62 protein-coding genes are annotated in these 50735 nt (G+C 70.6%); 46 read left to right on the forward strand and 16 right to left on the reverse strand.

The window, feature by feature from the left end; translation table 11 throughout:
• Positions 1–25: 25 nt before the first annotated feature.
• The 7 genes from QM626_RS04895 to QM626_RS04925 form a co-directional block, all read right to left on the reverse strand.
• A complete protein-coding gene (locus tag QM626_RS04895) occupies positions 26–1255 on the reverse strand; it encodes a hypothetical protein (RefSeq protein WP_415074570.1) in 1230 nt (409 codons plus the stop codon).
• The gene (locus tag QM626_RS04900) at positions 1252–1761 is read right to left on the reverse strand and encodes a MarR family winged helix-turn-helix transcriptional regulator (RefSeq protein ID WP_415074572.1); all 510 of its coding nucleotides are present in this window, start codon (positions 1759–1761) and stop codon (positions 1252–1254) included. The genes QM626_RS04895 and QM626_RS04900 overlap by 4 nt, the downstream gene beginning before the upstream one ends.
• A complete protein-coding gene (locus tag QM626_RS04905; RefSeq protein WP_415074574.1) occupies positions 1758–2135 on the reverse strand; it encodes a nuclear transport factor 2 family protein in 378 nt (125 codons plus the stop codon). Before QM626_RS04905 ends, QM626_RS04900 begins: the two co-directional genes overlap by 4 nt.
• Entirely contained in the window at positions 2132–2986 is an 855-nt protein-coding gene (locus QM626_RS04910) for a carbohydrate ABC transporter permease (RefSeq protein WP_415074576.1), read from the reverse strand. Before QM626_RS04910 ends, QM626_RS04905 begins: the two co-directional genes overlap by 4 nt.
• Entirely contained in the window at positions 2983–3942 is a 960-nt protein-coding gene (locus QM626_RS04915) for a carbohydrate ABC transporter permease (protein WP_415074578.1), read from the reverse strand. The genes QM626_RS04910 and QM626_RS04915 overlap by 4 nt, the downstream gene beginning before the upstream one ends.
• 25 nt (positions 3943–3967) lie before the next feature.
• The gene (locus QM626_RS04920; protein WP_415074580.1) at positions 3968–5266 is read right to left on the reverse strand and encodes an ABC transporter substrate-binding protein; all 1299 of its coding nucleotides are present in this window, start codon (positions 5264–5266) and stop codon (positions 3968–3970) included.
• Between the two features lie 229 nt (positions 5267–5495).
• The gene (locus QM626_RS04925) at positions 5496–6128 is read right to left on the reverse strand and encodes a TetR/AcrR family transcriptional regulator C-terminal domain-containing protein (protein ID WP_415074582.1); all 633 of its coding nucleotides are present in this window, start codon (positions 6126–6128) and stop codon (positions 5496–5498) included.
• 63 nt (positions 6129–6191) lie between these two features.
• Here QM626_RS04925 and QM626_RS04930 point away from each other — a divergent pair, with 63 nt between their 5' ends.
• A complete protein-coding gene (locus QM626_RS04930; protein ID WP_415074584.1) occupies positions 6192–7118 on the forward strand; it encodes a zinc-binding alcohol dehydrogenase family protein in 927 nt (308 codons plus the stop codon).
• A 7-nt stretch (positions 7119–7125) separates the two neighbouring features.
• On the opposite strand, the gene QM626_RS04935 is transcribed toward QM626_RS04930, so the two are convergent.
• The 5 genes from QM626_RS04935 to QM626_RS04955 are packed head-to-tail and all read right to left on the reverse strand — an operon-like array spanning position 7126 to position 12808.
• A complete protein-coding gene (locus tag QM626_RS04935; protein WP_415074586.1) occupies positions 7126–10905 on the reverse strand; it encodes an ABC transporter ATP-binding protein in 3780 nt (1259 codons plus the stop codon).
• On the reverse strand, positions 10902–11378 hold the full coding sequence (locus tag QM626_RS04940; protein WP_415074588.1) for a MarR family winged helix-turn-helix transcriptional regulator: 477 nt from the start codon (positions 11376–11378) through the stop codon (positions 10902–10904). Before QM626_RS04940 ends, QM626_RS04935 begins: the two co-directional genes overlap by 4 nt.
• 34 nt (positions 11379–11412) lie before the next feature.
• On the reverse strand, positions 11413–11874 hold the full coding sequence (locus QM626_RS04945; protein WP_415074590.1) for a phage tail protein: 462 nt from the start codon (positions 11872–11874) through the stop codon (positions 11413–11415).
• Between the two features lie 27 nt (positions 11875–11901).
• Entirely contained in the window at positions 11902–12309 is a 408-nt protein-coding gene (locus QM626_RS04950) for a VOC family protein (RefSeq protein ID WP_415074592.1), read from the reverse strand.
• 10 nt (positions 12310–12319) lie between these two features.
• The gene (locus QM626_RS04955; protein ID WP_415074594.1) at positions 12320–12808 is read right to left on the reverse strand and encodes a helix-turn-helix transcriptional regulator; all 489 of its coding nucleotides are present in this window, start codon (positions 12806–12808) and stop codon (positions 12320–12322) included.
• Between the two features lie 8 nt (positions 12809–12816).
• Here QM626_RS04955 and QM626_RS04960 point away from each other — a divergent pair, with 8 nt between their 5' ends.
• From QM626_RS04960 to QM626_RS05015, 12 genes are all read left to right on the forward strand, one after another.
• Positions 12817–13143: an RNA polymerase sigma factor gene (locus QM626_RS04960; RefSeq protein WP_415074596.1), complete on the forward strand. Its 327-nt coding sequence runs from the start codon at positions 12817–12819 to the stop codon at positions 13141–13143.
• Positions 13112–13261 carry a sigma factor-like helix-turn-helix DNA-binding protein gene (locus QM626_RS04965; protein WP_415074598.1) on the forward strand — a complete coding sequence of 50 codons (150 nt, stop codon included), beginning with the start codon at positions 13112–13114 and terminating at the stop codon, positions 13259–13261. The genes QM626_RS04960 and QM626_RS04965 overlap by 32 nt, the downstream gene beginning before the upstream one ends.
• Positions 13258–14112, forward strand: a complete 855-nt coding sequence (locus QM626_RS04970; protein ID WP_415074600.1) for a hypothetical protein — start codon at positions 13258–13260, stop codon at positions 14110–14112. Before QM626_RS04965 ends, QM626_RS04970 begins: the two co-directional genes overlap by 4 nt.
• A 56-nt stretch (positions 14113–14168) precedes the next feature.
• Complete coding sequence (locus QM626_RS04975; protein ID WP_415074602.1) at positions 14169–17435, forward strand: DUF2126 domain-containing protein; 3267 nt, start codon at positions 14169–14171, stop codon at positions 17433–17435.
• The gene (locus QM626_RS04980) at positions 17432–19984 is read left to right on the forward strand and encodes a circularly permuted type 2 ATP-grasp protein (RefSeq protein ID WP_415074604.1); all 2553 of its coding nucleotides are present in this window, start codon (positions 17432–17434) and stop codon (positions 19982–19984) included. The genes QM626_RS04975 and QM626_RS04980 overlap by 4 nt, the downstream gene beginning before the upstream one ends.
• On the forward strand, positions 19981–20874 hold the full coding sequence (locus QM626_RS04985) for a transglutaminase family protein (protein WP_415074606.1): 894 nt from the start codon (positions 19981–19983) through the stop codon (positions 20872–20874). The genes QM626_RS04980 and QM626_RS04985 overlap by 4 nt, the downstream gene beginning before the upstream one ends.
• A gap of 46 nt (positions 20875–20920) precedes the next feature.
• Complete coding sequence (locus tag QM626_RS04990; protein ID WP_415074608.1) at positions 20921–21910, forward strand: putative zinc-binding metallopeptidase; 990 nt, start codon at positions 20921–20923, stop codon at positions 21908–21910.
• A 63-nt stretch (positions 21911–21973) separates the two neighbouring features.
• Positions 21974–22579 carry a hypothetical protein gene (locus QM626_RS04995; protein WP_415074610.1) on the forward strand — a complete coding sequence of 202 codons (606 nt, stop codon included), beginning with the start codon at positions 21974–21976 and terminating at the stop codon, positions 22577–22579.
• Positions 22580–22812: 233 nt separating this feature from the next.
• Positions 22813–23301 carry a hypothetical protein gene (locus QM626_RS05000; RefSeq protein WP_415074612.1) on the forward strand — a complete coding sequence of 163 codons (489 nt, stop codon included), beginning with the start codon at positions 22813–22815 and terminating at the stop codon, positions 23299–23301.
• A gap of 84 nt (positions 23302–23385) precedes the next feature.
• The gene (locus QM626_RS05005) at positions 23386–23730 is read left to right on the forward strand and encodes a helix-turn-helix transcriptional regulator (protein ID WP_415074686.1); all 345 of its coding nucleotides are present in this window, start codon (positions 23386–23388) and stop codon (positions 23728–23730) included.
• 126 nt (positions 23731–23856) lie between these two features.
• Positions 23857–24072: a DUF433 domain-containing protein gene (locus tag QM626_RS05010; RefSeq protein ID WP_415074614.1), complete on the forward strand. Its 216-nt coding sequence runs from the start codon at positions 23857–23859 to the stop codon at positions 24070–24072.
• Position 24073: 1 nt separating this feature from the next.
• Positions 24074–24403 (forward strand): DUF5615 family PIN-like protein, encoded by a 330-nt coding sequence (locus QM626_RS05015; protein ID WP_415074616.1) that lies wholly within the window; start codon positions 24074–24076, stop codon positions 24401–24403.
• 18 nt (positions 24404–24421) lie between these two features.
• On the opposite strand, the gene QM626_RS05020 is transcribed toward QM626_RS05015, so the two are convergent.
• A complete protein-coding gene (locus tag QM626_RS05020; protein ID WP_415074618.1) occupies positions 24422–24994 on the reverse strand; it encodes a hypothetical protein in 573 nt (190 codons plus the stop codon).
• Positions 24995–25115: 121 nt separating this feature from the next.
• Here QM626_RS05020 and QM626_RS05025 point away from each other — a divergent pair, with 121 nt between their 5' ends.
• The 33 genes from QM626_RS05025 to QM626_RS05185 all read left to right on the forward strand — a co-directional run bounded on the left by QM626_RS05025 (position 25116) and on the right by QM626_RS05185 (position 47615).
• The gene (locus QM626_RS05025) at positions 25116–26105 is read left to right on the forward strand and encodes an ABC transporter (protein WP_415074620.1); all 990 of its coding nucleotides are present in this window, start codon (positions 25116–25118) and stop codon (positions 26103–26105) included.
• A complete protein-coding gene (locus QM626_RS05030; protein WP_415074622.1) occupies positions 26102–26581 on the forward strand; it encodes a hypothetical protein in 480 nt (159 codons plus the stop codon). Before QM626_RS05025 ends, QM626_RS05030 begins: the two co-directional genes overlap by 4 nt.
• 48 nt (positions 26582–26629) lie before the next feature.
• Positions 26630–27292 carry a spermidine/putrescine ABC transporter substrate-binding protein gene (locus QM626_RS05035; RefSeq protein WP_415074624.1) on the forward strand — a complete coding sequence of 221 codons (663 nt, stop codon included), beginning with the start codon at positions 26630–26632 and terminating at the stop codon, positions 27290–27292.
• 8 nt (positions 27293–27300) lie between these two features.
• Positions 27301–28530 carry a DUF5684 domain-containing protein gene (locus QM626_RS05040; RefSeq protein WP_415074626.1) on the forward strand — a complete coding sequence of 410 codons (1230 nt, stop codon included), beginning with the start codon at positions 27301–27303 and terminating at the stop codon, positions 28528–28530.
• Positions 28531–28805: 275 nt separating this feature from the next.
• Positions 28806–29174 (forward strand): 30S ribosomal protein S12, encoded by a 369-nt coding sequence (gene rpsL / locus QM626_RS05045; RefSeq protein ID WP_150920677.1) that lies wholly within the window; start codon positions 28806–28808, stop codon positions 29172–29174.
• A 5-nt stretch (positions 29175–29179) separates the two neighbouring features.
• Entirely contained in the window at positions 29180–29650 is a 471-nt protein-coding gene (rpsG, locus tag QM626_RS05050) for a 30S ribosomal protein S7 (RefSeq protein ID WP_415074629.1), read from the forward strand.
• A 68-nt stretch (positions 29651–29718) separates the two neighbouring features.
• Positions 29719–31833 (forward strand): elongation factor G, encoded by a 2115-nt coding sequence (gene fusA, locus QM626_RS05055; RefSeq protein ID WP_415074631.1) that lies wholly within the window; start codon positions 29719–29721, stop codon positions 31831–31833.
• 158 nt (positions 31834–31991) lie between these two features.
• Positions 31992–33185: an elongation factor Tu gene (gene tuf, locus QM626_RS05060; protein ID WP_415074633.1), complete on the forward strand. Its 1194-nt coding sequence runs from the start codon at positions 31992–31994 to the stop codon at positions 33183–33185.
• A 429-nt stretch (positions 33186–33614) separates the two neighbouring features.
• Entirely contained in the window at positions 33615–33923 is a 309-nt protein-coding gene (gene rpsJ / locus QM626_RS05065; RefSeq protein ID WP_378841551.1) for a 30S ribosomal protein S10, read from the forward strand.
• An 8-nt stretch (positions 33924–33931) separates the two neighbouring features.
• Positions 33932–34591: a 50S ribosomal protein L3 gene (gene rplC / locus QM626_RS05070; RefSeq protein WP_415074635.1), complete on the forward strand. Its 660-nt coding sequence runs from the start codon at positions 33932–33934 to the stop codon at positions 34589–34591.
• Positions 34592–34595: 4 nt separating this feature from the next.
• Positions 34596–35255, forward strand: coding sequence for a 50S ribosomal protein L4 (gene rplD, locus QM626_RS05075; protein ID WP_415074637.1), 660 nt, complete (start codon positions 34596–34598; stop codon positions 35253–35255).
• A complete protein-coding gene (rplW, locus tag QM626_RS05080) occupies positions 35252–35551 on the forward strand; it encodes a 50S ribosomal protein L23 (protein ID WP_415074639.1) in 300 nt (99 codons plus the stop codon). The genes rplD and rplW overlap by 4 nt, the downstream gene beginning before the upstream one ends.
• A 25-nt stretch (positions 35552–35576) precedes the next feature.
• A complete protein-coding gene (gene rplB, locus QM626_RS05085) occupies positions 35577–36416 on the forward strand; it encodes a 50S ribosomal protein L2 (RefSeq protein ID WP_415074641.1) in 840 nt (279 codons plus the stop codon).
• 12 nt (positions 36417–36428) lie between these two features.
• Complete coding sequence (gene rpsS, locus QM626_RS05090; protein ID WP_056117683.1) at positions 36429–36710, forward strand: 30S ribosomal protein S19; 282 nt, start codon at positions 36429–36431, stop codon at positions 36708–36710.
• Positions 36710–37108 carry a 50S ribosomal protein L22 gene (gene rplV / locus QM626_RS05095; protein WP_415074644.1) on the forward strand — a complete coding sequence of 133 codons (399 nt, stop codon included), beginning with the start codon at positions 36710–36712 and terminating at the stop codon, positions 37106–37108. The genes rpsS and rplV overlap by 1 nt, the downstream gene beginning before the upstream one ends.
• Positions 37108–37842, forward strand: a complete 735-nt coding sequence (gene rpsC / locus QM626_RS05100; RefSeq protein WP_415074646.1) for a 30S ribosomal protein S3 — start codon at positions 37108–37110, stop codon at positions 37840–37842. Before rplV ends, rpsC begins: the two co-directional genes overlap by 1 nt.
• The gene (gene rplP / locus QM626_RS05105) at positions 37842–38261 is read left to right on the forward strand and encodes a 50S ribosomal protein L16 (RefSeq protein ID WP_029145865.1); all 420 of its coding nucleotides are present in this window, start codon (positions 37842–37844) and stop codon (positions 38259–38261) included. The genes rpsC and rplP overlap by 1 nt, the downstream gene beginning before the upstream one ends.
• Positions 38261–38572, forward strand: coding sequence for a 50S ribosomal protein L29 (gene rpmC / locus QM626_RS05110; protein ID WP_415074649.1), 312 nt, complete (start codon positions 38261–38263; stop codon positions 38570–38572). Before rplP ends, rpmC begins: the two co-directional genes overlap by 1 nt.
• Positions 38572–38907 (forward strand): 30S ribosomal protein S17, encoded by a 336-nt coding sequence (rpsQ, locus tag QM626_RS05115; protein WP_415074651.1) that lies wholly within the window; start codon positions 38572–38574, stop codon positions 38905–38907. Before rpmC ends, rpsQ begins: the two co-directional genes overlap by 1 nt.
• Positions 38904–39272 carry a 50S ribosomal protein L14 gene (gene rplN / locus QM626_RS05120; protein ID WP_415074653.1) on the forward strand — a complete coding sequence of 123 codons (369 nt, stop codon included), beginning with the start codon at positions 38904–38906 and terminating at the stop codon, positions 39270–39272. The genes rpsQ and rplN overlap by 4 nt, the downstream gene beginning before the upstream one ends.
• A 2-nt stretch (positions 39273–39274) precedes the next feature.
• The gene (gene rplX, locus QM626_RS05125; RefSeq protein ID WP_415074655.1) at positions 39275–39634 is read left to right on the forward strand and encodes a 50S ribosomal protein L24; all 360 of its coding nucleotides are present in this window, start codon (positions 39275–39277) and stop codon (positions 39632–39634) included.
• Between the two features lie 2 nt (positions 39635–39636).
• A complete protein-coding gene (rplE, locus tag QM626_RS05130; RefSeq protein ID WP_415074657.1) occupies positions 39637–40227 on the forward strand; it encodes a 50S ribosomal protein L5 in 591 nt (196 codons plus the stop codon).
• Positions 40228–40297: 70 nt separating this feature from the next.
• Positions 40298–40696 carry a 30S ribosomal protein S8 gene (gene rpsH / locus QM626_RS05135; RefSeq protein WP_415074659.1) on the forward strand — a complete coding sequence of 133 codons (399 nt, stop codon included), beginning with the start codon at positions 40298–40300 and terminating at the stop codon, positions 40694–40696.
• A 6-nt stretch (positions 40697–40702) separates the two neighbouring features.
• A complete protein-coding gene (gene rplF / locus QM626_RS05140; RefSeq protein WP_415074661.1) occupies positions 40703–41239 on the forward strand; it encodes a 50S ribosomal protein L6 in 537 nt (178 codons plus the stop codon).
• Positions 41240–41241: 2 nt separating this feature from the next.
• Entirely contained in the window at positions 41242–41601 is a 360-nt protein-coding gene (gene rplR / locus QM626_RS05145; protein ID WP_415074663.1) for a 50S ribosomal protein L18, read from the forward strand.
• Positions 41598–42290, forward strand: a complete 693-nt coding sequence (rpsE, locus tag QM626_RS05150; protein ID WP_415074665.1) for a 30S ribosomal protein S5 — start codon at positions 41598–41600, stop codon at positions 42288–42290. Before rplR ends, rpsE begins: the two co-directional genes overlap by 4 nt.
• On the forward strand, positions 42290–42475 hold the full coding sequence (gene rpmD / locus QM626_RS05155; RefSeq protein WP_045249910.1) for a 50S ribosomal protein L30: 186 nt from the start codon (positions 42290–42292) through the stop codon (positions 42473–42475). The genes rpsE and rpmD overlap by 1 nt, the downstream gene beginning before the upstream one ends.
• Positions 42475–43032 carry a 50S ribosomal protein L15 gene (gene rplO / locus QM626_RS05160; RefSeq protein WP_415074668.1) on the forward strand — a complete coding sequence of 186 codons (558 nt, stop codon included), beginning with the start codon at positions 42475–42477 and terminating at the stop codon, positions 43030–43032. Before rpmD ends, rplO begins: the two co-directional genes overlap by 1 nt.
• Before the next feature lie 134 nt (positions 43033–43166).
• Positions 43167–44492, forward strand: coding sequence for a preprotein translocase subunit SecY (gene secY, locus QM626_RS05165; protein WP_415074670.1), 1326 nt, complete (start codon positions 43167–43169; stop codon positions 44490–44492).
• A complete protein-coding gene (locus QM626_RS05170) occupies positions 44489–45079 on the forward strand; it encodes an adenylate kinase (protein WP_415074672.1) in 591 nt (196 codons plus the stop codon). Before secY ends, QM626_RS05170 begins: the two co-directional genes overlap by 4 nt.
• Positions 45079–45912 (forward strand): type I methionyl aminopeptidase, encoded by an 834-nt coding sequence (map, locus tag QM626_RS05175; RefSeq protein ID WP_415074674.1) that lies wholly within the window; start codon positions 45079–45081, stop codon positions 45910–45912. Before QM626_RS05170 ends, map begins: the two co-directional genes overlap by 1 nt.
• Before the next feature lie 7 nt (positions 45913–45919).
• Positions 45920–46702: a DsbA family protein gene (locus QM626_RS05180; RefSeq protein ID WP_415074676.1), complete on the forward strand. Its 783-nt coding sequence runs from the start codon at positions 45920–45922 to the stop codon at positions 46700–46702.
• Between the two features lie 46 nt (positions 46703–46748).
• Positions 46749–47615, forward strand: a complete 867-nt coding sequence (locus QM626_RS05185) for a GTP-binding protein LepA (RefSeq protein ID WP_415074678.1) — start codon at positions 46749–46751, stop codon at positions 47613–47615.
• Here the strand turns inward: QM626_RS05185 and sigJ are convergent.
• From sigJ to QM626_RS05200, 3 genes are read right to left on the reverse strand one after another with little or no spacing between them, the layout of a single operon-like run.
• Complete coding sequence (gene sigJ, locus QM626_RS05190; RefSeq protein WP_415074680.1) at positions 47588–48553, reverse strand: RNA polymerase sigma factor SigJ; 966 nt, start codon at positions 48551–48553, stop codon at positions 47588–47590. The two genes, QM626_RS05185 and sigJ, sit on opposite strands and share 28 nt — an antisense overlap.
• A complete protein-coding gene (locus tag QM626_RS05195; RefSeq protein WP_415074682.1) occupies positions 48550–49731 on the reverse strand; it encodes an NAD(P)/FAD-dependent oxidoreductase in 1182 nt (393 codons plus the stop codon). The genes sigJ and QM626_RS05195 overlap by 4 nt, the downstream gene beginning before the upstream one ends.
• A gap of 57 nt (positions 49732–49788) precedes the next feature.
• On the reverse strand, positions 49789–50397 hold the full coding sequence (locus QM626_RS05200) for a glyoxalase (protein WP_415074684.1): 609 nt from the start codon (positions 50395–50397) through the stop codon (positions 49789–49791).
• Positions 50398–50735: the final 338 nt, after the last annotated feature.

The following is a 50735-nucleotide window of genomic DNA, read 5'->3' on the forward strand; positions in this document are numbered from 1 at the left end:
CCGGCGCCGGCGCGCAGCGTCGAGGTCACGCCACGAGCCCTCGCACCAGCCCGCCGGCGGCGGCCGCGACGGCGTCGACCCAGTCCGCCTGCACCGGGCAGCCGCGGGCGGCGAAGGTGCCGAGCCGGAACGCGTCCGCATCCGCGAGGTAGCCGATCCGCTCGTTCACGATCGACAGCACGATCGCCGGCACCGGCGAGGCAGCGGCGATGACGGCCGCGGCCCCGCAGGTCACCTCGCCGCTGACGCCGATGAGCACGGCGTCGCCGAGCACGGCGGCGGTGACGATCAGCTCGACCTCGTCCACATGCTCCTGGCTCATGCCGGGCGCCAGATGCGTGCCGCGCTTGGGGCGGCAGCCCACCACGATCTGCGCGGCGGCGACCGGCGCGGCATCCGTCCACTCGTGCAGCCCTTCGCGGACCGCGATCGCCTGTGACCCCACCGCGGCTCCCAGCTCGGCGACGTGCGCGGCGACATCGGCCGCCGTGGGGTCGTCACCGGCGTCGCGAGCGATCTCGAGGCTCCACGCCGGGGCCTGATCGCCGATCGAGCCGGGCAGCCACAGGGCCTCACCGCCCACGGCCGCCTCGACGGCCGCGGTCGCGGCGCCGGCCAGGTCGGGGCCCAGCCGGCGGGTGCCCAGGCTCACGGTCGGGTGCACGGCGTAGGTCAGCAGCGTCGCCACGGCGCGGCCGTCGAGGGCGTTCAGCGCGAGCACTCCGAGGGTCTTGTCGCTCGGCCCGCCGGGGTTCGTGCCCAGCATCCACCGCCCGTCGACGAGCTCGTCGCGGTTCTGGTTCACGGACACCGTGCCGGTGCCGAACGCGAGGGTCACCGGCTCCAGCCGCGTGTGGGCCGCCGCGACGGCGACGGCGACGGCGTCGAACAGCGCCTCGGTGAAGCGAAGCGACTCGGGGCTCGGGTCCCGCGAGAGACCGCCGGGCGGGGTGAGCCCGGCGCGCGGCGCGTTGTGCGAATGGCTCGCGCACAGCAGCACGGCAGAGGCGGGGATGCCGGTTTCCGTCTCGATGCGCGCGCGCAACGCGTCCGTGCGCCCGAACTCGAGCAGGTCGGCGGCGACGATCGCGACCGGGCCGGTGCCGCCGTCGACGACGACGGCACGGACGAGCAGCCGTCCCTCGACCGCGGTGAAGTCCTCGCCCATCGCGTTCAGGCCGGCCAGGTCGGCCGGGGTGACGTCGGTGCGGGCGGTGCCGGCGCGCAGGGCGGGGATGCCGGTCGGCCGGGTCATGCCGATTCCTCCTCGAGCTGCGGGCGCTGCTGCACCGTGTCCTCCAACTCGAGCAGCAGCAGCCGCAGCGGGTAGACGGCCGCCTCGATGCGGTGCTGATCGGCCGGCGACAGCCGCGCGAGCGCCGACTGCAGCACGTCGGCGCGGTCGTGACGGAACGTCTCGAGCACCTCGTGCCCCAACGCGGTGGCCGAGACGACCGCCGAGCGGTTGTTGCCGTCCGCGGTCCGGCGCTCGACCAGGCCGGCATGGGTGAGGCCCTTGAGCAGATTGCTCACCGTGGGCCGGGCCAGGTGCAGCCGCTCCGCGAGCTGCGACGGCGAGATCCCGTCGGTCATCGCGATCATCCGCAGCAGCGTCACCTGCGACTCGTTCGCCGGCAGGCGCTCGAACGAGTCCGTCGCCCGGCGCATCGTGCGCCACAGCGCCGGCACGAGGTGCGCGAGCTGCTCGACGGTGCGCGCATCGGAGGCGGGGATCGGCTCGTGGTCGGCTTGTTCTCTCATGCGGCACGCTCCATGAATGCGGAATGGAAGGAGATCAGGCGCGCCCCGCCCGCGGCATCCGTCGCCCAGACCGCGCTGCACAGCGTGTCCGAGCCGTGGGGGAGGCCCTTGAGCTCCATGTCGGCGATCTGCCGGTACACGAACACGGTCGTGGTCGGCAGGTGGTGGACCGACTCGTCGGCGAAGTCCAACCGGTGGTACCGCACGTCGCCGCGCTCGATCTTGTCGATCATGTTCCGCCCGCTGTCGATGAATCCCGAGGAATGGATGTACACGCAATCCTCGTCCATGAGGCGTGCGAGCTCGGCCGCATCGCCGCTGAGCAGGGCGCGCCGCCGCCGCTCCTCGAGCGCCTCGACCGGGACGTCCGTCATCCCGTCACCCCGCCCTCCGTGAGGCCGGACAGGATCTTCCGCTGCAGGAAGATGTACGCCAGCAGCATGGGGATCGCGGTCAGCAGCACGTACGCGAACACGAGATTCCACCGGATGCCGTACTGACCGGCGTTCGCGAAGTTGAACAGCGTCAGCGGCAGCGTCTGGTTGCCCGCGCCCTTGATCATGTACAGGGCGAAGAAGAAGTCGTTCCACACGTTGATGACGGTCATGATCGCCGCCGTGAACAGCACGGGGCGCAGCAGCGGCAGGACGACGTGCCAGAACATCTGCCACCTGCTGGCCCCGTCCAGCTGCGATGCCTCTTCGAAGTCGTGCGGGAGGGTGCGGATGTAGCCGGTGGTGAGGAACACGATCACCCCGACGCGCGTGCCGATCAGCGCGAGGATGTAGCCGAGCACCGACCCGGTCAGGCCCGTGCGCGTGAGCAGCACGACCGTGGGGACGATGGCGGGCGGCAGCACGATCGACAGCGCCATCACGTAGTACGCCACCTGCAGCCAGCGCGACGAGGTCCGCGCGAACGCCCACGCGGCCATCGAGCCGAGCAGCAGCACGGCGATGACCACCGGCACGGTGACCAGCAGGCTGTTCCACAGGCCGGTGAGGTAGCCGCCGTCGCCGAGGACCGCGACCAGGTTGTCCCAGAAGGCCCACTCGGTCGGAAGGTCGACCGTGGGGGTGGCGGCATCGCGCTCGGTCTTCCACGAGTTGACCAGCAGCATCCACAGCGGGAGGGCGACCCAGAACAGGGCGACCACGGACAGCAGGACGTAGCGGAGCCAGGCGTTCGATCGACGACCCGTGCCCACCCAGGTGGCGGCGCTCATGCGTGGACCTCCCTCTTGCGCAGCCACCAGATGAGGGGGACCGCGATGACGATCGCCATGAGCGCGATGATGAAGCTCAGGGCGCTCGAGGTGCCGAACAGGCCCTGCCCGTACTGGGTGTACACGGCGACGTTGAGCACCGAGGTGGCGTCGCCGGGTCCGCCCTTCGTGGTCGCGAAGATGACGTCCAGCGCGCTCAGCGATCCGACGAGGGTCACGACGACGTTGAAGGTCATGGCCGGGGCGAGCAGGGGGAACTCGACCGAGCGGAACCGACGCCAGGGCCCGGCGCCGTCGAGCACGGACGCCTCGACGACGGAGCGGGGGATGCCGTTGAGGCCGGAGATGTAGACGAGCGTGACCAGGCCGCTCCACTTCCAGGCGTCGACGAGGCCCACGGCCAGCAGCGCCGTGCTGCTGTCGCCCAGCCAGGAGTGCGAGAAGCCGGGGATCACCAGGCCGATCACGGCGTTGACCGGTCCGTCGGGGGAGAGGATCGCCGACCAGATGTAGCCGGCGGCCAGCGGCGAGAACAGCACCGGCAGGAAGAAGATCGAGCGGAAGACCGTGTTGACGCGGTCGGTCTGCTGCAGCGCCTTGCCCAGCGCCAGCCCGAAGGCGTTCTGCGCGACCATCGTGATCAGCGCGAACAGAAGCGTGACGATCGTGGCATGTCCGAGGACGCCGAGCGAGGCGAGGGTCGTGAAGTTGTCGAGCCCGTTGAACGAGATGGTGTTGCTGTACCCGGTCCACTTGGTGAAGCTGAGCACGCCGTTCGCGACGAACGGGCCGGCGAAGAAGAACGCGACGAGCAGGATCGCCGGCAGCGAGAACCACAGCAGGTAGAGGCGGCGGCGGGAGCGGGGGCGGCCCGGGGCGGGCCCCGCCGTGCGGGACGACGAGCGTCCCCGCACGGCGGAGCCGGTGAGAAGGCCGGCTTCGCGGCTGATGGTCATGGGCGATTCCGTCCTTCTGCGCGTCCTACTCGGCGGCGGCGCGGGCCTGGTCGATGTAGGTCTGGAACTCGTCGGCGGCCTCCTGCGCGGTCGACTGGCCCGCCAGCACCTTCATCGCCACCTTGCTGTAGTTCCCCCAGCCCGGCACCGTCATGTTCACCGACGGCGACTTGTCGTCGGCGGCGAGCAGGTCGGCCGCCTGCGCGTACAGCCCGGTGAACTCCGGCGCGGTCGCGGTGCTCAGCGTGGGCACGACCTGCCCGGCGTCCACATAGTCCTGGTAGCCCTCCGTCGTGACCCACTCGATGAAGTCGGCGGCCGCGCGCTCCTTGGTGCTGTCCCCGGTGTCGGGCACGAAGTAGGTGCCCTGCGGGCCGGGCGCGTAGGAGCCCAGGCCGTCGGAGGCGGAGATCGCGCCGAAGGACACGCTCTGGTCGGCGTTCGGGTCGGCCGCGTAGAACTGCGAGATGAAGTCCGAGGGCAGCACGGTCATCGCGGCGTCCCCGCTGAGGACCGCCGAGATGGCCTGATCGAAGGTCGCGGTGGTCGCGTCGTCGTTCAGGCAACCCTGGTCCTGCAGCTGGGTGAGCAGATCCAGCCCGGAGACCATCGGGCTGCCGTCGTCGCCGGCCTTCGCGCTGCCGTCTGCGAGCGACGCCGCGTAGTCGCCGTCGACGTTCGCGTCGGCGAGGTAGGTGAAGGCGGTGAGCATCTGGATCGGGAACTCGGATCCACCGGCCACGTAGACCGGGTCGGTGCCGGCGGCGGCCAGCGTGGAGCACTCCGAGAGCACGTCCTCGTAGCTGGTGGGAGCATCCAGACCCGCCGCGGCGAAGGCGTCGGCGTTGTAGAAGACGCCGAACGCGGACAGCGGACCCAGGATCGCGGCGTAGGTCTTGCCGTCGATCGAGCCCGCCTGGGTGGCCAGCGACCCCTCGGCGCTCACGAAGGAGAGCGAGCTGAGGTCGATCATGTTCTCGGAGACGTTGAGCTGGGCCATGTCCTGCGGGTTCGCGTGGTACTCGAGGATGTCGGGCCGCTCGCCGGTGGCCCACTTCGTCTGCACCGCGTTGGTGTAGGTGTCGTTGGGCAGGGTGACCAGTTCGATCGTGTTGCCGGAGGCGTCCTCGTATGCCTGGTAGAGGTCGAGCAGGGCCTGGGTGTCGCCGGACGTGTTCCACAGGGTCAGGGTCACGCCGGTGGGCGCGTCGCTGTCCATGTCGAGGGTGTCGGCGTTCGATCCGGACGAGCAGGCCGCGAGGCCGAGGGCGACGGCTGCCGTGGCGGCGCCGACCGCGAGCATGCGGCGGGGAGTGAACGTCATTGTCGTGTGTCCTCTTCGTTGAGTAGTGCCATGTGAGGTGCGATTGCGTCGGCGCGGCTACGTCGACGGGACAATTTTGCATAAGAAACCGTTTCTTTGCAAACATGAATCTTGCGACTCCTCCCCGCACGGATGGCGCCACTTTCCGACGACGGCGCCTGAAATCTCTGTAGCCGAGCGCAGGAACTGGCGCCATTGCGGCATGTCGCGGCCCGGCGGATCCTGCGGGTCAGCGCAGGGATGCGGCGATGCCGGCCAGGAGCATCTCGAGCTGTCGCTCGAACCGCGCGTCGCTGTCGTCGCGCACGTGCCCCGCCGCGACGACGAGCGGGGCGTCGGCGCCGATCGCGGCGTCACGGGCTGCGAGGCCGTATCGCTCCGGGTCGGAGGCGGCGGACTGCGAGCGCTCCTGCTCCTCGATGACGAAGCCGACGGTGAACGCCGTGACGACCTCGGCGGCGTCGATCGCCTGCTCCAGCGTGACGCCCTGCGTGGTCCACTGCTCGAGCCACGGCTCCTGCGCGCGCAGCACGGCGGGATCGGTGAGGCGCGTCCCGCTGAAGGTGCGCGCGCCGTCCCGGTGCGAGAGGTATTCGGCGCGCAGCGCGCGGGCGTAGCGGGCGAGACCCGAGCGCCAGTCGCCGACGGGGTCGAGCCCCACGGCGGTCTGCACGCGGCGCTGGATCTCGGTGCCCATCTCGTCGAGCAGCTCCTGTTTGCCGCGCACGTGCCAGTAGAGCGCCGGAGCCTTCACGTCGAGGCGGGCGGCCACGGCGCGCACCGTGACGGCGTCGATGCCGCCCTCGTCGAGCACCTCGAGGGCGGCGGCGACGAGCCGGTCGCGTGTGATCCCTTTCGCCATGCTTGACACCTTAATCGTGTTAAGCGCATACTCGACGTAAATGAACTTAGTTAAGGAGACATCATGCGCGCTGCCGTCCTGACCGGACCCGACACCATCCCCGCCTGCGCCGAGTTCCCCGAGCCCGAGGGCGACACCCTCGAGCTGGTGGGCGCCGGCATCCACCAGGTCGTCCGCTCGATCGCGACCGGCCGCCACTACGGCAGCGACCACGTCTACCCGCTCGTGCCGGGCGTGGACGCCGTGGCCCGCACCGCCGACGGGCGGCTCGTCTACACCGGTTGGCCGCGCGCCCCATGGGGCACGCTCGCCGAGCGCATGGCGACGCCGATCGGGCTGGACCTGCCCGCCGGCGCCGATCCGCTCGCGGTCGCCGCCGGCATGAACCCGGGCATGAGCGGATGGATGCCGCTGGTCCAGCGCACAGGCGAGACCGGCGCGCTCGGAACGGTGCTCGTGCTCGGCGCGACGGGCATGGCCGGCCGCCTGGCCGTGCAGGCGGCGTTCGCCCTCGGCGCGGAGCACGTGATCGCGGCCGGGCGGGACGCCGGCGCGCTGGCCGAGCTGACGGCATCCGGCGCCCAGGCCGTCTCGCTGGCCGATCCCGAGGCGCTGCGCGACGCGGTCGGTGCGCACACGCCCTCGCTCGTGCTCGACTACGTGTGGGGGCCGGTCGCCGAGGCCGCGTTCGCGGCGCTCGGGCGCCGGGGGCTCGACGACGACACCGCCGACATCTCCTACGTGCAGATCGGTGCGCTCGGGGGAGTGGACGCCGCGGTGCCCGCCACGCTGCTGCGGTCGCGGCGCATCCGGCTCTCGGGCAGCGGCGCCGGCTCGGTGTCGACCGAGCGGCTGCTGGCGGAGCTGCCGCGGATCATGGCGCTGATCGCCGACGGCACGCTCACGGTGCCGTACACGGCGTATCCGCTCGCACGGGTCGCCGAGGCCTGGACGCACGCGGGCCGCACCCGCGCAGTCGTCACGCCCTGACCCGGCCTCAGGCCGTCGCGAGCTCGAACGCCCGCCACATCCGGGCGTACGCGCCGTCCTGCTCGAGCAGCTCGGCGTGCGAGCCGACCTCGGCGACCCGGCCGTGCTCCAGCACGACGATGCGGTCCGCGCCCATCGCCGTCTGCAGCCGATGCGCGATCAGCACCGTGGTGCGGTCGCGCGAGAGCCGGTGCATCGCGTCGGTCACGCGTGCCTCGCTCGCCAGGTCCAGGTTCGAGGTGGCCTCGTCCAGCAGCAGGACGGCGGGCTCCACGAGCTCGGCACGGGCCAGCGCGATGAGCTGACGCTGGCCCGCCGAGAGCGACTTGCCGCGCTCCGCGATCTCGGTGTCGTAGCCGTGCGGGAGGGCGACGATCATCTCGTGGGCGCCGACGGCGCTGGCCGCGCGCTGCACGTCGGCGGGGGCGGCGTGCGGCCGGCCGTAGGCGATGTTCTCCGCGACCGTGCCGGTGAACAGGAACGACTCCTGGGGCACGTAGCCCAGCTCGGAGCGGAAGGCGCCGAGGTCGAGCCGCCGCAGGTCGACGTCGTCGGCGGTCACCGCGCCCGCATCCGGATCGTAGAAGCGGGCGACGAGCTTCATGACCGTGGACTTGCCGGCGCCCGTCTCGCCCACCAGCGCGACGGTCTCGCCCGGGCGGATCGTCAGCCGCACGCCGGAGAGCGCCTCGGCCGGCCGGCGCGTCCGCATCTCGGTGCCCGGCCCGCGGCGGTCGGCGGGACCGCGCCGCGCCTCGCTGGAGACGGGAGCGGTCGGATAGGCGAAGTGCACGTCCTCGACGGCCATCCGGCCGCTCAGCGCTCTCACGGCGACGGGGTCCGCCGGCTCCGGGGTGAGCGTCTCCAGCCGCATGAGCTCGGAGATGCGCGCCATCGACACCCGGGTCTGCTGCCACGCGTCGAACACCTGCGACAGCTGCTGGATGGGCGAGAAGAACATGTCGATGTACAGCAGGAACGCGATCAGCGCGCCCGTGGTCAGCTGGCCCTGCGCGACCAGGACCGCGCCCAGGCACAGCGCGATCGCATCGGCGACCGCCGAGAGGAACTGCACGAACGGGAAATAGGTCGCCACCAGCCGCTGCGCGCCGACGCGCGACTCGAGGTAGGACTCGCCCTGGGCGTGGAACCGGCGCATCGTCGCCGGCTCGTGCGTGAAGGCCTGCGACTCGCGCACGCCCGACAGGCTCTCCTGGAAGGACGCGTTCACGACCGCGATGCGATCGCGCGACTGGTCGTACAGCACCCGCGATCGACGCCGGAAGATCACGGTCGCGATCGCCAGCGGCACGATGACCGTGAGCACGGCCAGCCCGAGCGGCACGTCGACGACCACGAGCGCGACGCCGACGCCGACGAAGGTCACGAACGCGACCAGCGCCCCCAGCAGGCCGTTCTCCAGCAGGCTCGCGAACTGGTCGACGTCGGTGGTCATCCGCGTCATGATCCTGCCCGCCATCTCACGCTCGTAGTAGTCGAGCGAGAGCCGCTGCAGCTGCGCGAAGATCCGGATGCGCAGCGAGAGCATCACCCGCTGGGCCACCCGCCCGCTGAGGAAGGACGAGGCGATGCGGGCGAACAGGTCGAGGACCGTGAGGACCAGGTAGAACGCGGATGCCGAGAACAGGACGTCCATCGCGCTGGTGGTGACCCCGTCGTCGATGCCGACCTTGACCACCGCCGGGCCGAGCAGCCCGGCCACCGCGTCCAGGACGACGAACAGCAGAGCGATCGACAGCGGTCTGCGGAACTCGCGCAGCAGCGTCCGCAGCGAGAAGTCGCGTTCGTGGCGGCTCTCGCGCTCCATGACCACCGCCGGACGGTCCTTCGGCGGCGGCAGCTCGGCGACCCTCGCCATGAGCTCCGGAGTCGCCGCGAGGCTGCCGCGGAGGTTGCGGCCGCCGCTGCCGCCGCCGAGTCCGGCGCCGAGCCCCGGGGTGGTGCCGGCCAGCACGCGCGCCTGCCGTCCCGCGGCGAGCGAGGCCATCTCCACCCCCGCCTCGGCGGCGGGCGCCAGCGCGTCGACATCGCCGTGCCGGGCGGCATCCGTCGCCCGGAACAGCGCCTGGTAGACCTCGCTGCGGCCCGCGAGCTCGTCGTGGGTGCCCTGGTCGACGACGCGGCCGCGGTCGAGGACCACGATCCGGTCGGCCAGATGCAGGGTCGAATGGCGGTGCGCGACGAGGATGACGGTCCGCCCGGGCATCACGTGCAGGAGCGCGTCGTGGATCGACTGCTCGGTGCGGGCGTCGATGGCGCTGGTCGCGTCGTCGAGCACCAGGATCGCCGGGTCGCGCAGGATGGCGCGCGCCAGGGCCACGCGCTGGCGCTGTCCGCCCGAGAGGCTGAGGCCGCGCTCGCCGACGACGGTGTCGTATCCGTCCGGGAGGGCCATGATGAACTCGTGCGCCTCGGCTGCGCGGGCCGCGGCCTCGATCTGCGCGTCGGTGGCGTCCGGGGCGCCGTAGGCGATGTTGTCACGCACCGACTCGCTGAACAGGAACGCCTCCTCGAACGCCATGCCGATCGCCTGCCGCAGCGAGCCCAGCCGCACGTCGCGCACGTCGACGCCGCCGATCGCGACCGCTCCCGCCGTCGGGTCGTAGGTGCGCACGAGGAGCTTGCCGACCGTGGACTTCCCGCTGCCGCTCGCGCCGACCAGCGCCACGCGCTCGCCGGGCCGTACGGCCAGGGTGAAACCGTCGAGGATCGGGTGGTCCCCGGTGTAGCCGAAGCCGACCTCCCGGAACTCGATCGCGCCCGGCCGGGGCGGCAGGTCCACCGCGCCCGGCCGGTCGGAGATCGAGGGGGCGAGGTCGAGCAGCTGGAAGATGCGCTCGAAGCCCGCCCGGGCCTGCTGCGCGATGGTCAGGACGCCCGCGAGCTGGCGCGAGGGCGCCATGAGGCCCGCGATGTAGGTGGAGAAGGCGAGGAAGGTACCCAGCGTGATGGCGCCGGTGAGGGTCAGCGCGCCGCCGAGCGCGAGGACCGCGACCTGGCCGAGCACCGGCACCGTCTCCAGCAGCGGCTGATAGCGGGACTGGATGCGGACGCTGCGCATCTGCGAGCCGTACAGGCGCACCGAGGCCGCCGTGAGCCGCTCCAGCTCGCGACGCTCCTGGCCGAACGCCTTGACCACGCGCACGCCGCCGACGTCCTCGTCGACGATCTCGGCGACCTCGCCCTCCTTCTGCTGCGCGTCCCAGGAGGCGGGGAAGGTGCGCACCCGCATCAGGTACGTGATCCACAGCAGCGCCGGCACCATCACCAGGCTGATCACGCCCAGCAGCGGCGAGAGCACGAACATCACGACGATCGACAGCAGCATCGTCAGGCCGTTGCCGAACACCAGCGGCAGGAAGTTCAGGAAGCCCTGCGCCAGCGCGGTGTCGGAGTTCGCGCGCGCGACGAGCTGGCCGGTCGACATGCTCTCCAGTGCCGCGGCATCCATGCGCTGCAGGTGGTCGTGCATCTCGTTGCGCAGGTCGTTCTGGATGTCCAGGGCGACGCGCCCGCCCTGGAAGCGCCGGATCCGGGTGAAGACGAAGCCGAGCACGGCGAGGACGAGAAGGCCGGCGATCCAGATCCACAGCGGCGAGTCGCCGGCCACGATGACCTCGTCGACGATGCCGCGCGCGACCAGCGGAGTGGCCGTCTGCACCGCGGCGGCCAGGATCGCCGCGACCAGCGCGGCCACGAGGTGCCGGCGGTGACGGGCGAGGTAGCGTTCGAGGCGCCGGATCCAGCCCTGCGGCGCCCGGCTCATCGAGCCGCCTCGGACCCCGCGCAGGTGCCGTTCTCGCGCGCCGCGCGCCGCTCCTGGTGGCGAGCGCGGACGCCCTCGCCGAAGACCGCGAGCGCCGCCAGGGTGGCCTCCGCATCGGGCGTATGGCCGGCGATGTCGAGCACGACCCCCGCCAGCGCGGCGCGGGCGTCCTGCAGGGTGCGGGCGCCCCGGTCCGTGAGGGCGAGGTCGACGGCCCGGCGATCGTCCTCGCGGGTCTGGCGCGCGAGGAGTCCTCGACGCACGAGCGAGTCGACGGTGGCGCTGACGGCCGGCTTGCCGAGCGCGAGCATGCCGGCGAGCCGGGAGGCGCGGTCGATGCCGTCGGAGATGGCGGACAGCATCCGGAAGTCCGCCATGCTGATGTCGGGCAACGCCCGATCGAGCATGCGCGCCGAGCGTGTCAGCGCGCGCACGGCCTCGTCGAGGTGCTCCGGCTCAGTTGGTTCGATCACTGAACCATTGTGCACCCGTTTCGGGAGTCGCCGGTCAGTGCTCGCTCTTGATGGTGAAGTAGGAGCCGCGGATGGTCCCGGCGAGCTTGGACTTCTGCCGGGCGAACTTGAACGACGCGAGCTCGGCCGGGACCTCCATGCCCTCCGAGAGCTTGAAGCCGACGGCGCGCTTGCCGGGGTCGTCGAGCGTGTACATCACGTTGAGCGCGAGCCCGCTCTGATAGAACACGTAGGCGAACCGGATGCCGCCGGCCTCGAAGCTCGTCGCCTCCAGCGCCGGGGACGAGATGACGATCCCTCGCTCCTCGTCGAGGATGCGGCGCACCCAGTCGATCGTCTCCTGCGCCGCCTCGGCCGGCTCGACGGTGAAGTCGTGATCGAACTTGTTCTTGATGTAGCGGGCCTCGTTCGCCCGCAGCCCGGCGAGCGCCGGGGCGACGGGCGAGGACTCCAGCCCCACGGGCGAGACGGTGTGGAAATCCACCTGGTATGACATGACGCGTGTCCTTCTCGATGCGGGTGATCAGCGCTGCTGGATGCGGATGAGGTTGCCGGCGGGGTCGCGTACCGCGCAGTCCCGCAGCCCGTAGTCCTGGTCCTTGGGCTCCTGCACGACCTCGACGTCGCGGGCGACGAGTCGCTCGAACAGGGCGTCGAGGTCGTCGGTGGCGAGGTTGACGCCGAAGTAGGTGCCCTTGGCGACCAGCTCCTGCAGCATCGCCTTCTCCTCGTCCGTGAGGCCGGGCGCGACGGTCGGCGGGACCAGCACGATCGCGGTGCTGGGCTGGTCGGCGGGGCCGACCGTGATCCAGCGCAGGTCGCCGTAGCCGACGTCGAGACGCACCTCGAAGTCGAGCACGTCCCGGTAGAACGCGAGCGAGGCGTCGGGGTCGGTGTGGGGCAGGAAGCTGGAGTGAATCGTGATGTCCATGTCGGTCACGCTAGCCACGCGCGTCGGCCGGCGCTTCTCGATTCCTGACCGGTCTGGAGATCTCGCGCACGATGCATGGCAGCATCCCCTCGGCAGGATGGGAGCCGCTCTCGCGATAGACGCTCGGCGGGACCCCCACGAGCTCGGCGAAGCGCGTGCTGAACGTGCCCAGCGAACCGCAGCCCACCGCGTGGCAGATGTCGGTCACGGACAGGTCGGTCGTGCGCAGCAGCGTCATCGCGCGCTCGATGCGACGGGTCATGAGATAGGAGTACGGCGATTCGCCGAAGGCGCGCTTGAACTGGCGGCTGAGATGGCCCGCCGACATATAGGCTCCCGTGGCGAGCGCCTCCACGTCCAGCGGCTGCGCGTACTCGCGGTCGATCCGGTCGCGCACGCGCCGCAGCGTCGCGAGCTCCCGCAGTCGCACATCCTCGGTCACGCCCCCTATCGTCCCACTCCTGGGATCCGGTGTGACCGTTCCGGCTGGTGCGGACATGATGAAGCGTGGAGGACGAATCGGATGCCGTCGTGTGGCGCCGGCTGCTCGGCGGTGACGCCCGCAGCTTCGGGACGATCTGGGACCGCCACCGCGACCGTGTCTTCCGTCACTTGATCGCCGCGGGCACGGCGCGCAGCGACGCGGAAGACCTGACGGCGGTGGTGTTCCTGGAGCTGTGGCGCCGTCGCGGCGCCGCGCGGCTGGTGAACGACTCGCTGGCGCCGTGGCTGATCGTCACGGCGCAGAACGTGCGGCGCAACGCCGCGCGGGCAGCGCGCTGCGGACGCGCGGCTGCTCGCGATGACCGCGCTGGAAGGGTTCACCGTGCGTGAGGCCGCGGCCGCACTGGGCATCTCCGAGCCGGCCGCGAAGATGCGGCTGAGCAGGCTCCGGACACGCATCGTGGCGGCCGTGGACGTGCAACGGCTGCCGGAGGGAGGCACGTCATGATCCGAGGATTCGATCTCCGTCGCTCCGAGGCGATCCGCGCCGGTCTGATCGTCCACGCGACGGGTGCGCGGCGCCGGATCCGTCGAGGACTGTGGGGCATCGGGCTCGTGCTCGCCGGTGTCATCGCCGGTGCAGGCGCCTCGGCCGCGGCCTTCGCCGCGACCGGCACACTGGGATCCGGGACGACCGCAGCCGGCGTCGTCATCGAGCAGCCGGACGGCTCCGGCGGCTCCGGCGACGCGGCCCTCGAGCCGATCGACGCGCCGCCCGGCACAACGCCCGGGGCATCCGTCGCCTCGATGCTCGGCGCCCCGCTCGCACAGACGATCGTCGCCGAGACCCGTCTCGATCTGAGTGATCGACCCGCGGCGGCGACGCATGTGCGGGTCACCGTCACCTGCCTCACCGCAGGCTCGATCTCGTGGGGGACCGATCCCGCGGGGAACAACCCGTCCAGCTCCTGCACCGTCGCCGACCTGGGCGCGGAGCCGGCCAGCGCATGGATGGACGTTCCGCTCGACGCCGCCACCGACGCGCTGTACATCACCCCGGGCGAGGGCGCCGAGGCCTCCGTCGTGCTGCAGTACGAGACGCTCATCCCGACCAGGCTCGGCGTCAACGCGAACGGCGAGACCTACGGCATCGAGACGGCTGCGCAGGGACGCCCCGACCTGATCCTCGTGCAGGGCACGGCGTCGGACGGCACCGCCGTGGCGGGGTACGTCCGCGCGACCGAGCTGGACGCCGCGGACGGCGCATCCGGCTTCGCCATGACGACCGAGCCCCGCGACATCCCGGTATACGAATCCGACGGCACGACCCGGATCGGCATCTTCCACGTCGGCGACTGAACACCACCGGCCGGACGCGTAACCACGGCGCAACAGATCTCGGCGATGCTGTACCCATGTCGATCAAGGTGGCGTTGCGCCACGACACCTCCTACGAGTTCGCCCGCCCCATCACGGTCGGCCCGCACCTGGTGCGCCTTCGCCCCGCCCCGCACTCGCGCACGCCCATCGAGGCGTACTCGCTCGAGGTGAGCCCGAAGGAGCACTTCGTCAACTGGCAGCAGGACCCGTTCGGGAACTGGATCGCGCGCCTCGTGTTCCCCGAGAAGATCGACCACCTGCGGATCACCGTCGGGCTCGTCGCCGACATGATGGTCGTCAACCCGTTCGACTTCTTCATCGAGGAGTATGCCGAGCGGTTCCCGTTCGACTACGCCTCGGAGCTGGCGGCCGACCTCGCGCCCTACCTGCGTCCGGTCGAGGGCAGCGACCGCGCCGACGGGTGGCGCCGAGAGCTGCCGGAGCTGCCGGCGGACGGCGTGCCCACCGTGACCTTCCTCGCGGACCTCAACGCCGCCGTCCACCGCGACGTCGCCTACAGCGTGCGCATGGAGCCCGGCGTGCAGACCCCGGACCAGACCCTCGAGCGCGCGATCGGCTCCTGCCGCGACAGCGCCTGGCTGCTGGTGAGCCTGCTGCGCCAGTACGGCCTCGCGGCCCGCTTCGTCTCCGGCTACCTCGTGCAGCTCACCGCCGACGTGCCCTCCCTCGACGGCCCGAGCGGGCCGGAGGCCGACTTCACGGACCTGCACGCATGGTGCGAGGTCTATGTCCCCGGGGCCGGATGGATCGGCATGGACCCCACCAGCGCGCTGTTCGCGGGCGAGGGGCACATCCCGCTCTCCGCGACGCCGCATCCGGCCTCGGCCGCGCCCATCGAGGGCGTCACCGAGCCGGTGGCGGTGCGCTTCGACTTCGCCAACGAGGTCACCCGCATCCACGAGGACCCGCGTACCACCAAACCCCTCACCGACGAGCAGTGGGCCCGGATCGACGCCGTGGGCGAGCAGGTCGACGAGCGCCTGCGCCGCGGCGACGTGCGGCTGACGATGGGCGGCGAGCCGACCTTCGTCTCCCTCGACGACAGCACCAGCCCGGAGTGGAACACCGACGCCGACGGCCCGCACAAGCGCGAGCTCGCGAACGTCCTCGCCGAACGGCTCCGCGAGACGTATGCCCGCGGCGGCATCGTCCACCGCGGGCAGGGCAAGTGGTACCCCGGCGAACCGCTGCCGCGCTGGAACATCGCGCTGCAGTGGCTCACCGACGGCACGCCGCTGTGGCACGACGCCGGCCTGTTCGCCGATCCGTGGTCGCAGGCCCGGGACGCCGACGGGCCCGCGCACGCGGAGACGCTGGCGCGGGAGGTCACCCGCCGGCTCGGCCTGCCCGCCTCGCAGCTGCTGCCCGCGTTCGAGGACCCGCTGGCGGACTTCGTCGCGGAGCTGCGGCGGCCGGCGGGTCCGCGCCCGGAGAGCGAGGATCCCGACGTCGCCGCGCTCGATCGCGACGTCACCGAGCCCACCGGCTGGGTGCTGCCGATCACCACCGAGGGCGAGTGGACGAGTCCGGCATGGCGCTTCCGCCGCGGGCGCCTGGTGCTCGGGCCCGGCACGAGCCCGGTGGGGCTGCGCCTGCCGCTGGACGCCGTCGCCTGGAGCGACCCGGACGCGCCGGCCGAGCCCTCGTACCTCGAGCCCGGCCCGGCGGTGGAACCGCGATCGCGCGCGGCGGCGGTCGTCGACCCGGAGGGGGCGGCGACCACCGCCCTCGCGTTCGAGCTCCGCGACGGCTGGACGCACGTCTTCCTGCCGCCGACCACGACCCTCGAGGCCTATGTCGACCTGCTCGCCGTCATCGAGGAGGCCGCGGCGGCGACCGGCGTCCGCCTCGTGGTCGAGGGATACGGACCGCCGCCGGACTCCCGCCTCACCCAGCTGATCGTGACCCCCGACCCGGGCGTCATCGAGGTCAACGTGCAGCCCACCGCCAGCTGGGCGGAGCAGCGAGCGCTGACCGAGACGCTCTACGACCAGGCGCGCCGCTCCCGCCTGTCCACCGAGAAGTTCGACCTCGACGGACTGCACACCGGCACCGGCGGCGGCAACCACATCACCCTCGGCGGCAGCCACCCGGCGGACTCGCCCCTGCTGCGCCGCCCCGATCTGCTCGCGAGCCTCATCGCCTACTGGCAGCGGCATCCGAGTCTCTCGTATCTGTTCTCCGGCCGCTTCATCGGCCCGACCAGCCAGGCGCCGCGGTTCGACGAGGGCCGTCCCGAGGCGGTCTACGAGATGGAGATCGCCCTGCACGAGGTGCGCCGGCTCGCCGCGCGCGCCGCGGAGCTGGGCGAGGAGCCGCTGCCATGGCTCGTCGACCGGGCGTTCCGCCACCTGCTGACCGACCTCACCGGCAACACCCACCGCGCCGAGTTCTGCATCGACAAGCTCTACAGTCCCGACTCCAGCCGCGGCCGGCTCGGCCTGCTCGAGCTGCGCGGGTTCGAGATGCCGCCGCATCCGCGGCTCGCCCTGGTGCAGGCGCTGCTGGTGCGGAGCCTCGTCGCGATGTTCTGGGACGAGCCGTTCACCGCGCCCCTGGTGCGCTGGGGGACCCGGCTGCACGAGGACTTCCTGCTGCCGCAGGGCGCCGCCCACGACATCGCCGAGGTCGTCGCCGACCTGCGCGCGGCGGGCATCGCGTTCGAGGAGACCTGGCTCGACCCGTTCACCGAGTTCCGCTTCCCCCGCATCGGCCTGGCCCGGCTCGCCGCGGGCGCCCAGGGACCGATCGAGCTCGAGCTGCGCCAGGCCGTCGAGCCGTGGCACGTGCTCGGCGAGGAGGCCGCCTCCGGCGGCACGGCCCGCTACGTCGACTCGTCCGTCGAGCGCGTCCAGGTCACGGTGCGCGGCGTCGATCCGGCGAAGCACCTCGTCACATGCCAGAGTGTTCCTGTGCCCCTGACCTCCACCGGCCGCCTCGGCGAGTACTACGCCGGCGTCCGCTATCGCGCCTGGCAGCCCTGGTCGGCGCTGCACCCGACCATCGAGGTGCACGCCCCGCTCGTGTTCGACGTGGTGGACGCCGACGCCGCCGTGTCCCTGGGAGGCGCCACCTACCACGTGGTCCATCCCGGCGGCCGTGCCTACGACCGTCCCCCCGTCAACGCCAACGAGGCCGAGGCCCGCCGGGCCAGCCGGTTCGAGCCGCACGGGCACACCACGGGCCGCATCGACGTCGCGGCGCTGCGCGAGGCCGGCCGCCGCGCCCACAGCTCCGACTACCCGCACACCCTCGACCTGCGCAGGGTCAGCGCCGGGTGAGCGCCGCCACCCGTGCCGGGAGACGGACGCCGACGGTGAGCGTGCTGCACGAGTACGTCGCCTCGATCGGTGCGCCGACGCTGCCGCTGCCCGGAGCGCAGCCGGCGCGGTTCGACGAGGTCGTGGACGCCGACGGCGCGCTGCGTCCGCCGTGGCGGGCGATGGCCGCCGCCGCGTACGACCTGACGGCCGAGGAGCTGCGTCGCGTCGACGAGGAGATCGCGACGCTGCTCGACGACGACGGCGTCACCTATGAGCATCCGGATGCCGGCAGCATCCGCTGGGGGCTCGACCCGGTGCCGCTCGTGCTCGACGCCGCGACCTGGAACCCGCTCGAGGTCGGTCTGGCGCAGCGCGCCGAACTGCTCAGCGCCCTGCTGACCGACCTGTACGGCCCGCAGCGGGTGCTCAGCGAGCGCATCGTGCCGGCCGCGGCCGTGTTCGGGCACTCCGGCTTCGCGCGCCCGCTCGTGCGCGCAGGCGTCGACCCGCATCCGCTGGTGCTGTCCGGTGCCGACCTCGGCCGCGACGCGGCGGGGGAGTGGCGCGTGCTCGCCGACCGGGTGCAGGCGCCGTCGGGCCTCGGCTTCGCGATGGAGAACCGCCGCGTCATCTCGCGCGTGCTGCCCGACCTGTACCAGGAGGCGGGGCTGCATCGCATGGAGCCGTACTTCGCGGCGCTGCGCTCCTCGCTGCTGCAGGCGGCCCCCGAGGGCGCCGTCGACCCGCGCGTGGTCGTCCTCTCGCCGGGCCCGCGCTCCGAGACCGCCTACGACCAGGCGTTCCTCGCGAACGTGCTGGGCTTCCCGCTCGTGCAGGGCGGCGACCTCGTGATGCGCGACGGCTTCGTGTGGATGAAGCCGTCCGGGTATCCGCATCGCGACGCCGTCGAGCGCGTCGACGTGATCCTGCGGCGAGTGGATGCCGAATGGTGCGACCCGCTGGAGCTGCGCGCCGGGTCGCGGCTCGGCTTCCCCGGCCTGGTCGAGGCCGTGCGGCGCGGGCACGTGCGCGTGGTCAACGCCCTCGGCGCCGGCGTGCTCGAGAACCCGGCCCTGCTGCCGTTCCTGCCGGCCGTGTGCGAGCGCCTGCTCGGCGAGCAGCTGCGGCTGCCGTCCGCACCGGTCTGGTGGTGCGGCGAGCCGGAAGGGCTCGGCCGCGTGCTCGGCCAGATCGGCACCGACCAGCTCAGCATCCGCACGATCGACGGCCGCTCGGCGGAGCTGGCGGCGATCCCGGCCGACGAGCTGCGCCGCCGCATCCGCGACGAGCCGCACCGCTATGTCGGGCGCGAGCTGCTGCCGCTGTCACAGGTGCCGGCCTGGTCGTCGCTGGCCAGCGCCGACGGCGGCGCCGTGCCGCGCCAGGTGACGCTGCGCACCTTCACGATCCGCGACGGCGGCGCCTACCGGCCGCTCGTGGGAGGCCTCGCGACGCTCGCGGGAACCGCCGGGAACGCGCCGATCACCAAGGACGTGTGGGTGCTCAAGGCCGCCGCCGCCGATCCCGACCAGGGACTGTCGGGCTTCGCGCCGCTGAGCCTCGCGCGGGCGACGCCCGTGCTGGCCCCGCGTGCGCAGGAGGACATGTTCTGGGTCGGGCGCTACGCCGAGCGCACGGAGGATCTGCTGCGCCTGGTCATCACGACCCGCGCCTTCGCGGAGCAGCTCGACTACGCGTCCTCGACCGCGGGCGGCAGCACGACGACCGCGCTGCATCGCGCCGCCGAGCGCCTGGCCGGCCGCCGGCATGCCGACCCGGCGGACGAGCTGCGGTCGCTGCTGCTGGACGCCGATCGTCCCGGCTCGGTCGCGCACTCGCTTGAGCGGCTGCGCGAGGCGCTGGAGGAGGTGCGCGACCAGCTCTCCGGCGACGTCTGGCGCGTGTTCGGCGCGGTCGAGCGCTCGGCGGCGACACTGCGCGGCTCACGGCACGCGCAGCGCATCCCGGAAGCGGCGGGCCGGATGCTGACCGGTGTGCTGTCGCTGCACGGCGTCACCGCGAACATGATCCAGGACTCCGGCTGGCACATGATCGAGATCGGCCGCTACCTGGAGCGGACCCTCCAGCTGTGCACGCTGCTGTCGGCCACGATCGCGGGCACCGCCGCCGGCGACGCCGAGCGTGCCGTGCTCGAGGGCACCCTCATGACGGCCGAGAGCTCCGTCACCCACCGCCGCCGCTACCGCGGCGACGTCCGCATCCGCGGGGCGCTCGAACTGCTGCTGACGGACGCCGAGAACCCGCGCTCGATCGCGTTCTCCCTCGCGCGGGTGCGCGCCCACCTGCAGGCGCTGCCGGCATCCACCGGCTCGACCCGCCCGGAACGGCTGCTGGAGCATCTCGAGGACGTCGTCGACACGGCCGATCTCGCCGACCTCGCCGTGCGGGAGGGCGGGGAGCGTCGTGCCCTGACCGCGTTCCTCGGCGACGTCGCCGATCAGGTGCAGCGCCTCTCCGACGCGATCCTCGCGGTGCACGTGGCCAGCGGCCCCGCGCCCCAGGCGCTGTCCTCGCTCGCTCTCGTCGAGGAGCAGATGAGCGCATGAGGTACCGCGTCACCCATCGCACCGACTACTCCTACGACGCCGACGTCAGCGGCAGCTTCGGGTTCGCGCACCTGACCCCGCGCGCGCTGACCTCTCAGCGCACCTCCGATCACCGCGTCGCCATCGAGCCGGCACCCGGAGACCTGCGCACGCACGTGGACGGCTACGGCAACACGGCCACCTACTTCCATGTGACCGAGCCGCACCGCCGGCTGACGATCGACGCGTCCACCGAGGTCGACGTCCTCGCGCCGGTCTACGACGCGCAGGCGCTGGCCGCGCCGTGGGAGAGCGCACGCCCGCTCGCGCATCCCGGCACGCGCGGCGCGTGGGCGGCGACGGAGTTCGCCCTCGCCTCGCCGAAGGTGCTGCAGGTGCCGGACGCGACCGAGTACGCCGCCGCGTCCCTGCTGCCCGGACGCCCCATCGGCGAGGCGGTGACCGACCTGATGCACCGCATCAAGGCGGACTTCCACTACGACGGCACCGCGACCACCGTCACCAGCACCGTGCCGGACGTGCTCGCCAAGCGCGCCGGCGTGTGCCAGGACTTCGCCCACCTCGCCCTCGCCTGTCTGCGCGGTCACGGTGTCGCCGCCCGCTATGTGAGCGGGTACCTGGCGACCACGCCGCCGCCGGGACGGGCGCGGGTGGTGGGCGCAGACGCCTCGCACGCCTGGGTGGCGGTCTGGCTCCCGGCGTCCGACCAGTGGCTCGCGTTCGACCCGACGAACGACCAGTGGGTCGCCGACCGCCACGTCACGGTCGCCTGGGGACGCGACTACGGCGACGTCACTCCGGTCAAGGGCGTCATCTACACCGAGGCGAAGCGCTCCACGCTGCGCGTGTCGGTCGACGTCGCGCCGCTCGAGTCGTACGCCCCCGCCTGAGCGCAAGCCCGGGACGCCGCGGGCCCGGGTATGACATGCTCGCGGTGTGAAGGCCTTCCAGTGCCGCGTGTGCGGCAACGCCCTGTACTTCGAGAACTCCGTCTGCGTGTCGTGCGGCACCGGCCTCGGCTACTCGCGTGACGAGGCGGCGATCGTGCCGGTGGACGCGGACGGCCGCTACGTCGACGCCACCGGCCTCGTCTGGCACGTGTGCCGCAACCTCAACCTGTCCGGATGCACGTGGCTCGCCCCGCTCGAGGGCGGCCAGTGCGCGGCCTGCGACCTCACCCGCACGCGACCGAACGACGCGGATGCCGCCGGCATCGAGCTGTTCCCGGTCGCCGAGCGCGCCAAGCGGTGGCTCATCGCCGAGCTCGACCGGCTCGGGTTCCCGGTCGTGGGCAAGGACGAGGACCCGGAGAGCGGCCTGTGCTTCGACCTGCTGTCCAGCACCGCCGAGAACGTCGTGATCGGACACGACGGCGGCGTCGTCACGATCGACCTGGCGGAGGGCGACGACGCCTACCGCGTGAAGGTGCAGGAGCAGCTCGACGAGCCGTACCGCACCATGCTCGGCCACTTCCGGCACGAGGTCGGCCACTACTACGAGTGGCTGCTCGTGGAGGGGACCGATCGGATCGAGGAGGCGCGGCGCCTGTTCGGCGACGAGAGCGCCGACTACCAGGCGGCCATCGACCGGCACTACGACCAGGGCGCGCCGGCGGACTGGGCGGAGTCCTTCATCTCCACCTACGCGACCATGCACCCGTACGAGGACTTCGCCGAGACGTGGGCGCACTACCTGCACATCTGCGACACGATCGAGACGGCCGCCGCGTACGGGCTCACCGCGGTCGGCGGCGTCGACGCGTTCTCGGTGTTCCGCGACCTGGTGACCGGGGTGTGGATGCCGCTGTCGATCGCGTTGAACATGATCAACCGGTCGATGGGCACCGACGATCTCTACCCGTTCGTCATCCCCGGCCCGGTGCTCGACAAGCTCGAGTTCGTCGCCTCGCTGCGACCGGCAGCCTGAGATCGGCGCGTGCCGCTGCCGGGCTGACGCGCGGCCCCGACGTACCGTGAGGACGGAGGGATCATGGCGCGCACCGGCGGACGCAACAGCTTCATGGCCTGGCTCGGCGGTATCGCCTGCCTCGGTGTGATCGGCGCGCTCCTCTACCTCGCGGTGCCCGGCATCCCGGGCGCGATCGCCATGGTCGGCGACACGCTGCGGGCGGCTCACCCGGCGACCATGGTCTCGGCGCCTGCGGCCACCACCGCCGACACAGCGGCGTCCGGGTGCCGCGCGCTCTACTCCGACGCGCTCTGGGCCGAGCTGACGCAGATGGCCGGTGGCGACCCGGTCGAGTCCATGGCGGCGCCGGCGACGGGCTCGACGGCGCTCGCGGCCGCCCTGTCGCCGGCCGTGCGGGTGACCTGCACGTTCACGGCCGGCTACGACGGGCGCATCGTCACGACGGTCTCCGATGTGGCCGCGGACGCGGCATCCGCCGCCCGCACCGCCCTCGTCGCCGACGGCTTCTCGTGCGCCTCCACCAGCGGGGGCGGCGTCGACTGCACGCGTACCGATGACGACGTGGTCGAGCAGGACGTGGTCCGCGGCGGGGTATGGGTGACCACCACGTTCACCGGCTGGCAGCCCACGGGCTACGCCGCCGGCATGGCCGCTCAGCTCTGGTAGCGGCTCAGCGATTTCGGCTTCACGCGTCATACGGGGTGTTCGGCTGCTCCCCGGTGCTGTGCACCGCCAGCGGCCGGGCGGGGGATGGGACACGGGGAACGGCAACCTCGCATGGCACAGCTTCGGCCAGTACACGAACGAAGGCTTCGACTGCCTCTCGGGAATCTGCGGCACCCGGGCGATGGACGTAACCTTGACGTACTGAGCTGGAGCATATGAATCCAGGACGTGATATGACAACGAGCGGCACCGAGATCCAGCAGCTGCGCCTCATCGGCCTCTTGGCGGGGGGAAGCATCGCCTTGGTTCTCGGTGCCGCTGTCGTCTCGGCATCGGCAGCCGCATACGGGTTCCTCAATTTCGCCTATATGGCTTCAGGTTTCCTCATCGTCGGCGACCTCTTCCTGGTGCCCATCTACGTCCTGATCGGCGGCTCCCTGCTGGTATTCCTGCGGCGGCGAGAAGCTCCGTTCAGCAGCGTTGTGAGTTCGTTCGCCTGGTGCGGGCTGGCGATCGCCACTGCGTTGACGATCATTCTCGGAGCGACCACTCAGTCGTGGGGTGTCGCGGCCCTTGCCGTGCTGTGCACCACGGCCTGGTGCCTGATTCCATCCCTTCTGCTGCTCAAGGTCTTCTCCCGGCATCACCGCACGGCTCTCGCGGTCTTTCTCGTCTGCTCCGCCCTCGCCGCCGGTGCCGGACTACTCATCCTCCTGCGATGACAGAAAGCCGACGGATGACCCGGGGACCCGCGTCATGAATAGACGCGGGTCGGCGGTCATGCACTGCGAAGGGGAGTTCTCTTGGTGACGTTCATCGATGATGCATGCGAGCATCGCGCACGCTCTGCCGCCCGACTATCTCGCCTGTTTCTCCATATCCGCGCCCGGAGGGGCCTCTCGCAGGAACAGGTCGCCCATGCGGCCGGCATCGCCGTCGTCACCTACCGTGAGCTCGAACACGGCCACAGTAATGGCGGAGAGAGTTCGAACCCCACCCTTGAAACGTTGACGCGAGATTCACCGCACTCGAAATCGATATCCGCGACGTGGCCATTGTTGACGACCCCGCGCGCGCCATTCTCGGCGGTCAGCTGGGGCCCGGGGCGTCGGCGTCGCACTAAACGACCTAAGTCGGGGTCGAGTCTCTGATCTGACAGGTTGCGGCGGCCGTGATCGTGATTGTCGCCATCGCCATCGCCACCGCCACCGCCATCGCCATCGCCATCGTCAGCGTCGGTCTGGCCTTGGGGCGTGTCGAGATGGGAGACTGGCGGAATGGAGCGCATCACGATCGACCCGGGTATCTGCGGTGGCCGGCCGACGATCCGCGGCATGCGTATCCGCGTGCAGGATGTGCTGGAACTGCTCGCAGCGGGTGTCCCGGAGTCGGAGATCCTCGCCGACTACCCGGACCTGGAATCCGAAGACCTCCGCGCCTCGATCGCGTACGCGGCCCGTGAGATCGCGCACCCGGTACTGCTCGCCTCCTGAGATGCGCTTCGTCATTGACGCGCAGCTGCCGCCGGCACTGGCGGCGGTGTTGCAGCGCGAAGGCCACGACGCCGTCGCGGTGCGGGATATCGGGTTGCGGGAAGCGTCGGACGGTGACATCTGGGGCCACTGTGCCCAGACCGGTCAGGTGATCGTCTCCAAAGACGACGACTTTGCCCGTCGTGCGCGCGACACCACGACCGGGCCGTCGGTGGTGTGGCTGCGGGTGGGGAACGCGTCCAAGCGCGCTCTCGAAGCGTGGTTCGTTCCGCTGCTGCCGGCCATCCTCGACCAGTTGGACGCCGGAGAACGCCTCGTCGAGGTGCGGTAGTCGCGGTCGCGGCCCCGTTCAGCCGAACAGCGACGCGACGATGCTGTCGGTGTAGCCCGACGGCGCCAGGTTCGAGTAGCTCGTGTCGATCATGATCCCATCGCGGTAGAACAGCGTCCGGCCGTCGGTGACCGGGTAGGTCGCGTCGGTCCAGGTCTTCTCGCAGCGGGTGCCGCTCGACGGCGTGTAGCAGGTGAAGCCCTCGTCGGTCACGAGCTCGTTGAGCATGTCCAGAGCCGGGCCGCTGCTCATCTGCGAGATGGTCGTCTGCAGGTACGTGGTGTCGGCGGCGGGGTCGCGCCAGAGGCACACGAGCGATCCGTCGGCCTGCACACCGGTGGACACCCCGGTGTCCGGGTCGTTCAGCGGGGTGTCGGCGAGCTGGGAGAGCACGGACGCGGACAGGATCGCGCGGCAGTCGGTCGGCACCGCCACGGCGGTGGCCGTCGCGCTGGCCGACGCCGAGGCGCTCGCCGTGACCGAGGGCGTGATCGTCTCGGTCGGGCTCGCGGTGGTCTCCGGGTCGGGTGCGCAGGCGGTGAGGACCGTCGCCAGCGCGGCGACGGCGAGGAGCAGCAGGCGGGGGGACATGCCGACACGCTAGCGGGCGCGGACGAATCGCCGCGACGGCTGCGCGCCTGCGCGGCCTGGGAGCGTGCGCCGGTTACTCTCGGCCTCGCGGGCGAGTGTCCCGCATGAGGAGCGGATTGCGATGAGTGACCCGAACACGACCCCCGAGGACACCTCGCTCGACGAGGCCGTCGCGCGTGCGAACGAGGGGCTCGCGGATGCCGAGGCCGCCGGCCGCGACGCGGTCGCCGACCCGACCCCCGCCGACGTCCCGGCCGTCGAGCCGGTCGTGGCCGAGCCCGTCGCGGAGGCGACGGCGTCGGAGCCCGCCGCCGAGCCCGTGGTCGCCGAGCCCGTCGAGCCCGCGGCTGTCGAGCCGGCCGTCGTGGAGCCCGTCGCCGAGCCGGTCGTGGCCGAGCCCGTGGCGGAGACGCCGGTGGTGCTCGAAGAGCCCGTCGTCGCGGAGCCGGCCGCCTGGTACGACCGCCCCGAGGAGGAGGCCGCGCCCGCGGCGTCCGAGCCCGTCGTCGCCCCCGCCGACACGTTCGTCGCGACCACGGTCGCCGCCCCGATCTTCGTGCAGGCGCCCGAGGCTCCCCGCCCCCGCGGCAACCGCGGCGCGGCGGGCGCGATCGGCCTGCTCGCGGCCGTGACCTTCGCCGTGATCACCTTCGGCATCCAGTTCGGCGCCGCGTTCGTGCTCGGCTCGGTCGACGGCGCGCACGCGGTGAGCTTCGCGACGGCGCTGGCGACCTCGTGGGTGTTCTGGGTGCCCGTCGTCGCGTTCTTCATCGGCTTCTGGTTCCTCGGCGCGATCCTCAACCGCGCGCGGTGGGGCCACTGGGTGATCTGGGGCCTGCTCGTCGCCGCCGTCGCCTACGGTGGCTACATCCTCGGCGTGCTGTTCGAGGCGCCGTTCTGGCAGCTGACGGCGAGCCAGGGTCGCAGCCTGCTGGCCGACAGCTGGTTCGCGCCGTTCGCGATCGTCGCCTTCGTCGTCGCCCGCGAGGTCGCGATCTGGTTCGGCGCCTGGGTCGCGGCGCGCGGCCGCAAGGTGACCGAGCTCAACGAGGTGGCTCAGGCCGAGTACGAGCGCACGCTCGAGGCGGGCCCGCAGCTGTACCAGCAGTGAGCGAGAGCCAGCCTCCCCGGCCGTCGGTGCGCCCGGCGGTGGCGCTGGCGTTCTGCCTCGTCGGCTACGTCGCCCTCGTGATCGCGGGCCTGGGGCTGGCGAGCCTCGCGACGGACTCCGACGTCATCTCGGCGCCGGGGATCGGCCAGTCGCCGGGCGCGGTGGGGATGCTGGCCGCCGCCGCCGCGTTCGCCGGCGTCCTCTGGTGGGTGATCCGACTGCGCCATCCCGCGTTCGGCTCGGTCGTGTTCGTGATCGCGGCGACCTACGTCGCGTACGTGATCGTCACCGGTCTCGCGGTGACGATCGAGGCCGCCGACATCGCCGCCGGTCTCGCGGTCGCCGGCCGGCTCGCGATCGGATGGCCGGGTGCCGTCGTCGCGGCGGCGGCGCTCGTGGCCGGATGGGCCGGCATCGCGCTGGTGCGCACGCGGGCGGGCCGGCCGCGGTGGCCGTGGGAGCGCCGCGGCGACTGAGTCCGCGGAATTCCGCAGGATCCGAGCGCGGGCCACTACCGTGGAATCGTGGAGCGATCGCTCGAGACGCAGGTGAGCCAGGCGGTGGACGCGTGGCTGCGCTGGCTGCCCCGCTGGGAGCCGGCCACGCACCGCGGCCGGGTCGCTCCCTGCCGCCGCTGCTTCGGGTCGCCGATCCTGTCCGCCGCTGGTGTCGGCTCGGACGTGCCTCACGGCGTGCAGCACGGGCTGTCCACCCGGCTGAAGGCGATCGTCGACCACGCCGTCGCCGAGTACACGTCGCGCAACCTGCCGTTGCTGCAGGCCGAGCTCGACCAGCAGGCGGCGCGCAATCGCGCCCGCAGCTACCGGCCCGCCGAGAACCTCGACCCCGAGTTCGAGGGGCTGCCGCTGGATCCGGACCCGACCCCGGACGCCCCGTTCCTGTTCACGATCGCCGGGCTGGCCGCGCAGGCGGACGCCGACGTGCCGGCCCTGCCGCCGCTGACCGACGAGGCGAAGGTCGCGCTGCGGCAGGAGGTCGGGCTGGCCGACGACTATGCCAATATGATCGGCCGGGAGGTCTGCGCGATCCTCCTGCACCATCGATTGCGCATCCAGGCCGCGATCACGCAGTACGTCGAACCGCAGATCGCCGCCATGCTGGACGAGCTGGCACGATCCCTCGACGCGCCCTTCGACCCCCGGGACCTCGACGGTCCCCGACCCTGAGGCCCCACATGCAGCTCCATCTCCTCGCCGCGGCAGAGTCCGGCTCCGGCTCGCTCGTGCTGGTCCTGCTCGCCGGGCTGCTGCCCTCGCTCGTCGTCTACGTGTGGACTGCGCTCGCGCTCGCGCGCGTGTTCGCCAAGCTCGACGTCGCCGGCTGGAAGGCCTGGGTCCCGATCTACAACGCCGCCGTCTTCCTGCGCCTGGGCGACTACAGCGGCTGGCTGCTGCTCCTGTGGCTGATCCCGATCTTCGGGCCGGTCTTCGTCTACGTCGCGATCGTGACCGCGGCGCACCGCATCGGCCAGCGCTTCGGGTACGGCGGCGGCATGACGGTGCTGGCCGCGCTGCTGTTCCCGGTGTGGGCCAGCGTCCTCGGCTTCGGCGGCGCGGTGCCGGGGCCGCGCCGCAGCGGATACGCGTTCCTGGCGGCGGAGGACGCCGAGAGCGCGCTGCGCTCGATCTCGCCCGGCTTCGGGCGCTCTGCCGCGGCAGGCTACGACGCGCGCACGGACCTGCTCGCCCCCTCCGCGTGGATCCCGCCGGCGGCCCACGATGGCGCCGCTTTCCCGCAACGGCCACAGGAATATCAGGCGCCATCGGCGGAGACAGGCGCCATCGCACCGGAACCCGCGCCGGCGGCGGAGCCCGCTCCCGCCCCGGTCGCGCCGGCGCCGGCCGAGCCGGAGCCGGTCACGTCCTGGTGGATGCCGGCTCCGGAGACCCCGGGGCCGGTCGTGCGCGAGTCGTACGTCGGCGAGCCGGACGCCTTCCCCGAGGAGTCCGGCGCCGTCTCCGCCGTCTACGGCTCGCCGATCGCCGGCACCCCGCGCTCGGCCACCTCCGCGGTCTCGGCGTTCCGCTCCGGGATCGGCGATGCCGACCCGGTCGACGACGACACCATGATCGCGTCGCGCCGGCGGCCGGCCTGGCTGCTGCGGCTTCCCGACGGCACGGCGGCCGACCTCACGGCGGATGCGGCGGTGCTCGGACGTCGCCCGGGCCCGGTCCACACCGCACCGGGCGCGCAGCTGATCGCGGTCGTCGAGGGCACCCGCACGGTCTCCAAGACCCACGCGCTGCTGCGCCGGCAGGGGGACGGCTGGGTGATCTCCGACCTCGGCTCGACCAACGGCGTGCTGATCGACGGCGTCGAGCTCGCGCCGGGGGAGTCGGCGGAGGTGGCGGGGGAGTTCCTCCTCGGCGACGCGCGGCTGCGGCTGGACCGTCGCGAGCCCTGAGACCGTTTGACCGCGCTCCAGCGCCCGCGTATCATTGAGCGGGTGTGCGCTCGTGCGCGCCCTGCGTCGCGCCTCGGTGCACGCGGGCCGCAGGCTCGCATCATCTCAGGGAACGACCTGCGAACAGGTCACCCCCACGGCATACCCATCACTCGCGTCAGACATCCTGTCGCACCGGTGGGTGGATGTGGGCCCGGTCCGACACGGAGCGACATCTCCGCCCGGGCAGGGCGAGACCACTTGCTGTCACCGTGCAGCACAAACAAGGAGAGAACGTGCCAACCATTCAGCAGTTGGTTCGCAAGGGGCGTGCGCCGAAGGTCTCGAAGACCAAGGCTCCCGCGCTGAAGGCGAACCCGCAGCAGGCGGGTGTCTGCACCCGCGTCTACACGACCACGCCGAAGAAGCCGAACTCGGCCATGCGCAAGGTCGCCCGTGTCAAGCTCCGCAACGGCACCGAGGTGACCGCCTACATCCCGGGCGAGGGCCACAACCTGCAGGAGCACTCGCTGGTGCTCGTCCGCGGGGGTCGCGTCAAGGACCTCCCCGGCGTGCGCTACAAGATCGTCCGCGGCGCCCTGGACACCCAGGCCGTGAAGAACCGTAAGCAGGCTCGCAGCCGCTACGGCGCGAAGAAGGGCTGAGAACCATGCCTCGTAAGGGTCCCGCCCCCAAGCGTCCCGTCGTCAACGACCCGGTGTACGGCGCTCCGATCGTCACCCAGCTGGTCAACAAGATCCTCATCGACGGCAAGAAGTCGCTGGCCGAGTCGATCGTGTACGGCGCCCTGCAGGGCGTCGAGGCGAAGAACGGCCAGGATGCCGTCACCACCCTCAAGAAGGCGCTGGACAACGTCCGCCCCACCCTCGAGGTCAAGAGTCGTCGCGTCGGCGGCTCGACCTACCAGGTGCCGGTCGAGGTCAAGCCGCACCGCGCGAACACCCTCGCGCTGCGCTGGCTCGTCAGCTACGCCAAGGGCCGTCGCGAGAAGACGATGACCGAGCGGCTGCAGAACGAGATCCTCGACGCCTCGAACGGCCTCGGTGCCGCGGTCAAGCGCCGCGAGGACACCCACAAGATGGCCGAGTCGAACCGCGCCTTCGCGCACTACCGCTGGTAACAGCCTCCTGGATGCGGGGGCCGGCGACGGCCCCCGCATCCACCTGTCACAGATAAGGAAGACACCCCGTGGCACAAGACGTGCTCACCGACCTCAAGAAGGTCCGCAACATCGGCATCATGGCGCACATCGATGCCGGCAAGACGACGACGACCGAGCGCATCCTGTTCTACACGGGCGTCAACCACAAGATCGGCGAGACCCACGACGGCGCTGCCACCACCGACTGGATGGAGCAGGAGCAGGAGCGCGGCATCACGATCACCTCCGCGGCGGTGACCTGCTTCTGGAACGGCACCCAGATCAACATCATCGACACCCCGGGCCACGTGGACTTCACGGTCGAGGTGGAGCGCTCGCTGCGCGTCCTCGACGGCGCGGTCGCCGTCTTCGACGGCAAGGAGGGCGTCGAGCCCCAGTCCGAGACCGTGTGGCGCCAGGCCGACAAGTACGACGTGCCCCGTATCTGCTTCGTCAACAAGATGGACAAGCTGGGCGCCGACTTCTACTTCACGGTCGACACCATCGTCAACCGCCTGAAGGCCAAGCCGCTCGTGCTGCAGCTGCCGATCGGCGCCGAGAACGACTTCGTGGGCGTCATCGACCTCGTCGAGATGCGCGCGCTGGTGTGGCCCGGCGACGCCAAGGGCGACGTGACCATGGGCGCCAAGTACGAGGTGGCGGAGATCCCCGCCGACCTGGCCGACAAGGCCGCCGAGTACCGCGAGAAGCTGCTCGAGACGGTCGCCGAGAGCGACGAGGCCCTGCTGGAGAAGTACTTCGGCGGCGAGGAGCTCACGGTCGCCGAGATCAAGGGCGCCATCCGCTCCCTGACCGTCGCCGGCGAGCTGTACCCGGTGCTCTGCGGCTCCGCGTTCAAGAACCGCGGCGTCCAGCCCATGCTCGACGCGGTCGTGGACTACCTGCCCTCGCCCCTGGACGTGCCCGCCATCGAGGCGCACGACCCCAAGGACGAGGAGCGGATCATCGAGCGCCACGCCGACGCGTCGGAGCCGTTCGCGGCCCTCGCGTTCAAGATCGTCTCGCACCCGTTCTTCGGCCGGCTCACCTACATCCGCGTCTACTCGGGAGCGCTCGACTCCGGCGCCCAGGTCGTCAACGCGACCAAGGGCAAGAAGGAGCGCATCGGGAAGATCTTCCAGATGCACGCCAACAAGGAGAACCCGGTCGACTCGGTCACCGCGGGCCACATCTACGCGGTCATCGGCCTCAAGGACACCACCACCGGCGACACCCTCTCCGACTCCGCCAACCAGGTCGTCCTCGAGTCGATGACGTTCCCGGAGCCGGTCATCGAGGTCGCCATCGAGCCCAAGACCAAGGCCGACCAGGAGAAGCTGGGTGTCGCCATCCAGAAGCTCGCCGAGGAGGACCCGACGTTCCGCGTCGAGCAGAACTCTGAGACCGGCCAGACCGTCATCAAGGGCATGGGCGAGCTGCATCTCGACATCCTCGTGGACCGCATGAAGCGCGAGTTCAAGGTCGAGGCCAACGTCGGCAAGCCCCAGGTGGCCTACCGCGAGACGATCCGCAAGACCGTCGAGCGCCACGACTACACGCACAAGAAGCAGACCGGCGGCTCGGGTCAGTTCGCGAAGGTGCAGTTCGCGATCGAGCCGATCGAGGTCACGGCCGAGAAGATCTACGAGTTCGAGAACAAGGTCACCGGTGGCCGCATCCCGCGCGAGTACATCGAGCCGACCAACCAGGGCTTCCAGGACGCGATGGCGGTCGGCGTGCTCGCCGGTTACCCCATGGTGGGCGTGAAGGCGACCCTGCTCGACGGCGCATCGCACGACGTCGACTCCTCGGAGATGGCGTTCAAGATCGCGGGCTCGATGGGCTTCAAGGAAGCCGTCCGCAAGGCGAACCCGGTGCTGCTCGAGCCGATCATGGCGGTCGAGGTGCGCACCCCCGAGGAGTACATGGGCGACGTCATCGGCGACCTGAACTCCCGCCGCGGGCAGATCCAGTCGATGGAGGACGCCGCCGGCGTCAAGGTGGTGCGCGCGAACGTGCCGCTGTCCGAGATGTTCGGCTACATCGGCGACCTGCGCTCGAAGACCAGCGGCCGCGCCGTCTACTCCATGGAGTTCGACAGCTACGCCGAGGTCCCGCGGGCCGTGGCGGACGAGATCATCCAGAAGAACAAGGGCGAGTAACACCGTCCAGGATGCGGCGGGGCCGCACCCGCCGCATCCGTTCTGCTGGTCCACAACTTCACACGAACCCTCTCTACTAAACTGAGAACAACCCCGTAGAGAACCGGTCGCAATCCAGCGCCCGGCACATCTACACGACCGTCCTATAGGAGGACCCAGTGGCCAAGGCCAAGTTCGAGCGGACCAAGCCGCACGTCAACATCGGAACGATCGGTCACGTCGACCACGGCAAGACCACGCTCACCGCTGCGATCTCGAAGGTGCTCGCCGACAAGTACCCGTCGGCCACCAACGTGCAGCGTGACTTCGCGTCGATCGACTCCGCTCCGGAGGAGCGTCAGCGCGGCATCACGATCAACATCTCGCACGTCGAGTACGAGACCCCCAAGCGCCACTACGCGCACGTCGACGCGCCCGGTCACGCCGACTACATCAAGAACATGATCACCGGTGCCGCTCAGATGGACGGCGCGATCCTCGTGGTCGCGGCGACCGACGGCCCGATGGCCCAGACGCGCGAGCACGTGCTGCTGGCCAAGCAGGTCGGCGTCCCCTACCTGCTCGTCGCGCTGAACAAGGCCGACATGGTCGACGACGAGGAGATCCTGGAGCTCGTCGAGCTCGAGGTGCGCGAGCTGCTCAGCTCGCAGGACTTCGACGGCGACAACGCGCCGGTCGTTCGCGTGTCGGGCCTCAAGGCGCTCGAGGGCGACCCGGAGTGGACCGAGTCGATCGTCAAGCTCATGGAGGCCGTCGACGAGTCCATCCCGGACCCGGTGCGCGACAAGGACAAGCCCTTCCTCATGCCGATCGAGGACGTCTTCACGATCACCGGTCGTGGCACCGTCGTCACCGGTCGTGCCGAGCGCGGCACCCTGGCCATCAACTCCGAGGTCGAGATCGTCGGCATCCGCCCGACGCAGAAGACCATCGTCACGGGCATCGAGATGTTCCACAAGCAGCTCGACGAGGCCTGGGCCGGCGAGAACTGCGGTCTGCTCCTGCGCGGCACCAAGCGTGACGACGTCGAGCGCGGCCAGGTCGTCGTGAAGCCGGGCTCGGTGACCCCCCACACCAACTTCGAGGGCACCGCGTACATCCTGTCCAAGGACGAGGGCGGCCGTCACAACCCCTTCTACACGAACTACCGCCCGCAGTTCTATTTCCGTACCACGGACGTCACCGGCGTCATCACGCTGCCCGAGGGCACCGAGATGGTCATGCCGGGCGACACTACGGACATGACCGTGGAGCTGATCCAGCCCATCGCCATGGAAGAGGGCCTCGGCTTCGCGATCCGTGAGGGCGGCCGCACGGTCGGCGCCGGCACGGTGACCAAGATCATCAAGTAGGTCTCCGGACTCAGCGCAAGGGGTCGGGCCTTCGGGCCCGGCCCCTTGCGCTGTTCCTCCCGGATGCGGGAGAGCGGGGAGCGCGCGACACGCCCGGGTTTGCGACACGCCCGGGCGACACGTAGACTAGTCAGGTTCCACACTCCGACGTCGCCTTCCGGCGCGCCGGATCACTGCCAGGGCAGTGCATAGAGAGCGTTCCACGCGAACTCTAGGCCGCGGGCAGCAGAACAGCACACCCCATCTCCGCTCCGGGAAACCGGCGCCTCGGCGCGTGCGGGATGGGGGCCGGGGAGACCCGGTCTGACATGAGAACAGCGGTGCAGTATCCCGCGAGAGCGGAGAAGTGCCCCGGCGCGTAAGCGCCGCCGTGCGTCCGATGCCCCCGAACCCGGTGCGGTATGACGCGAGAAAGAGAGTGAGCAGACAATGGCGGGACAGAAGATCCGCATTCGCCTGAAGTCGTACGACCACGCCGGTCTCGACTCGTCGGCGCGGAAGATCGTCGACACCGTGACCCGTGCCGGTGCGACCGTCGTGGGGCCCGTGCCCCTTCCGACCGAGAAGAACGTCGTCGCCGTCATCCGGTCGCCGCACAAGTACAAGGACAGCCGCGAGCACTTCGAGATGCGCACCCACAAGCGCCTCATCGACATCATCGACCCGACGCCCAAGGCCGTCGACTCGCTGATGCGTCTCGACCTCCCGGCCGACGTCAACATCGAGATCAAGCTCTGAGGCGCGTCATGTCCGACATCAACACGAAGACTTCCAAGGGACTGCTGGGCACCAAGCTCGGCATGACCCAGGTGTGGAACGAGCAGGGAAAGCTCGTCCCCGTCACCGTCATCGAGATCACCCCCAACGTGGTCACGCAGGTGCGCACCCCCGAGAAGGACGGCTACTCGGCCGTCCAGATCGCGGCCGGCGCCATCGACCCGCGCAAGGTCAACAAGCCGCTCGAGGGCCACTTCGACACCGCCGGGGTCACCCCCCGTCGCCACCTCACCGAGGTGCGCACCGCGGACGCCGCTGACTATTCACTCGGTCAGGAGCTCACCGTGGACGCGACCTTCGAGGCCGGCCAGCTGGTCGACGTCGTCGGCACCAGCAAGGGCAAGGGCACCGCGGGCGTCATGAAGCGCCACAACTTCAAGGGCGTCTCCGCCTCGCACGGTGCGCACCGCAACCATCGCAAGCCGGGCTCCATCGGTGCCTCCTCGACGCCCAGCCGCGTCTTCAAGGGCATGCGCATGGCCGGCCGCATGGGCGGCGAGCGCGTGACCGTCCTCAACCTCACGGTGCACGCCGTGGACGCCGAGAAGGGTCTGCTGCTCGTCAAGGGCGCCGTCCCCGGTGCCCGTGGCCGCATCGTCTACGTCCGCACCGCAGTGAAGGGGGCCTGAGCACATGGCTGACTCGACTCTCGCGCTCGACGTCCGCAAGGCAGACGGCAAGAAGGCCGGCTCGGTCGAGCTGCCCGCCGCCCTGTTCGACGTCAAGACGAACATCCCGCTGATCCACCAGGTCGTCGTCGCGCAGCTCGCGGCGGCTCGCCAGGGCACCCACTCGACCAAGCGTCGCGGCGAGGTCTCCGGCGCCGGCCGCAAGCCGTTCAAGCAGAAGGGCACGGGCAACGCCCGGCAGGGCTCGATCCGTGCGCCGCACATGACCGGTGGTGGCATCGTGCACGGCCCGAAGCCGCGCAACTACGCCCAGCGCACCCCCAAGAAGATGGTCTCGGCCGCCCTCCTGGGCGCGCTCAGCGACCGCGTCCGCGGCGAGCGGCTGCACATCGTCGAGTCCTTCGGGATCGACGGCGCACCCTCGACCAAGGCCGCCGCGGCGGTGCTGTCCGCCCTGGGCGGCACCAAGAACGTGCTCGTCGTGATCGAGCGCGCCGACGAGCTCACCGTCAAGAGCGTGCGCAACCTCGCGTACGTGCACGTGCTGAGCTTCGACCAGCTGAACGCCTACGACGTGCTCGTCTCCGACGACATCGTCTTCACCCAGGCCGCCTACGACGCCTTCGTCGCGTCCAAGACGGCCACCGAGGAGGTCTCGGCATGACCGCCGTGAACAAGGACCCGCGCGACATCATCCTGAAGCCGGTCGTCTCGGAGAAGAGCTACGGCTTGATCGACGAGGGCAAGTACACGTTCTACGTGGATCCCCGTGCGAACAAGACCGAGATCAAGCTCGCGGTCGAGAAGATCTTCGGCGTCAAGGTCGCCGCGGTCAACACGATCAACCGCGTCGGCAAGGCCCGTCGCACCCGCTTCGGCATCGGCAAGCGCAAGGACACCAAGCGCGCGATCGTGACCCTGCGCTCGGGCACCATCGACATCTTCACGGCAGTCGGCTGACGGTCGGGACGAGGACGAGAGAACAATGGCAATTCGCAAGTACAAGCCCACGACCCCGGGTCGTCGCGGTTCGTCGGTCGCCGACTTCGCTGAGATCACCCGGTCGACGCCGGAGAAGTCGCTGCTGCGCCCGCTGTCCAAGACCGGTGGCCGCAACAACCAGGGCCGCATCACGACGCGGCACATCGGTGGCGGTCACAAGCGCCAGTACCGTCTGATCGACTTCCGTCGCAACGACAAGGACGGCATCGACGCCAAGGTCGCGCACATCGAATACGACCCCAACCGCACCGCGCGCATCGCGCTGCTGCACTACGTCGACGGCACGAAGCGCTACATCCTCGCGCCGAACAAGCTGTCGCAGGGTGACGTCGTCGAGTCGGGTCCGGCCGCCGACATCAAGCCCGGCAACAACCTGCCGCTGCGCAACATCCCCACCGGTACGGTGATCCACGCGATCGAGCTGCGTCCCGGCGGCGGCGCGAAGCTGGCCCGCTCCGCCGGCGCCAGCGTCCGCCTGGTCGCGAAGGACGGCCCGTACGCGCAGCTGCGGCTGCCCTCGGGCGAGATCCGCAACGTCGACCTGCGCTGCCGCGCGACGATCGGCGAGGTCGGCAACGCCGAGCAGTCCAACATCAACTGGGGCAAGGCCGGCCGCAAGCGCTGGAAGGGCGTGCGCCCGACCGTCCGCGGTGTCGCCATGAACCCGGTCGACCACCCGCACGGTGGTGGTGAGGGCAAGACCAGCGGTGGTCGCCACCCGGTTTCGCCGTGGGGTCAGCCTGAGGGCCGCACCCGCCACGCGAACAAGGAAAGCGACAAGCTGATCGTCCGCCGCCGTACCGCCGGCAAGAAGCGCAAGTAGGAGTAGAGGAAGATGCCTCGCAGCCTGAAGAAGGGCCCTTTCGTCGACGAGCACCTGCTCCGCAAGGTCGTCGTCCAGAACGAAGCCGGCACCAAGAACGTCATCAAGACCTGGTCGCGTCGCTCGATGATCGTCCCCGCCATGCTGGGGCACACGATCGCCGTGCACGACGGACGCAAGCACATCCCGGTGTTCGTGTCCGAGACCATGGTCGGCCACAAGCTGGGCGAGTTCGCGCCCACCCGCACCTTCCGCGGTCACGTGAAGGACGACAAGAAGGGGCGGCGCCGCTGATGGTCGAGTCCATTGCACGCGTGAAGCACATCCGCGTCACCCCGCAGAAGGCACGCCGTGTCGTCGCGCTGATCAAGGGCAAGCAGGCCGAGGAGGCCCTGGCGATCCTGAAGTTCGCGCAGCAGTCCGCGAGCGAGCCGATCTACAAGCTCGTCGCCTCCGCCGTGGCCAACGCCCGGGTGAAGGCCGACCAGCAGAACGAGTACCTGGACGAGGCCGACCTGTACGTGAAGAACGCGTACGTCGACGAGGGCACCACGCTCAAGCGTTTCCAGCCCCGTGCCCAGGGCCGCGCGTTCCAGATCAAGAAGCGCACGAGCCACATCACGGTCGTGCTGGCCACCCCCGAGGTCGACGAGGCCGCGGCGGGCGCCACGAGCAAGAAGGCGAGCAAGTAATGGGACAGAAGGTCAACCCGTACGGCTTCCGCCTGGGCATCACCACCGACCACGTGTCGCGCTGGTTCTCCGACTCCACCAAGCCCGGTCAGCGCTACGCCGACTACGTGGCCGAGGACATCCGGATCCGCAAGCTCCTGCAGTCGAAGCTCGACCGCGCGGGCGTGAGCAACATCGAGATCGAGCGCACGCGTGACCGCGTCCGCGTCGACATCCACACCGCGCGCCCGGGCATCGTCATCGGCCGCCGCGGCGCGGAGGCCGAGCGCATCCGCGCCGACCTCGAGAAGCTCACCGGCAAGCAGATCCAGCTGAACATCCTCGAGGTCAAGAACCCCGAGGCCGACGCGCAGCTGGTGGCCCAGGGCGTGGCCGAGCAGCTGAGCGCCCGCGTGGCGTTCCGCCGCGCGATGCGCAAGGGCCTGCAGGGCGCGCAGCGCGCCGGCGCCAAGGGCGTCCGCATCCAGGTCTCCGGCCGTCTCGGCGGTGCCGAGATGAGCCGCTCGGAGTTCTACCGCGAGGGCCGGGTGCCGCTGCACACGCTCCGCGCGAACATCGACTACGGCTTCTACGAGGCCAAGACCACCTTCGGCCGCATCGGCGTGAAGGTCTGGATCTACAAGGGCGACCTGACCAACAAGGAGCTGGCCCGCGAGCAGGCGAACCAGAAGCCGGCCCGCGACCGTCGCCCGCGTCGCAACGAGGCCCCCGTGGCAGAAGGAGCGTCGGCGTAATGCTCATCCCCCGCAAGGTCAAGTACCGCAAGCAGCACCACCCGGGCCGCAGCGGCCAGGCCACCGGCGGCACGAAGGTCTCCTTCGGCGAGTTCGGCATCCAGGCGCTGACCCCCGCCTATGTGACCAACCGTCAGATCGAGTCCGCTCGTATCGCGATGACCCGTCACATCAAGCGCGGCGGCAAGGTGTGGATCAACATCTACCCCGACCGTCCGCTGACCAAGAAGCCCGCCGAGACCCGTATGGGCTCCGGCAAGGGCTCGCCCGAGTGGTGGGTCGCGAACGTCAAGCCGGGTCGCGTCCTCTTCGAGGTCGCCGGCGTCAACGAGCAGCTCGCTCGCGAGGCCCTGACCCGTGCCATCCACAAGCTGCCGCTGAAGGCACGCATCATCAAGCGCGAGGAGGGCGACGCGTAATGGCGATCGGCACCAAGCAGCTCGCCCCGAGCGAGCTCGACACGTTCGAAGACCAGCGTCTGGTCGAGGAGCTGCGCAAGGCGAAGGAAGAGCTGTTCAACCTGCGCTTCCAGTCCGCCACCGGGCAGCTCGAGAGCCACGGCCGCATCCGCGCCGTCAAGCGCGACATCGCGCGTCTGTACACCGTGATCCGCGAGCGCGAGCTCGGGATCCGTGCGACCCCGGTCGCGGTGGAGGCTCCGGCCAAGGCGAAGAAGAGCAAGGCCAAGAAGGCGGACGCCGACGAGGCCGTGAAGGAAGAGGCTGAGTGATGGCCACCACGAAGAAGGCCGAGGAGGCCGTCGTCGAGACGGCCGGGCACGAGCACGCTGCCCACGACGTGCGCGACGCCGACGCCCGCGGATACCGCAAGGCCCGCCGCGGCTACGTTGTCAGCGACAAGATGGACAAGACCATCGTCGTCGAGGTCGAGGACCGCGTGAAGCACCCCCTGTACGGCAAGGTCATCCGCCGCACCTCCAAGGTGAAGGCGCACGACGAGGGCAACACCGCCGGCATCGGCGACCTGGTGCTCATCAACGAGACCCGCCCGCTGAGCGCCACCAAGCGCTGGCGTCTGGTGGAGATCCTGGAGAAGGCCAAGTGATCCAGACCGAGACCCGCCTCAAGGTCGCCGACAACACCGGCGCCAAGGAGCTGCTGACCATCCGGGTGCTCGGCGGTTCGAACCGCCGTTACGCCGGCCTGGGCGACGTCATCGTCGCCACGGTCAAGGACGCGATCCCCGGCGGCAACGTGAAGAAGGGCGACGTGGTCAAGGCCGTCATCGTCCGCACCGTCAAGGAGACCCGTCGTCCCGACGGCTCGTACATCAAGTTCGACGAGAACGCCGCCGTGATCCTGAAGAACGACGGGGAGCCCCGCGGCACCCGCATCTTCGGCCCGGTCGGTCGTGAGCTTCGCGACAAGAAGTTCATGAAGATCGTCTCGCTCGCCCCGGAGGTCATCTGATCATGGCGAAGATCAAGAAGGGCGACCTGGTTCAGGTCATCTCGGGCGCCAAGCCCGAGCGCGGCGGCGACCGCGGCAAGCAGGGGAAGGTCCTCGAGGTCTTCCCGGAGCAGAACCGCGTGCTCGTCGAGGGCGTGAACTACGTCACCAAGCACAACCGCGTGGGCCAGTCCCAGCGCGGCACCAAGACGGGCGGCATCGAGACCTTCGAGGCCCCCATCCACATCTCCAACGTCGCCCTCGTCGACCCCTCGACCAAGAAGCCGACCCGCGTCGGCCGCCGGGTCGAGGAGCAGGTCAAGGACGGCGTGAAGCGCACGGTCCGCGTGCGCTACGCGAAGAAGTCAGGCAAGGACCTCTGAACATGAGCACCACCGCTGCCGTGGAGGCTGGCACGAACCAGCCCCGCCTGAAGCAGAAGTACAACGCCGAGATCAAGAAGGCGCTGCAGGACGAGTTCGGCTACACCAACGTCATGCAGATCCCCGGCCTGGTCAAGGTCGTCGTGAACACCGGTGTCGGCGAGGCCGCTCGCGACAGCAAGGTGATCGACGGGGCGGTCGACGACCTCACCCGCATCACCGGCCAGAAGCCGGTCGTCACCAAGGCCCGCAAGTCCATCGCGCAGTTCAAGCTGCGCGAGGGCCAGGCCATCGGCGCGCACGTCACGCTGCGCGGCGACCGCGCCTGGGAGTTCCTGGACCGCCTGGTCAGCCTCGCGCTGCCGCGCATCCGCGACTTCCGCGGGCTGTCCGACCGCCAGTTCGACGGTCACGGCAACTACACGTTCGGTCTGCAGGAGCAGTCGGTCTTCCACGAGATCGATCAGGACAGGATCGACCGCGTCCGTGGGTTCGACATCACCGTCGTCACCACGGCGAACACGGACGACGAGGGCCGCTCGCTGCTGCGTCACCTCGGCTTCCCGTTCCGTCAGAACGACCCTCAGGCCTGAGCACCACCCATCACGAAGGTCGGCTGTCGTGTAACGGCATCCGAAACCGCTGAACGAAGGAAACACCATCATGACGATGACAGACCCGGTCGCAGACATGCTGACCCGGCTGCGCAACGCGAACGCCGCGCACCACGACGAGGTGTCGCTGCCCAGCTCCAAGCTGAAGACCCACATCGCCGAGATCCTCCAGCAGGAGGGCTACATCTCCGGCTGGCAGGTCGCAGACGCCCGCGTCGGCCAGACCCTGACCCTGACGCTGAAGTACGGCCCCAACCGCGAGCGGTCGATCGCCGGCATCAAGCGCGTCTCCAAGCCCGGCCTGCGCGTGTACGCCAAGTCGACCGAGATCCCCAAGGTCCTCGGCGGGCTCGGCGTCGCCATCCTGTCCACCTCCTCCGGTCTGCTCACCGACCGTCAGGCCGAGTCGAAGGGCGTGGGTGGGGAAGTCCTCGCCTACGTGTGGTGATCTGACATGTCGCGTATCGGACGTCTTCCCATCGACATCCCCGCCGGCGTCACCGTGACCGTCGACGGCCAGGACGTCGCCGTCAAGGGCCCCAAGGGCGAGCTCGCGCTCACCGTGTCGCGCCCGATCGAGGTCACGGTCGAGGAGAACCAGGTTCTCGTCAGCCGTCCCGACGACGAGCGTGCCTCCCGGTCGCTGCACGGCCTGACCCGCACCCTCATCAACAACAACATCATCGGTGTCACCCAGGGCTACACCAAGGGCCTCGAGGTCGTCGGCACGGGCTACCGCGTCGCGCAGAAGGGCGGCTCGGTCGAGTTCGCCCTGGGCTTCTCGCACCCGGTGCTCGTCGACCCGCCGGCCGGCATCACCTTCACGGTGGAGGGCAACAACAAGCTCACCGTGAGCGGCATCGACAAGCAGGCCGTCGGCGAGGCGGCCGCCAACATCCGCAAGATCCGCAAGCCCGAGCCCTACAAGGGCAAGGGTGTGCGCTACGCCGGCGAGGTCGTTCGGCGCAAGGCCGGAAAGGCTGGTAAGTAACCATGGCTGTGACTTCCAAGTCCGTCGCGCGGGGGCGTCGCCACGCCCGGCTGCGCAAGAAGGTCGTCGGCACCGCCGAGCGGCCGCGCCTGGTCGTGACCCGTTCCGCCCGCCACGTCTTCGTCCAGCTGGTCGACGACGGTCAGGGCCGCACCGTGGCCAGCGCGTCCACGCTCGAGGCCGACCTGCGCGGCTTCGACGGCGACAAGACCGCCAAGGCGCGCAAGGTCGGCGAGCTCGTCGCCGAGCGTGCGAAGGCCGCCGGCGTGTCGGACGTCGTGTTCGACCGTGGTGGCAACCGCTACGCCGGTCGCGTCGCCGCTGTCGCCTCCGGCGCCCGCGAAGGAGGGCTGAACCTGTGAGTGAGATCAAGGAGACCACTGTGTCCGACGGCACCGTGACCGACGCTGCTGCGGCCGCGCCCGCAGAGGCCGAGACCCAGACCGAGCCGCGCGAGGCGCGCCGGGGCGCGCGCGAGCGCAACCCCAACCGCGACCGCAACGCGAACAACCGCAACGACAGCCAGTTCCTGGAGCGCGTCGTCACGATCAACCGCGTGTCGAAGGTCGTCAAGGGCGGTCGCCGGTTCAGCTTCACCGCCCTCGTGGTCGTCGGAGACGGCAACGGCGTGGTCGGGGTCGGCTACGGCAAGGCCCGCGAGGTGCCGCTGGCGATCTCGAAGGGCGTCGAAGAGGCCAAGCGCAACTTCTTCCGCGTGCCGCGCACAGGCGGAACCATCCCGCACCCGGTGCAGGGCGAGGCCGCTGCCGGCGTGGTGCTGCTGCGTCCCGCCGCCGCCGGTACCGGTGTCATCGCCGGCGGTCCGGTGCGCGCCGTGCTCGAGTGCGCCGGCATCCATGACGTCCTGTCGAAGTCGCTCGGCTCGTCGAACACGATCAACATCGTGCACGCGACCGTCGAGGCGCTGAAGCAGCTCGAGGAGCCGCGTCACGTCGCCGCCCGCCGTGGCCTCGACTTCGACCAGGTCGCCCCCGCCCGACTCGTCCGCGCCGAGGCCGAGGCCGCCGCGGCGCAGAAGGCAGGTGTCTGATGGCCGCGCGGCTCAAGGTGACCCAGGTCAAGTCCAAGGTGAGCGAGAAGCAGAACCAGCGCGACACGCTGCGTTCGCTCGGTCTGAAGCGGATCGGCGACTCCGTCGTCCGTCCCGACGACGCCCAGACGCGCGGCTACGTCCGCGCGGTCGCCCACCTCGTGAAGGTTGAGGAGATCGACTGATGGCCGAGAAGGCTGAGAAGGCGACCGAGGCGGTCGTCGACAAGGAGAAGAAGGCGCCCGCCAAGAAGGCCGCCGCCAAGGCTCCGGCGAAGGCGGAGTCGAAGGACGCCGCGACCCGGCCCGGCGTGCTGAAGGTGCACCACCTGCGTCCGGTTCCCGGCGCCAACACCGCGAAGACCCGCGTGGGTCGCGGCGAGGGCTCGAAGGGCAAGACCGCCGGCCGCGGCACCAAGGGCACGAAGGCCCGGTACCAGGTCAAGGTGGGGTTCGAGGGCGGTCAGATGCCGCTGCACATGCGCACCCCGAAGCTGCGCGGCTTCAAGAACCCGTTCCGGGTCGAGTACCAGGTCGTGAACCTGGAGAAGCTCGCGGAGCTGTACCCGACCGGTGGCGACGTCACCGTGGGCGACCTGGTCGCCAAGGGCGCGGTGCGCAAGAACGAGAAGGTCAAGGTGCTCGGCACCGGCGACATCGCCGTGAAGCTGAACGTCGCGGTCGACAAGGTCTCCGGTTCCGCGGAGCAGAAGATCGTCGCCGCGGGCGGCACCGTCAAGTGACAACCCGGTGGGGGTCGGAGCGTGCTCCGGCCCCCACTGTCGTTCCGGGCGAGTGCGCAGCCGCGGACAGGGTGGGCTAACCTGGACGTCTGTGCGTGCTGTGCGCGCCGGAACCTTTTCTGGAGGACCCCCACGTGTTCAGCGCTATCGCGCGTGTGTTCCGCACGCCTGACCTGCGGCGGAAGATCGCCTTCACCCTGGGCATCATCGTGCTCTACCGCCTCGGTGCGCACGTGCCGTCGCCGTTCGTCGACTTCACGAACGTGCAGGAGTGCCTCTCGGACTCCTCGAACACCCAGGGGCTGCTCTCCCTGGTCAACCTGTTCTCCGGCGGCGCGCTGCTCAAGCTGTCGATCTTCGCGCTCGGCGTCATGCCGTACATCACCGCGACGATCATCGTCCAGCTGCTGCGCGTGGTCATCCCGCACTTCGAGACCCTCTACAAGGAGGGGCAGGCCGGTCAGGCGCGGCTGACGCAGTACACCCGCTACCTCACGATCGCGCTCGCGCTGCTGCAGTCCACGACCCTCGTGACGGTCGCCCGCAGCGGCCAGCTGTTCGGCACCACCAGCTCCACGTCCTGCTCTCAGCTGCTGACCAACGACGCCTGGTGGGCGCAGCTGCTGATGATCATCACGATGACCGCCGGCACCGGCCTGATCATGTGGTTCGCCGAGCTGGTCACCGAGCGCGGCATCGGCAACGGCATGTCGCTGCTGATCTTCACCTCCATCGCCGCGCAGTTCCCGTCCGAGATGTGGACCATCTGGCAGTCCCGCGGCTTCGAGACCTTCCTGCTGGTCATCCTGGTGGGCATCGTCATCGTCGCCCTCGTGGTGTTCGTCGAACAGTCGCAACGGCGCATCCCGGTGCAGTACGCCAAACGCATGGTCGGGCGGCGCACCTACGGCGGCACGAACACCTACATCCCCATCAAGGTCAACATGGCCGGTGTCGTCCCCGTCATCTTCGCCTCGTCGCTGCTGTACATCCCGGCTCTGATCGCGCAGTTCAACCAGACTCCCGATGCGAACGGCGAGGTCGCCGGCTGGGTCACCTGGATCAACAACTACCTGACCAAGGGCGACCACCCGCTGTACTGGCTGCTGTACTTCCTGCTGATCGTCGGGTTCACCTACTTCTACGTCGCCATCACGTTCAACCCGGTCGACGTCGCCGACAACATGAAGAAGTACGGCGGCTTCATCCCCGGCATCCGCGCCGGCCGGCCCACCGCCGAGTACCTCGACTACGTGCTCACCCGCATCACGCTGCCCGGCTCCATCTACCTGGGCCTCGTGGCGCTCATCCCGCTGATCGCGCTGTCGACGCTGGGCGCGAGCTCCAGCTTCCCGTTCGGCGGCACCTCGATCCTCATCATGGTCGGCGTGGGCCTGGAGACGGTGAAGCAGATCGACGCGCAGCTGCAGCAGCGCCACTACGAAGGACTCCTCCGATGACGGCTCGCCTGCTGATCGTGGGGCCCCAGGGCTCGGGCAAGGGCACTCAGGGCGTGCGCATCGCCGAGACGTTCGGCGTGCCGGCGATCTCGACCGGCGACGTGTTCCGTGCGGCCATCAAGGACGGGACCGAGCTCGGCGCCCGGGTCCAGTCGATCATCGAGGCGGGAAACCTCGTGCCGGACGAGCTGACCAGCGCCGTCGTGCGCGAGCGGCTGGGCCAGGACGACGCGGCCGGCGGCTTCCTGCTGGACGGGTACCCGCGCAACCTCGGCCAGGTCGCCGACCTGGACGACTTCCTCGCCGCGCGGGACGAGGGGTTGGACGCCGTCATCGAGCTGGACGTGCCCCGCGAGGAGAGCATCGCCCGTCTCACGCTGCGCGCCGCCGAGCAGGGTCGCACCGACGACACTGAAGAGGTCATCGCCAAGCGGCTGTCGATCTACGAGACCGAGACCGCGCCGATCCTCGGCGTGTACGGCGAACGTGGTCTGGTCGCCCAGATCGACGGCGTCGGCTCGCTCGACGAGATCACCGAGCGGATCGTCACGGCGCTGATCGCCCGCGGCCTCACGCCGCTGTCCTGATGGTGCTGCGCCGGGGCATCTACAAGACGCCCGCTCAGCTGCGGGCGATGGTCGAGCCGGGGCTGATCACGGCCGCCATGCTGCAGGCGGTGCGCGAGCTCGCCACCCCCGGCGTGACCACGGGCGAGCTGGACGCCGCGGCCGCGCGGGTGGTGCGCGAGCGCGGCGCGCGCTCGAACTTCCAGCTCGTGCGCGGCTACCGCCACACCACGTGCGTGTCGGTGAACGAGCAGGTGGTCCACGGCATCCCCGGCAGCCGCGTGCTCGAGGCGGGCGACATCGTCTCGATCGACGCCGGCGCCGAGTACGAGGGCTGGAACGGCGACTCGGCGATCACGATCGTGATCGCCGACCCGTCCCGCCCCGAGCTGGTGGCCGCCCGTGAGGAGCTGTCGCGCGTCACCGAGCAGTCGATGTGGGCCGGGATCGCCGCGATGGCCACCGGGACCCACATCGGCGAGATCGGCGCCGCGGTCGAGGACCACGTGGTCCGCGCCGGCCACGGCTACGGCATCCTGCGCGACTACGTCGGGCACGGCATCGGGCGGCGGATGCACGAGTCGCCGAGCGTGTTCAACTACCGCACGCCCGACCCGGGGCCGCGGATCCAGCCCGGGCTGGTGCTCGCGATCGAGCCGATGATCGTCGCCGGGGGAGAGGACACCCTCGTCGAGGACGACGACTGGACCGTCTCCACGGTCGACGGCTCGGACGGCTCACACTGGGAGCACAGCGTGGCCGTGCACGATGGTGGTATCTGGGTGCTCACGGCACCCGATGGTGGGGCAGCGGGTCTGGCGCCGTTCGGCGTGCGCCCGCGCGAGATCGGATAGGACGGATATGGCTGCCGCACAGGGCAACCCGAAGGGCAAGGGGCAGGGAAACCGCCCGAACGGGCAGGGGAACCGCCCGGGATCACAGGGCAAGCGGCCCGGCACGCCGGTGCGCGGATACCGGCCGCCGGCGAAGAAGACGAACTGGTTCGCGATCTGGGTGAGCGTCGCCTCGGCGGTCGTGGTGATCGCCATCGTCGCCGCCGTCGTGCTGATCAACAACAAGTCGTCGGAGCCCGCCGTCGCCCCCACCGCGTCGAACATCGACACCAGCACCGGCTCGGTGAGCTTCGGCACGGGCTCGAACACCGTCGACACCTACATCGACTTCCTCTGCCCGTACTGCCAGCAGTTCGAGGAGTCCGAGGGCGACACCATCCAGCAGCTGATCGACGACGGCGAGATCACGCTGAACGTGCACCCCGTCACGATCCTCGACAACTACTCGTCGGGCACCTACTACTCCAGCCGTGCGGCCGGGGCGTTCTTCTCGGTCGCCCAGTACGACCCCGCGAGCGCCTACGCCTTCCTGACGGCGCTGTACGAGAACCAGCCCGAGGAGAACTCGACGGGTCTGACCAACGAGGAGCTCGTCCAGATCGCCGAGGACGCCGGCGTGAACATGACCGACGAGTTGGAGAGCAGCATCCTGAACAACGAGTACCAGTCGTTCGCGCAGGAGATGTCGGATTCCAGCGGCATCAGCGGCACCCCGACGGTGCTCGTCAACGGCACGAAGATCAGCGTCACCTACGACGCGCAGACCGACATCGTCGACCAGTTGAACTGACCACGCCGCTCCCATCGTGCGCCCGCACGGGCGCATGATGGGAGGCATGGCGCAGCCGACCTCCTCGCAGCGGATCCGCGAGCACGTCCAGCGTCTGGGCGAGCAGCATCCGCCCCTCCGGCTCGACGCGGTCGACCGCCGCATCCGCGATCCGCGTGGCGTCGCCGCTCGCTACGGCCATGTCATCGACTATCTCGCCCGCGTCGAGCTCGAGGTCGACCGCAACGTGCTCGAGCTGCTCGTGCTGCTGCCCGACGTCAGCGACGTCGACCGGATGTTCTATGCCGACGTCTGGCAGCCGCAGGAGATCCAGCACGGCCTGATCCTCGACCGTCTGCAGCAGGACCTGGGGCGCCCCGCCGCGGAGCCCCAGCTGGAGGTCTCCTACCGGATGAAGGTCATGGGCGCCCTCGCCCATCTCTCCGCCATCCAGGACGTCGCGCGCCTGCTGTACTACCTCACCGGCGCGAGCACCGAACGGCAGGCGGTGCTCGCCTACAACGTCATCCACGACGGAATGGTCGAGCTCGGCGAGACGGCCATCGCGGACACGATCATCGCGCCGATCCGCCGGCAGGAGCCCGGGCACTTCGCGTTCTACCGGATGAGCGCCACCGAGCTCGTGCACAGCGGGGCGCTCCGACCCTGGCAGCTCTATCTCGCGCGCGTGCTGCGGAAGAAGACGTACAACCTCGTGGGCACGAACGGGCAGGATCGCTACCGCGCGCAGATGGGCGGCGTCGCGGCCGCCCTCGGCTTCGACAGCGACCTGGTGAAGTACGCCCGCGAGGTCGGCCGCATCGAGGCGCAGCTGCTGTGGGCGCACGAACAGGGGATGGAGTTCCCGCCGTACGTGCTCGCCGCCCTCCGGGAGAGCATCGACCTCTACCGGGAGCGCGGCTTCGTCGGCTGACCGCCCGCCGCCCGCACGGCGTCGAGGTCGGCCAGCGGTCCCAGCGCGGGCACCAGGTGGCGCAGCTTCTCCGGGTTGACCACGCCGTGGATGGCGGCGATCCGCCCCTCCCGCACATCGAGCGACATGACGCCGACCACCCCGCCGCCGACGGGGAGGTCGGCGAGGATGACCACGCCCGCCCCGCCGTTGATCGCGCGCGACTGGATGCGGACGGGGAAGACCGCGCGGCGCCGGAACGACGCCAGCAGCTTGGAGACCGCCTCGATGCCGCGCACGGGCCGGCTGACGGCGTATCCGGGGGGCACCTTCCCGCCGCCGTCGGCGGTGGCGACGACGTCCGTGGCCAGCAGGGACACGAACTCGTCGACCGAGCCCGACTCGACCGCGGCGATGAACCGGGCCACGAGCCGCTGCTGTCTCGCGGCGGACGCCGGATACCGCGGCACGCGCCCGGACACGCGTGCCCGCGCCCGCGACACCAGCTGTCGCGCCGCCGCCGGCGAAGGTCGGTCGAGCACCGACGCGATCTCGTCGTAGGAGTAGTCGAGCACGTCGTGGAGCAGGAAGGCGGCCCGTTCGCTGGGCGTGAGCGTCTCCAGCAGCACGAGGAACGCGAAGGACAGCTCCTCGGCGAGCTCGGCATGGCCCGAGGTGTCGGCGGCGCCGTCCAGGAATCCGCCGACGAGCGGTTCCGGCAGCCATTCGCCCACGTACTCCTCTCGCCGGGCGCGCGCCGATCGCAGCTGGTCGACGGCCAGGCGCGTCGCGACCGTGGTGAGCCACGCCTCGGCGTTCACGGGCTGCGCCGCCGGGTCGAGCCGCAGCAGCCGCTCGATCGCCGACTGCGCGACGTCCTCGGCGTCGACCACCGAGCCGAGCATGCGGTACGCGGCGCCGAAGGCGACGCGATACAGCGACTCGGAGATCTCGGTCATGACTCGATCATCTCGCGGCGGCCCTCGGCCTGCGCGGGGACGTGAGCGCGTCGCACGGGCGAGTAAGGCCCGGGATGACGGGCCACGAACAGGTTGCCCCGGTGCACGTACTCCTTCACGAACCGCGCCGCGCGACCGGTGACGATCCGGTCGGTGGGGCGACCGTCCGGCGTCAGCCACTGCAGCAGGGCGTCGTGGCGCCCGAGGCTGATGCACTCCGCGAAATAGCGGCCCGCGAACGGCGCGGCAGTCGCGCCGGCGAGCTCCTCGGCGATCCTCTGCGGAGCGGCCAGCGCCATGAGGGCGCCCGTACGGCAGCCCATCTTCAACGGCACGCCGTCGGGGCCGGGCACCCGGGCGGCGTCGCCGATCACCCACACGTCCCGATGCGAGAGGGAACGGAACGTCGCGTCGACGCGCGCGCGGCCCCGCTCGTCGACGTCGAGACCCGCCGCCGCGAGCAGCGGGTTCGCCCGGAAACCGCCCGCCCAGAAGGTGAGCGCGGAGGGCAGTTCGCGCCCGTCGGCCATGATCACGGCGTCCTCGTCGACGCGTGCCACGCGGCCGACCTCCGAATCGATGCCGAGACGATCGAACGCCCGAGCCAGGTGGCGTCGCGCGGGCGCGCTCAGCCAGTGGCCGGCGACGCGCGAGCTCGCGATCGTGATCCGGAGCCGCGGATGCGACTCGGCGATCTCGGTCGCGAGCTCGATGCCCGTCAGACCGCCCCCGATCACGGTGACGCGGGCGTCGTCGGCGAGCCCGGCGAGCGTCTGCGCCGCGGCCTCGATGGACGCGACATCCGTCAGGCTGTGCGCATGCTCGTGCACGCCGGGCACCGGGCCGACGTCGATGACGCTGCCGAGCGCGACGACGAGGGAGTCGTAGCGCAGCTCCTCGCCGCCGGCGAGCACCACGGCGTGCCCTGCCAGGTCGATGCGCTCGACCCGGCCGATGGTGAGCCCGACGCCCGACCCGCTCAGCGCATCGGCGATCGACAGCAGCGGATACCGCTGACCGGCTGCCAGCTGGTGCCAGCGCATGCGCTCGTCGCGCACCGCGTTGCCGGTGACGAGGGTGACGGATGCCTCGTCCTCCCGTATCCGCCGCGCGAGCCGTCCGGCGGCCACGATGCCGGTGTAGCCGCCGCCCAGAACGATGATCCGATGTCTACTCATACCAATCCGACGAGACACGGGGGCGGACTGTGACAGGCGTCGCCGGATGCGTCGGGCTCAGGCGGACGCGGCCTCCCAGACGAACCCGTCCGGATCGGTGAACGATCCGGCGTCGCCGCCGATCACGAGCCGGTGCGACCCGGTGCCGTCGGGGGCGACACCGGCGTTCTTGGCGAGGGCGGCGCGCTTGATGAGCGCGAGCCTGACGGGTCCGGTGTCGAACTGGACGTACGTGCGGCCGTAGCTCTTGGCCACGACCAGGCCACGGTCCGCGCAGAACTGCCTGGTCGCGGCCACATCGGTCACGCCGAGCTGGAGCACGAAGTCGTCGACCTGCCGGGTGGCGGGGCCGGTGTCCTTCTTCGACGAGGACGCGAGCGTCCAGATCGTGCCGTCGGGCGCCTGGACGACGCCGCCGTAGCCCCACAGCGACTTCGCCGCCGGTTTCACCACGGTGGCGCCGCCATCGACGGCGCTCCCGACGAGAGCGTCGACGGTGCCGGGCTGAGACACGACCAGCGACAGGGTGAGTCCCCGGAAACCGGACGTCGGCTCCTGCGATGCCCGCACCCGCACCCGGCCGAGGCCCTCGAAGGCGGCGGCGTAGAAGGCTTCGGCCGCCGACGGGTCTGCGGCCTCGACGGTGACGAACTCGATCGTGGTCATATCGGCACGATAGCCCGCGCCGACGGAGCCGGCTTCTCGAATCCTGATCGATCCGACGCGTCGATGTCGGAGGCCGGTGGGACACTTCTCGCAGGTCGGGAGAACACCTCTCCCGATCACGGATGATCCGCCGAGTGCCCCGGCGGAGAGGCGGCGCGACCACGTCGCCTGGCATGAGACGAGGGCACGATGCGTGGCGATCCATACGTGGGTTTCAGTGACGGCGATCTCGCCGAGCTGGCGCAGATCGTGCGGGACGTCGAGGCCGCGCAGGCCGCGGCAGCGGCGGCGCAGGCCGCGCAGACCCGGGCTCTGGCCCGCGCGTCCGGGCTGGCGGA

Origin of the sequence: Microbacterium sp., from assembly GCF_047606385.1 — a bacterium.
Lineage (GTDB): Bacteria > Actinomycetota > Actinomycetes > Actinomycetales > Microbacteriaceae > Microbacterium.

Excerpts from the sequence above, each read along its gene's own strand:
- QM626_RS04915 (WP_415074578.1), bottom strand. The coding sequence starts at position 3,942 with ATGACCATCAGCCGCGAAGCCGGCCTTCTCACCGGCTCCGCCGTGCGG.
- QM626_RS04900 (WP_415074572.1), bottom strand. The coding sequence starts at position 1,761 with ATGAGAGAACAAGCCGACCACGAGCCGATCCCCGCCTCCGATGCGCGC.
- QM626_RS04920 (WP_415074580.1), bottom strand. The coding sequence starts at position 5,266 with ATGACGTTCACTCCCCGCCGCATGCTCGCGGTCGGCGCCGCCACGGCA.
- rplW (WP_415074639.1), top strand. The coding sequence starts at position 35,252 with ATGACCGCCGTGAACAAGGACCCGCGCGACATCATCCTGAAGCCGGTC.
- QM626_RS05025 (WP_415074620.1), top strand. The coding sequence starts at position 25,116 with ATGAGTGACCCGAACACGACCCCCGAGGACACCTCGCTCGACGAGGCC.
- rplB (WP_415074641.1), top strand. The coding sequence starts at position 35,577 with ATGGCAATTCGCAAGTACAAGCCCACGACCCCGGGTCGTCGCGGTTCG.
- QM626_RS05180 (WP_415074676.1), top strand. The coding sequence starts at position 45,920 with ATGGCTGCCGCACAGGGCAACCCGAAGGGCAAGGGGCAGGGAAACCGC.
- rpsC (WP_415074646.1), top strand. The coding sequence starts at position 37,108 with ATGGGACAGAAGGTCAACCCGTACGGCTTCCGCCTGGGCATCACCACC.
- QM626_RS04970 (WP_415074600.1), top strand. The coding sequence starts at position 13,258 with ATGATCCGAGGATTCGATCTCCGTCGCTCCGAGGCGATCCGCGCCGGT.
- QM626_RS05040 (WP_415074626.1), top strand. The coding sequence starts at position 27,301 with ATGCAGCTCCATCTCCTCGCCGCGGCAGAGTCCGGCTCCGGCTCGCTC.
- QM626_RS04975 (WP_415074602.1), top strand. The coding sequence starts at position 14,169 with ATGTCGATCAAGGTGGCGTTGCGCCACGACACCTCCTACGAGTTCGCC.
- QM626_RS04935 (WP_415074586.1), bottom strand. The coding sequence starts at position 10,905 with ATGAGCCGGGCGCCGCAGGGCTGGATCCGGCGCCTCGAACGCTACCTC.
- rplC (WP_415074635.1), top strand. The coding sequence starts at position 33,932 with ATGTCCGACATCAACACGAAGACTTCCAAGGGACTGCTGGGCACCAAG.
- QM626_RS04925 (WP_415074582.1), bottom strand. The coding sequence starts at position 6,128 with ATGGCGAAAGGGATCACACGCGACCGGCTCGTCGCCGCCGCCCTCGAG.
- QM626_RS05020 (WP_415074618.1), bottom strand. The coding sequence starts at position 24,994 with ATGTCCCCCCGCCTGCTGCTCCTCGCCGTCGCCGCGCTGGCGACGGTC.
- QM626_RS04995 (WP_415074610.1), top strand. The coding sequence starts at position 21,974 with ATGGCGCGCACCGGCGGACGCAACAGCTTCATGGCCTGGCTCGGCGGT.
- QM626_RS04965 (WP_415074598.1), top strand. The coding sequence starts at position 13,112 with ATGACCGCGCTGGAAGGGTTCACCGTGCGTGAGGCCGCGGCCGCACTG.
- QM626_RS04905 (WP_415074574.1), bottom strand. The coding sequence starts at position 2,135 with ATGACGGACGTCCCGGTCGAGGCGCTCGAGGAGCGGCGGCGGCGCGCC.
- rplR (WP_415074663.1), top strand. The coding sequence starts at position 41,242 with ATGGCTGTGACTTCCAAGTCCGTCGCGCGGGGGCGTCGCCACGCCCGG.
- rpsS (WP_056117683.1), top strand. The coding sequence starts at position 36,429 with ATGCCTCGCAGCCTGAAGAAGGGCCCTTTCGTCGACGAGCACCTGCTC.
- sigJ (WP_415074680.1), bottom strand. The coding sequence starts at position 48,553 with ATGACCGAGATCTCCGAGTCGCTGTATCGCGTCGCCTTCGGCGCCGCG.
- QM626_RS04945 (WP_415074590.1), bottom strand. The coding sequence starts at position 11,874 with ATGTCATACCAGGTGGATTTCCACACCGTCTCGCCCGTGGGGCTGGAG.
- rplP (WP_029145865.1), top strand. The coding sequence starts at position 37,842 with ATGCTCATCCCCCGCAAGGTCAAGTACCGCAAGCAGCACCACCCGGGC.
- rplD (WP_415074637.1), top strand. The coding sequence starts at position 34,596 with ATGGCTGACTCGACTCTCGCGCTCGACGTCCGCAAGGCAGACGGCAAG.
- rpsH (WP_415074659.1), top strand. The coding sequence starts at position 40,298 with ATGACGATGACAGACCCGGTCGCAGACATGCTGACCCGGCTGCGCAAC.
- QM626_RS05170 (WP_415074672.1), top strand. The coding sequence starts at position 44,489 with ATGACGGCTCGCCTGCTGATCGTGGGGCCCCAGGGCTCGGGCAAGGGC.
- rpsQ (WP_415074651.1), top strand. The coding sequence starts at position 38,572 with ATGGCCACCACGAAGAAGGCCGAGGAGGCCGTCGTCGAGACGGCCGGG.
- rplX (WP_415074655.1), top strand. The coding sequence starts at position 39,275 with ATGGCGAAGATCAAGAAGGGCGACCTGGTTCAGGTCATCTCGGGCGCC.
- rpmD (WP_045249910.1), top strand. The coding sequence starts at position 42,290 with ATGGCCGCGCGGCTCAAGGTGACCCAGGTCAAGTCCAAGGTGAGCGAG.
- rpmC (WP_415074649.1), top strand. The coding sequence starts at position 38,261 with ATGGCGATCGGCACCAAGCAGCTCGCCCCGAGCGAGCTCGACACGTTC.
- rpsG (WP_415074629.1), top strand. The coding sequence starts at position 29,180 with ATGCCTCGTAAGGGTCCCGCCCCCAAGCGTCCCGTCGTCAACGACCCG.
- rplO (WP_415074668.1), top strand. The coding sequence starts at position 42,475 with ATGGCCGAGAAGGCTGAGAAGGCGACCGAGGCGGTCGTCGACAAGGAG.
- QM626_RS04895 (WP_415074570.1), bottom strand. The coding sequence starts at position 1,255 with ATGACCCGGCCGACCGGCATCCCCGCCCTGCGCGCCGGCACCGCCCGC.
- QM626_RS04950 (WP_415074592.1), bottom strand. The coding sequence starts at position 12,309 with ATGGACATCACGATTCACTCCAGCTTCCTGCCCCACACCGACCCCGAC.
- rplV (WP_415074644.1), top strand. The coding sequence starts at position 36,710 with ATGGTCGAGTCCATTGCACGCGTGAAGCACATCCGCGTCACCCCGCAG.
- QM626_RS05000 (WP_415074612.1), top strand. The coding sequence starts at position 22,813 with ATGACAACGAGCGGCACCGAGATCCAGCAGCTGCGCCTCATCGGCCTC.
- QM626_RS04955 (WP_415074594.1), bottom strand. The coding sequence starts at position 12,808 with ATGTCCGCACCAGCCGGAACGGTCACACCGGATCCCAGGAGTGGGACG.
- QM626_RS04930 (WP_415074584.1), top strand. The coding sequence starts at position 6,192 with ATGCGCGCTGCCGTCCTGACCGGACCCGACACCATCCCCGCCTGCGCC.
- QM626_RS05185 (WP_415074678.1), top strand. The coding sequence starts at position 46,749 with ATGGCGCAGCCGACCTCCTCGCAGCGGATCCGCGAGCACGTCCAGCGT.
- rplF (WP_415074661.1), top strand. The coding sequence starts at position 40,703 with ATGTCGCGTATCGGACGTCTTCCCATCGACATCCCCGCCGGCGTCACC.
- QM626_RS05015 (WP_415074616.1), top strand. The coding sequence starts at position 24,074 with ATGCGCTTCGTCATTGACGCGCAGCTGCCGCCGGCACTGGCGGCGGTG.
- QM626_RS04910 (WP_415074576.1), bottom strand. The coding sequence starts at position 2,986 with ATGAGCGCCGCCACCTGGGTGGGCACGGGTCGTCGATCGAACGCCTGG.
- QM626_RS05010 (WP_415074614.1), top strand. The coding sequence starts at position 23,857 with ATGGAGCGCATCACGATCGACCCGGGTATCTGCGGTGGCCGGCCGACG.
- map (WP_415074674.1), top strand. The coding sequence starts at position 45,079 with ATGGTGCTGCGCCGGGGCATCTACAAGACGCCCGCTCAGCTGCGGGCG.
- rpsJ (WP_378841551.1), top strand. The coding sequence starts at position 33,615 with ATGGCGGGACAGAAGATCCGCATTCGCCTGAAGTCGTACGACCACGCC.
- QM626_RS04985 (WP_415074606.1), top strand. The coding sequence starts at position 19,981 with ATGAGGTACCGCGTCACCCATCGCACCGACTACTCCTACGACGCCGAC.
- rplE (WP_415074657.1), top strand. The coding sequence starts at position 39,637 with ATGAGCACCACCGCTGCCGTGGAGGCTGGCACGAACCAGCCCCGCCTG.
- QM626_RS05200 (WP_415074684.1), bottom strand. The coding sequence starts at position 50,397 with ATGACCACGATCGAGTTCGTCACCGTCGAGGCCGCAGACCCGTCGGCG.
- QM626_RS05195 (WP_415074682.1), bottom strand. The coding sequence starts at position 49,731 with ATGAGTAGACATCGGATCATCGTTCTGGGCGGCGGCTACACCGGCATC.